51 protein-coding genes and 3 pseudogenes are annotated in these 57,407 nt (G+C 70.4%); 32 read left to right on the top strand and 22 right to left on the bottom strand.

Going from position 1 to position 57,407, the window contains the following annotated elements:
• The first annotated feature begins 45 nt into the window (after positions 1-45).
• Positions 46-765 carry a DinB family protein gene (locus ABH931_RS25155; protein ID WP_370117387.1) on the top strand — a complete coding sequence of 240 codons (720 nt, stop codon included), beginning with the start codon at positions 46-48 and terminating at the stop codon, positions 763-765.
• A gap of 56 nt (positions 766-821) precedes the next feature.
• On the opposite strand, the pseudogene ABH931_RS25150 reads toward ABH931_RS25155, so the two are convergent.
• The 3 genes and pseudogenes from ABH931_RS25150 to ABH931_RS25140 all read right to left on the bottom strand — a co-directional run.
• Positions 822-1,448, bottom strand: a pseudogene (locus ABH931_RS25150) (transposase); the annotation flags it as partial.
• A 5-nt stretch (positions 1,449-1,453) separates the two neighbouring features.
• Positions 1,454-1,625: pseudogene (locus tag ABH931_RS25145) on the bottom strand (transposase); the annotation flags it as partial.
• A 208-nt stretch (positions 1,626-1,833) separates the two neighbouring features.
• A complete protein-coding gene (locus tag ABH931_RS25140; protein ID WP_370117384.1) occupies positions 1,834-2,247 on the bottom strand; it encodes a hypothetical protein in 414 nt (137 codons plus the stop codon).
• Between the two features lie 431 nt (positions 2,248-2,678).
• Here ABH931_RS25140 and kdpB (ABH931_RS25135) point away from each other — a divergent pair, with 431 nt between their 5' ends.
• Positions 2,679-4,832: a potassium-transporting ATPase subunit KdpB gene (gene kdpB, locus ABH931_RS25135; protein WP_370117381.1), complete on the top strand. Its 2,154-nt coding sequence runs from the start codon at positions 2,679-2,681 to the stop codon at positions 4,830-4,832.
• A 92-nt stretch (positions 4,833-4,924) separates the two neighbouring features.
• Here kdpB (ABH931_RS25135) and ABH931_RS25130 read toward each other — a convergent pair whose 3' ends face one another.
• From ABH931_RS25130 to ABH931_RS25115, 4 genes and pseudogenes are all read right to left on the bottom strand, one after another.
• Positions 4,925-5,683, bottom strand: coding sequence for a cation transporter (locus ABH931_RS25130; protein WP_370117378.1), 759 nt, complete (start codon positions 5,681-5,683; stop codon positions 4,925-4,927).
• A 451-nt stretch (positions 5,684-6,134) separates the two neighbouring features.
• A pseudogene (locus ABH931_RS25125) lies at positions 6,135-6,263 on the bottom strand (potassium-transporting ATPase subunit KdpA); the annotation flags it as partial.
• A gap of 59 nt (positions 6,264-6,322) precedes the next feature.
• Complete coding sequence (gene lysA, locus ABH931_RS25120; RefSeq protein WP_370117375.1) at positions 6,323-7,663, bottom strand: diaminopimelate decarboxylase; 1,341 nt, start codon at positions 7,661-7,663, stop codon at positions 6,323-6,325.
• Positions 7,664-7,673: 10 nt separating this feature from the next.
• Entirely contained in the window at positions 7,674-8,051 is a 378-nt protein-coding gene (locus tag ABH931_RS25115) for an SAV_915 family protein (protein ID WP_370117372.1), read from the bottom strand.
• Positions 8,052-8,738: 687 nt separating this feature from the next.
• On the opposite strand from ABH931_RS25115, the gene ABH931_RS25110 reads away from it, so the two are divergent.
• Positions 8,739-8,930 carry a hypothetical protein gene (locus tag ABH931_RS25110; RefSeq protein WP_370117370.1) on the top strand — a complete coding sequence of 64 codons (192 nt, stop codon included), beginning with the start codon at positions 8,739-8,741 and terminating at the stop codon, positions 8,928-8,930.
• A 269-nt stretch (positions 8,931-9,199) separates the two neighbouring features.
• Here the strand turns inward: ABH931_RS25110 and ABH931_RS25105 are convergent, their stop codons facing one another.
• Positions 9,200-9,655: a ricin-type beta-trefoil lectin domain protein gene (locus tag ABH931_RS25105; RefSeq protein ID WP_370117604.1), complete on the bottom strand. Its 456-nt coding sequence runs from the start codon at positions 9,653-9,655 to the stop codon at positions 9,200-9,202.
• Positions 9,656-10,144: 489 nt separating this feature from the next.
• Between ABH931_RS25105 and ABH931_RS25100 the strand changes: the two genes are divergently transcribed.
• The 3 genes from ABH931_RS25100 (at position 10,145) to ABH931_RS25090 (ending at position 11,664) form a co-directional block, all read left to right on the top strand.
• On the top strand, positions 10,145-10,693 hold the full coding sequence (locus ABH931_RS25100) for a universal stress protein (RefSeq protein ID WP_370117368.1): 549 nt from the start codon (positions 10,145-10,147) through the stop codon (positions 10,691-10,693).
• Positions 10,677-11,156 (top strand): AAA-associated domain-containing protein, encoded by a 480-nt coding sequence (locus ABH931_RS25095; protein ID WP_370117601.1) that lies wholly within the window; start codon positions 10,677-10,679, stop codon positions 11,154-11,156. Before ABH931_RS25100 ends, ABH931_RS25095 begins: the two co-directional genes overlap by 17 nt.
• Before the next feature lie 151 nt (positions 11,157-11,307).
• Positions 11,308-11,664 carry a hypothetical protein gene (locus ABH931_RS25090; protein ID WP_370117365.1) on the top strand — a complete coding sequence of 119 codons (357 nt, stop codon included), beginning with the start codon at positions 11,308-11,310 and terminating at the stop codon, positions 11,662-11,664.
• A gap of 530 nt (positions 11,665-12,194) precedes the next feature.
• Here the strand turns inward: ABH931_RS25090 and ABH931_RS25085 are convergent.
• On the bottom strand, positions 12,195-13,085 hold the full coding sequence (locus tag ABH931_RS25085) for a hypothetical protein (protein ID WP_370117364.1): 891 nt from the start codon (positions 13,083-13,085) through the stop codon (positions 12,195-12,197).
• A 142-nt stretch (positions 13,086-13,227) separates the two neighbouring features.
• On the opposite strand from ABH931_RS25085, the gene ABH931_RS25080 reads away from it, so the two are divergent.
• The 3 genes from ABH931_RS25080 (at position 13,228) to ABH931_RS25070 (ending at position 14,856) form a co-directional block, all read left to right on the top strand.
• Positions 13,228-13,671: a GNAT family N-acetyltransferase gene (locus ABH931_RS25080; RefSeq protein WP_370117361.1), complete on the top strand. Its 444-nt coding sequence runs from the start codon at positions 13,228-13,230 to the stop codon at positions 13,669-13,671.
• 215 nt (positions 13,672-13,886) lie between these two features.
• Positions 13,887-14,426: a universal stress protein gene (locus ABH931_RS25075; protein WP_370117359.1), complete on the top strand. Its 540-nt coding sequence runs from the start codon at positions 13,887-13,889 to the stop codon at positions 14,424-14,426.
• A 40-nt stretch (positions 14,427-14,466) separates the two neighbouring features.
• Positions 14,467-14,856, top strand: coding sequence for a winged helix-turn-helix domain-containing protein (locus ABH931_RS25070; RefSeq protein WP_370117356.1), 390 nt, complete (start codon positions 14,467-14,469; stop codon positions 14,854-14,856).
• Between the two features lie 73 nt (positions 14,857-14,929).
• Here the strand turns inward: ABH931_RS25070 and ABH931_RS25065 are convergent, their stop codons facing one another.
• From ABH931_RS25065 to ABH931_RS25030, 8 genes are all read right to left on the bottom strand, one after another.
• Positions 14,930-15,616, bottom strand: coding sequence for a response regulator (locus ABH931_RS25065; RefSeq protein ID WP_370117354.1), 687 nt, complete (start codon positions 15,614-15,616; stop codon positions 14,930-14,932).
• A complete protein-coding gene (locus tag ABH931_RS25060) occupies positions 15,613-18,159 on the bottom strand; it encodes an ATP-binding protein (RefSeq protein ID WP_370117351.1) in 2,547 nt (848 codons plus the stop codon). The genes ABH931_RS25065 and ABH931_RS25060 overlap by 4 nt, the downstream gene beginning before the upstream one ends.
• A gap of 159 nt (positions 18,160-18,318) precedes the next feature.
• Complete coding sequence (kdpC, locus tag ABH931_RS25055) at positions 18,319-18,948, bottom strand: potassium-transporting ATPase subunit KdpC (RefSeq protein ID WP_370117348.1); 630 nt, start codon at positions 18,946-18,948, stop codon at positions 18,319-18,321.
• A gap of 21 nt (positions 18,949-18,969) precedes the next feature.
• Complete coding sequence (gene kdpB / locus ABH931_RS25050; RefSeq protein WP_370117345.1) at positions 18,970-21,108, bottom strand: potassium-transporting ATPase subunit KdpB; 2,139 nt, start codon at positions 21,106-21,108, stop codon at positions 18,970-18,972.
• Complete coding sequence (gene kdpA, locus ABH931_RS25045; protein ID WP_370117342.1) at positions 21,108-22,772, bottom strand: potassium-transporting ATPase subunit KdpA; 1,665 nt, start codon at positions 22,770-22,772, stop codon at positions 21,108-21,110. The genes kdpB (ABH931_RS25050) and kdpA (ABH931_RS25045) overlap by 1 nt, the downstream gene beginning before the upstream one ends.
• Complete coding sequence (kdpF, locus tag ABH931_RS25040; RefSeq protein ID WP_111499333.1) at positions 22,772-22,861, bottom strand: K(+)-transporting ATPase subunit F; 90 nt, start codon at positions 22,859-22,861, stop codon at positions 22,772-22,774. The genes kdpA (ABH931_RS25045) and kdpF (ABH931_RS25040) overlap by 1 nt, the downstream gene beginning before the upstream one ends.
• The gene (locus ABH931_RS25035) at positions 22,858-23,034 is read right to left on the bottom strand and encodes a hypothetical protein (protein ID WP_370117338.1); all 177 of its coding nucleotides are present in this window, start codon (positions 23,032-23,034) and stop codon (positions 22,858-22,860) included. Before ABH931_RS25035 ends, kdpF (ABH931_RS25040) begins: the two co-directional genes overlap by 4 nt.
• Before the next feature lie 161 nt (positions 23,035-23,195).
• Positions 23,196-23,579, bottom strand: a complete 384-nt coding sequence (locus tag ABH931_RS25030; protein WP_370117336.1) for a DUF3592 domain-containing protein — start codon at positions 23,577-23,579, stop codon at positions 23,196-23,198.
• A 241-nt stretch (positions 23,580-23,820) separates the two neighbouring features.
• On the opposite strand from ABH931_RS25030, the gene ABH931_RS25025 reads away from it, so the two are divergent.
• Complete coding sequence (locus tag ABH931_RS25025; RefSeq protein WP_370117333.1) at positions 23,821-24,258, top strand: hypothetical protein; 438 nt, start codon at positions 23,821-23,823, stop codon at positions 24,256-24,258.
• Positions 24,259-24,402: 144 nt separating this feature from the next.
• Positions 24,403-25,074 carry a hypothetical protein gene (locus tag ABH931_RS25020; protein ID WP_370117330.1) on the top strand — a complete coding sequence of 224 codons (672 nt, stop codon included), beginning with the start codon at positions 24,403-24,405 and terminating at the stop codon, positions 25,072-25,074.
• On the opposite strand, the gene ABH931_RS25015 is transcribed toward ABH931_RS25020, so the two are convergent.
• Both ABH931_RS25015 and ABH931_RS25010 read right to left on the bottom strand, forming a co-directional pair.
• Positions 25,040-26,473, bottom strand: a complete 1,434-nt coding sequence (locus tag ABH931_RS25015; protein WP_370117328.1) for a DUF2254 domain-containing protein — start codon at positions 26,471-26,473, stop codon at positions 25,040-25,042. The two genes, ABH931_RS25020 and ABH931_RS25015, sit on opposite strands and share 35 nt — an antisense overlap.
• Positions 26,474-26,621: 148 nt before the next feature.
• Positions 26,622-27,788, bottom strand: coding sequence for a hypothetical protein (locus tag ABH931_RS25010; RefSeq protein WP_370117325.1), 1,167 nt, complete (start codon positions 27,786-27,788; stop codon positions 26,622-26,624).
• Between the two features lie 593 nt (positions 27,789-28,381).
• Between ABH931_RS25010 and ABH931_RS25005 the strand changes: the two genes are divergently transcribed.
• The 17 genes from ABH931_RS25005 to ABH931_RS24925 all read left to right on the top strand — a co-directional run bounded on the left by ABH931_RS25005 (position 28,382) and on the right by ABH931_RS24925 (position 49,060).
• Entirely contained in the window at positions 28,382-29,818 is a 1,437-nt protein-coding gene (locus ABH931_RS25005; RefSeq protein ID WP_370117322.1) for a hypothetical protein, read from the top strand.
• A gap of 133 nt (positions 29,819-29,951) precedes the next feature.
• Positions 29,952-30,104 (top strand): hypothetical protein, encoded by a 153-nt coding sequence (locus tag ABH931_RS25000; protein WP_370117320.1) that lies wholly within the window; start codon positions 29,952-29,954, stop codon positions 30,102-30,104.
• A 58-nt stretch (positions 30,105-30,162) separates the two neighbouring features.
• Entirely contained in the window at positions 30,163-30,252 is a 90-nt protein-coding gene (gene kdpF, locus ABH931_RS24995) for a K(+)-transporting ATPase subunit F (RefSeq protein WP_042379818.1), read from the top strand.
• Positions 30,252-31,916 carry a potassium-transporting ATPase subunit KdpA gene (gene kdpA / locus ABH931_RS24990; RefSeq protein ID WP_370117316.1) on the top strand — a complete coding sequence of 555 codons (1,665 nt, stop codon included), beginning with the start codon at positions 30,252-30,254 and terminating at the stop codon, positions 31,914-31,916. The genes kdpF (ABH931_RS24995) and kdpA (ABH931_RS24990) overlap by 1 nt, the downstream gene beginning before the upstream one ends.
• Positions 31,916-34,045, top strand: coding sequence for a potassium-transporting ATPase subunit KdpB (gene kdpB, locus ABH931_RS24985; protein ID WP_370117313.1), 2,130 nt, complete (start codon positions 31,916-31,918; stop codon positions 34,043-34,045). The genes kdpA (ABH931_RS24990) and kdpB (ABH931_RS24985) overlap by 1 nt, the downstream gene beginning before the upstream one ends.
• Before the next feature lie 23 nt (positions 34,046-34,068).
• Positions 34,069-34,698 (top strand): potassium-transporting ATPase subunit KdpC, encoded by a 630-nt coding sequence (gene kdpC / locus ABH931_RS24980; protein ID WP_370117311.1) that lies wholly within the window; start codon positions 34,069-34,071, stop codon positions 34,696-34,698.
• Between the two features lie 154 nt (positions 34,699-34,852).
• Complete coding sequence (locus ABH931_RS24975; RefSeq protein WP_370117598.1) at positions 34,853-37,378, top strand: ATP-binding protein; 2,526 nt, start codon at positions 34,853-34,855, stop codon at positions 37,376-37,378.
• 1 nt (position 37,379) lies between these two features.
• The gene (locus ABH931_RS24970; protein WP_370117308.1) at positions 37,380-38,078 is read left to right on the top strand and encodes a response regulator; all 699 of its coding nucleotides are present in this window, start codon (positions 37,380-37,382) and stop codon (positions 38,076-38,078) included.
• 156 nt (positions 38,079-38,234) lie between these two features.
• A complete protein-coding gene (locus ABH931_RS24965) occupies positions 38,235-39,800 on the top strand; it encodes a Na+/H+ antiporter (protein ID WP_370117305.1) in 1,566 nt (521 codons plus the stop codon).
• Positions 39,801-40,111: 311 nt separating this feature from the next.
• Complete coding sequence (locus ABH931_RS24960) at positions 40,112-40,951, top strand: SDR family NAD(P)-dependent oxidoreductase (protein WP_370117302.1); 840 nt, start codon at positions 40,112-40,114, stop codon at positions 40,949-40,951.
• Positions 40,952-41,007: 56 nt separating this feature from the next.
• Entirely contained in the window at positions 41,008-41,082 is a 75-nt protein-coding gene (locus ABH931_RS24955) for a 50S ribosomal protein bL37 (RefSeq protein ID WP_370103260.1), read from the top strand.
• A gap of 229 nt (positions 41,083-41,311) precedes the next feature.
• Complete coding sequence (kdpF, locus tag ABH931_RS24950; protein ID WP_370117299.1) at positions 41,312-41,401, top strand: K(+)-transporting ATPase subunit F; 90 nt, start codon at positions 41,312-41,314, stop codon at positions 41,399-41,401.
• The gene (gene kdpA / locus ABH931_RS24945) at positions 41,401-43,065 is read left to right on the top strand and encodes a potassium-transporting ATPase subunit KdpA (RefSeq protein ID WP_370117296.1); all 1,665 of its coding nucleotides are present in this window, start codon (positions 41,401-41,403) and stop codon (positions 43,063-43,065) included. The genes kdpF (ABH931_RS24950) and kdpA (ABH931_RS24945) overlap by 1 nt, the downstream gene beginning before the upstream one ends.
• The gene (gene kdpB / locus ABH931_RS24940) at positions 43,062-45,173 is read left to right on the top strand and encodes a potassium-transporting ATPase subunit KdpB (RefSeq protein WP_370117294.1); all 2,112 of its coding nucleotides are present in this window, start codon (positions 43,062-43,064) and stop codon (positions 45,171-45,173) included. The genes kdpA (ABH931_RS24945) and kdpB (ABH931_RS24940) overlap by 4 nt, the downstream gene beginning before the upstream one ends.
• Before the next feature lie 12 nt (positions 45,174-45,185).
• Positions 45,186-45,815 carry a potassium-transporting ATPase subunit KdpC gene (gene kdpC, locus ABH931_RS24935; protein ID WP_370117291.1) on the top strand — a complete coding sequence of 210 codons (630 nt, stop codon included), beginning with the start codon at positions 45,186-45,188 and terminating at the stop codon, positions 45,813-45,815.
• A gap of 52 nt (positions 45,816-45,867) precedes the next feature.
• Positions 45,868-48,438 (top strand): DUF4118 domain-containing protein, encoded by a 2,571-nt coding sequence (locus tag ABH931_RS24930; RefSeq protein WP_370117289.1) that lies wholly within the window; start codon positions 45,868-45,870, stop codon positions 48,436-48,438.
• 433 nt (positions 48,439-48,871) lie between these two features.
• Positions 48,872-49,060: a hypothetical protein gene (locus ABH931_RS24925; protein WP_370117286.1), complete on the top strand. Its 189-nt coding sequence runs from the start codon at positions 48,872-48,874 to the stop codon at positions 49,058-49,060.
• 93 nt (positions 49,061-49,153) lie between these two features.
• On the opposite strand, the gene ABH931_RS24920 is transcribed toward ABH931_RS24925, so the two are convergent.
• Positions 49,154-49,690 (bottom strand): hypothetical protein, encoded by a 537-nt coding sequence (locus ABH931_RS24920; protein ID WP_370117285.1) that lies wholly within the window; start codon positions 49,688-49,690, stop codon positions 49,154-49,156.
• 605 nt (positions 49,691-50,295) lie between these two features.
• On the opposite strand from ABH931_RS24920, the gene ABH931_RS24915 reads away from it, so the two are divergent.
• The 3 genes from ABH931_RS24915 to ABH931_RS24905 all read left to right on the top strand — a co-directional run bounded on the left by ABH931_RS24915 (position 50,296) and on the right by ABH931_RS24905 (position 54,566).
• Positions 50,296-51,036 (top strand): G1 family glutamic endopeptidase, encoded by a 741-nt coding sequence (locus ABH931_RS24915; protein ID WP_370117282.1) that lies wholly within the window; start codon positions 50,296-50,298, stop codon positions 51,034-51,036.
• A 1,338-nt stretch (positions 51,037-52,374) separates the two neighbouring features.
• A complete protein-coding gene (locus tag ABH931_RS24910) occupies positions 52,375-53,034 on the top strand; it encodes a TetR/AcrR family transcriptional regulator (protein ID WP_370117279.1) in 660 nt (219 codons plus the stop codon).
• A complete protein-coding gene (locus ABH931_RS24905; RefSeq protein WP_370117276.1) occupies positions 53,031-54,566 on the top strand; it encodes an MFS transporter in 1,536 nt (511 codons plus the stop codon). Before ABH931_RS24910 ends, ABH931_RS24905 begins: the two co-directional genes overlap by 4 nt.
• A gap of 175 nt (positions 54,567-54,741) precedes the next feature.
• Here the strand turns inward: ABH931_RS24905 and ABH931_RS24900 are convergent, their stop codons facing one another.
• A complete protein-coding gene (locus ABH931_RS24900) occupies positions 54,742-55,230 on the bottom strand; it encodes a DUF4265 domain-containing protein (RefSeq protein WP_370117272.1) in 489 nt (162 codons plus the stop codon).
• 338 nt (positions 55,231-55,568) lie between these two features.
• Positions 55,569-55,991, bottom strand: a complete 423-nt coding sequence (locus tag ABH931_RS24895) for a hypothetical protein (protein WP_370117621.1) — start codon at positions 55,989-55,991, stop codon at positions 55,569-55,571.
• A 215-nt stretch (positions 55,992-56,206) separates the two neighbouring features.
• On the opposite strand from ABH931_RS24895, the gene nudC reads away from it, so the two are divergent.
• Complete coding sequence (nudC, locus tag ABH931_RS24890; protein WP_370117269.1) at positions 56,207-57,106, top strand: NAD(+) diphosphatase; 900 nt, start codon at positions 56,207-56,209, stop codon at positions 57,104-57,106.
• Positions 57,107-57,407: the final 301 nt, after the last annotated feature.

Here is a 57,407-nt window from a genome sequence, read left to right as displayed (position 1 = left end):
GTGGATCACGGCTGCTTGTCGGTGCTCGGAGCTACTATCCGGCGCATGACACAACATATCGATGAGGATCTGCGCGGTGCGGAGTTCCGCGAGTGCGATCTGACCGGGGCACGCCTGATCGGCGTCGTCATGCAGGATGCCGTGGTCGACGGCCTCGTCACCAATCTTGTGGTGAACGGCGTGGAGGTCACCGAGTACGTTGAGGCGGAGCTCGACCGGCGTCATCCGGTGCGGGTGCTGATCCGCTCCGGAGATCCTGCCGATCTGCGCACGGCATCGCGTCAGCTTCGTGCCGGCTGGGCGACCACGCTTGAGCGGATCCGCCGTACGCCCGGCCTCGAGCGCCGCAGCGTGAACGGCGAGTGGTCGGCGGTGCAGACGATGCGCCACCTGGTCTTCGTGCATGACTCGTGGTTCCGCCGTTGCTGCCTGGGCTCGACGGAGCTGTTCACGCCGATGGGTGTCGGGCCGACCGTTGAGCCCTACCGTGGAGCGCATGGGGTCGACCTCTCGCTCGACCCGACACTCGATGAGATCGTGAGCGTGCGTGACGCACAGGCGGCCGAGCTCGAGGCCTGGCTAGACGAGGTCGACGCGGCGCAGCTCGCAGCGCTGGCTCCGGTGCCCGACGACGATGTATGGCCGCCGTACGCTCGGGGCCGCTCGGTGCGGCAATGCCTCGGCACGGTACTCAACGAGACGTTCGAGCACAACCGCTTCTGCGTACGCGACCTCGATCTGATCGAGGCACAGGACGCCGCGTAGCGCCGGTGATGAGCCACAGCTGGGCGTGGTACGCCTCGACGGCCTAAGCTTGATCTTTAACGAGTGCGGCCGTAGTGCTGGTCGAGTGTGTCGGCGCGTTTGACGGTCTTTCCCGGCGTGTGGCGGGGCGCTCTCGTTCGGTTGCTCGACCCGGGAGGGCGCCCCGGGCCGGGGCGGGTGGGTTTCGGTGCAGCCGCGGGACGGGCCACCTTCGCGCGGATGTTGCGAAACCCTCTCCGGACCCGGGCAGGCGTCAACTTGTCTGCGGGCAATGAACGTTCCCACGGCCGACGCAAGTCCTTCGCGGCGGCGCGGGCCAGCCACAGCTGGGTGTGCACGGCGATGATCAGCCACGTCCACACGTCAGCGCTGGTCGGCTCCCGCAGCCTGGGTGCTGTCCAGCCCAGCGTCTGCCTCAACAGGCGAAAGGTGTGCTCCAGGTCGAATCGGCGCAGGTAGGCCTGCCAGAGTTGGTCGACGTGTCTGGCGTCGGCCCCTGTGCGTGAGGACCACAGCCACAGTGGGTCCGGATCGCGCCCGCCGGGCAGGTGGTCGACGGTCAGGCGGACCAACAGGCCGTGGAGGATGGGGAGTTCGGCGTTCTGGTCTTCGATCCAGGCCGAGCGGCGGGTCAGCCGGGGGTGGAGCCGATCCCAGGCCCTGGCTGTAGCGGTGCCATAGCGCGGAGCAGCCGGTCGGCCGCGTCCCCCTCGGCCGAACGGGCCCGGAACTCGCACAACACCGACGGGTCGAATCCGGGATCGTCCAGTTTCCAGGCCCATCGCATACTTCCAGTCGATGCGCGTGCGGACCGCGTTCGCGGCGGCCCGGTCGGACAGGTTCTCCGTGAACTGCAGCACGCTGGCCGGCGTCTGGAAGCTGGCTGCCGTGCAGGTCCGTCAGCATGTGGGCGGAGGAGCGCATGTGCGCGGCGAGGGCGGTGCCGCGGCGACGGCCTCCACCACGCGGTCCAGGCCGTCACCCACATGCACAACCTCGCCCGCACGCGTGGAACCGCAGCTCCGAGCACACAACCGCCTGCCCGCCCACCGGGTTGTGCAACACCCTTCAGATGGAGATCGAAGGCGACTCTCCTCCGTACCAGTAGGTGGGACTGGTGAAGTAGGAGACCCCGTAGTAGGTACCGGAGCCGGGGAACACGATGTTGGTCCCCGTGTCGCTGCTCGACCCGTTCACGATCTGGCAGTTCCGGCTTCCGGGGACGAGGTTCTGGTTGCTGTCCACGATCTCGACGCACATGTTGATGGACGTGTTGTTCGAGCCGTACGTCTGGACATCTGCCCAGATACCACCCGCGCCGTCCCCATCGATACACGTGCGGACCGAGAAGCCGTCCTTGTCGTGGTAGACGCAGCCACCACCGGTCTGCGCGGCCGAGGCGGTGCCGGCAGCGCCGACGGAGATGCCCGCTACCAGTGCCAGGGCTGCGGTGCCGCTGGCGACGACCCGTCGGAGCGTCATGGTTCGTTCCTCTCGCTGGTGAACAACGAATTTGAGGATCGAGCGTGTGCGAGGCGACGGCCAGGCCTTTGCATCAGGATGCAAAGGCTCCGCGGCTGGGGGCTGGCTGGGTCGTCGGGCCGAGACCGCGTAGAAGAAGCAGCCACCCTCGAAGACCCGGTCCCGCGAGTACGCCAGCCATCCGTCGCAGAGGGCAAGCCGCGATCGACGCCTCGGTTCACGCCGCTGGTGCGCGCCCGGCCGGGCGCGCACCTGTGCACTGTCGGGCGCCCCCGTTGGGTGCGGACGAGATTCGCCGTCTGGGCATCAAGCGCGCGCAAATCTTTGAGGATGGTCCGACAAGGGTGCGTCAGAATGGCCGTGCGCAGGTCGAATGTCCGTGTTGGGTGAAATGCCGAAGGATTCCTCCCCGCAGAGAAGGCTCGCCGACCATGTCGCTCCTGTCCCCCAAGAAGGACACCGCTCCTGATGCCCCGCAAGTGCCTCTGCATCCGGCTGGGGTGAGTGGTACTCATCGGCGGGTGGCAGCTGGGCTGCTCGAACCCCGGATGCTGCTGAGCTGCCTGCCGGAGGCGCTGCGCAAGCTCCATCCCCGCACGATGGCGAAGAACCCGGTGCTGTTCGTCGTCGAGGTCGGCGGTGTGCTCACCGTGCTGTCCGCGGTGATGAACCCGAGCGTGTTCGCCTGGGTGATCAGCCTATGGCTCTGGTTGACCGTGGTCTTCGCCAACCTGGCCGAGGCCGTCGCCGAGGGCCGGGGGCGGGCACAGGCCGTGAGCCTGCGGCGGGCGCGCACGGACACCACTGCACGTCTGCTCAAGCTCTGGCGGCCCTACCAGCAGGACTACAACCACGAGATCATTCCCGCCTCGGAGCTGCGGCCGCTGGACTGCGTGCTGGTCGAGGCCGGGGAGATCATCCCAGGAGACGGGGACGTCATCGGCGGGGTCGCCGCCGTGGACGAGTCCGCCATCACCGGCGAGTCGGCGCCGGTGATCCGCGCGGCCGCGAGCGACACCTCCGGCGTGACCGGTGGGACCAAGGTGCTCTCCGACCGCCTCGTCGTGCGAATCACCTCCCGGCCCGGCCAGACCTTCATGGACCGGATGATCGCCCTCGTCGAGGGCGCGATGCGACAGAAGACCCCGAACGAGATCGCGCTCAGCATGCTGCTGACCTCGTTGACGATCATCTTCGTCCTCGTCGTCGTCACGCTCCAGCCGATGGCCTCCTACGCGGGTGCCGAGCAGAGCACGGTCGTGCTGGTCGCGTTGCTGGTGACGCTGATCCCGACGACCATCGGCGCGCTGCTGTCCGCCATCGGGATCGCGGGCATGGACCGCCTGGTGCAGCGCAACGTGCTGGCCATGTCCGGCCGGGCTGTCGAGGCGGCCGGGGACGTGTCCACGCTGCTACTCGACAAGACCGGAACCATCACCTTCGGCAACCGCCAAGCGACCGCCTTTCTCCCGCTGCCCGGTGTCGATCCGCTGCAACTCGCGCAGGCGGCGCAGGTGTCGAGCCTGGCGGACGAGACGCCGGAGGGGAGGTCGGTGGTGACGCTCGCCCAGCAGGAGTACGGCCTCGAGGTGCCCGCCGACGGCGCGCTGGGCCAGGCGACGTTCGTGCCGTTCACCGCGCAGACCCGCATGAGCGGGGTGGACATGTGCTGGCAGGACGGGACAGTCACGCGGGTGCGCAAGGGCGCAGCCGCGTCCGTCGCCGGTTGGGTCGCCCAGTGCGGCGGGAGGGTCCCGGCCGAGTCGGGCGGCACCGTGGACGCCATCGCCGCGGCCGGCGGCACTCCGCTGCTGGTCGCCCTGGAGGACCCCTACGGGATCGCTGTCCTCGGTGTCATCCAGCTCAAGGACGTCGTCAAGCCCGGCATCCGCGAGCGCTTCGCCGACCTGCGCCGTATGGGCATCCGGACCGTCATGGTCACCGGGGACAACCCGCGAACGGCCGCGGCCATCGCGGCGGAGGCGGGCGTCGACGACTTCCTCGCGGAGGCGACCCCCGAGGACAAACTGGCGCTGATCCGCCGCGAGCAGGAGGACGGCAAGCTCGTCGCGATGACCGGCGACGGCACCAACGACGCGCCCGCGCTCGCGCAGGCCGACGTCGGCGTCGCGATGAACACCGGAACCTCGGCCGCCAAGGAGGCCGGCAACATGGTGGACCTGGACTCCAACCCGACGAAGCTGCTGGAGATCGTCGAGGTCGGCAAGCAACTGCTAATCACCCGCGGGGCGCTGACGACGTTCTCGATCGTGAACGACGTGGCGAAGTACTTCGCGATCATCCCGGCCATGTTCGCGGCCGCCTACCCGGGCCTGGCCAGCCTCAACATCATGGGCCTGCACAGCGCCCGCTCCGCGGTCGTCTCCGCCATCATCTTCAACGCCGTGATCATCGTCGTACTGATCCCGCTCGCGCTGCGCGGGGTTCGCTACTCGCCCTCCTCGGCCGCGGACTTGCTGCGCCGGAACCTCCTGGTCTACGGGGTGGGCGGGCTGGTCCTGCCCTTCGTCGGGATCAAACTCATCGACCTTACGGTGGTCCAGTTCATCCCCGGGCTCGGTTGACGTGACACGCGGAGCCACGGCGTCGGCCGCCCGACGACCCGCCAACGGCCGCGGCTGCTCCGACGGCTCCGTGGCCGCCCGCTCGATCCCACTCAGTCGGGCGAGTTGAACAGCTCGATCCCGGCAACCACACGTCCGGCCCGACCCGCGTGCCACGCACGCTCCGGCGCTCGCCATCGGAGCGTGCGGGCTCCTTCACCCAGCAGCACCAAGGCGATCAGCATCGCAGCGACCGGATCCGTCCACCACCAGCCGAACCGCTCGTCAGCGGCGAGACCCGCCAGCGCGGCCAGCGCGAGGGCGCCCCCGACGAGGCTGAGGATCCCGTCGCCGCGCAGGGCCCGATGACCCAGGAGGCGGCCCAGGCGCAGCTTGACCGCGCCGAGGGCCGGCAGCACCACGAGCGAGCCGGCCAGCAGGGTCAGGGAGGGGCCGCTGCGTGCCAGATGCGCCCCGTTCGCCAGCAGCGCAGCCGCCTGCGCCAGCACGTAGGCGGCCGCCGCCAGCATCGTCCCCGCAACGGCCCGCGTGGCGACACGCTCGTACCGGTTCCGGGCGCCGGAGGTGCGAGGACGGTCGCGATCGCCTCTGAACAGCCACACCAGGACGGCCGAGGCCGCCCCTTCGATCACCGAGCTGAGCCCGAACGCGAGCAGGGACAGCGAACCAGTGATTGCTCCGGCGGCCAGTGACGTCAGGCCTGCGAACGCCGCCCAGGCGACGGACGCGGTGCAGACGATGACGGCTGCTTCCGCCCGCCGGGCGCGCGACTGCTGCGGGTCGCCGCCGCGCGCCGGCCGCCTCACTGCCTGGACCAGCCCTCTCAGCATGCTCTCCCCGACGCTGTGCATCTCTCCTCCGCTCTGCGGCAGCCCTGCGCCTGGCTCTACGCCACAAGCGTCTCGGCTGCCCCGGCGGCGCGGGCCGGGCCCCGCGCGTCTTGACGCAACCCCGACACACGGGAGCCGAATCCTGACGCCTTCCATACGGGTGCGAACCACCGCTGCCGCACACGCGCGGCGGGCGCCGCCCCGGGCTCCTCACGGAGACTCGGGGCGACGCCCGCTTACGACAACGCGGGGACCACGCCCCGGCGGTCACAGCAGCCCCTCGGCGATGGGCCCCATTGCCAGCGCGGGCAGGATGCTGAGCAGCGCGGCGCCAGAGGCCAGGGGCACGAAGTTGACGCCGTGGGCGCGGAGCACGCCGACCGTGACAATGCCAGGCTGCTGCTTGGCCGGCCGGCCCGCGAGGGCGAGGGCGAGGGCGAGGGCGAGGGCGAGGGCGAGGAGGAACCACCGGGACGTAGCGCCCGATGAGCGTCGCCGCGCACGTCACCAGGTTCCGGAAGCCGGTGGCGCCGTTGAAGCCTGCCATGGCCCCACCGTTGCTGTCGACGTTGCTGGTGCAGGCGTGGACGAGCTCGCTCAGGCGACCGGGGCGGTCCCTCGCCGGTCAGGGGACCGGAGGAGGAAATATCAGGCGTCGGCTCAGAGCCCGACGTCGCGGCTGCGCACGTCCGCCAGGGACTCGCGGCGTACCAGGAGACGAGCGGTGCCCCCCGTGACGGCGACCACCGGGGGCCGGCCAACGAGGTTGTAGCCCGAGGCCATCGACAGGTGGTACGCGCCGGAGGCCGGGACGGCGAGCAGGTCGCCGGGGCGGATGTCGGCGGGCAGCTCCACACCGGAGGCGATCACGTCGCCGGCCTCGCAATGCCGGCCGACGACGTCGACCGGGCGCAGCTCCGCGCTCGCGGTCCGGCCGACCAGGCATGGGGCGTAGCGGACGCCGTACAGCGCGGGACGCGGGTTGTCGCTCATGCCGCCGTCGACGGCCACGAAGGTGTGCCGGCCGCTCTGCTTGACCGCGAGCACGCGGTACAGCGCGATGCCCGCCGGGCCCGCGATCGCGCGGCCGGGTTCCAGCAGCAGTCGCGGTTCGGGCAGGTCCACCGTGGTGCACGCGGAACGGAGTTCGGCGCGCACGCGGGAGGCGAGCGCCCGGATGTCGAGGGCGTCCTCGCCGGGGCGGTAGGCGATGGCGTGACCGCCGCCGAGGTCCAGCTCCGGCAGGAGGACGTCATGGGTCTGCCGGGTCCAGTGCAGCAGCGCGACCATCCGCCGCACGGCCTGCAGGTACGGTTTGGCACTGTCGATCTGCGAGCCGAGGTGGCAGTGCAGGCCGACCAGCTCCAGCCTGGGCTGCTCCAGGACACGGGCGATCGCCAACTGCGCCGTGCCGTCGGTGCTGGAGAGTCCGAACTTCTGGTCCACCGTGCCTGTGCGCACCGCCGGATGGACGCCCGCGGCGATGCCCGGCGCGATCCGCAGCAGCACGCGCTGCCGGCTTCCGTGCGGCACCAGGGCAGCGATCCGGGCGATCTCGGTGGTGCAGTCGATCACGATGCGGCCGACACCCAGGCGCAGCGCGGCCTCCAGCTCGTCCGGGCTCTTGGCGTTGCCGTGGAGCACCATGTGCTCGGCGGGGAAACCGGTGGTGACGGCGAGCTCCAGCTCGCCGCGCGAGCAGACATCGAGGCCGAGTCCTTCCTCGGCCACCCAGTGGGCCATGGCCCGGCACAGGAAGGCCTTGGCGGCGTAGTACACCTCTGCGTCCGGGAACGCCTCGCGGTAGGTACGGCAACGGGCCCGTACCTCGTCCTCGTCGACAAGGTAGACGGGGGTGCCGAAGCGCTCGGCTGCCTCGGCGAGCGAGACCCCGCCGACAGTGAGATCCCCGTGCGCGGCCGGCCGCGTCGACGCGGGCCAGACCGGGAAGCGAGGGCGAGTCGCCTCGAGGGTCTCGGGACGCGGAAAGGTGGTGGTCATCGAAGCCTCCTCAGGCGACGCGCGGGCGGGCTGCGGCGCGCGCGGACGCGGGCGCCGCGGAGCGGAGCGCGGGCCACCGGTCCGGCTGCTCCAGGGCCTCGACGGGCGGGGCCGCCAGCTGCGGGTCGACCGTCAGCATCGCGACTCCCAGCGCCGCGAGCATCCGTCGCAGCGCCGGCTCGGCGATGGTGACGCTTCGTTGCCTGGATCCGAGCACGGCGGACAACTGGCGCCCGCTGGTGAATCCGACCGCCGTGCGCGCGCCCAGCGGCGTGCGGAACAGGCGCAGCACGTCCCCGGCAGGACCCGGCCGGACCGGGACCAGAAGCAGCCCGGCCAGGACGCGTTCCTCGGGCTCCGGGTCGTCGCCGTTCAGGTACGCACTCATCGTCAACATCCTTCGGCGAAGCATGGACAGGTTGTCAGGAGCCGGACTCCGCAGACGCGGGCCGTTCCTGCCACAGACGCTATTCCCGCTGATCCCGGGCCCGGGTACGGCCCTGACGCGTTCCTGACGCGGGGCGGGGGAAAGTTGTCGTCGCAGTGGCGGTCCAGTGGCGGCCGTCACATCACTGGGTGCTCACCGCTCCCGCGCGGCACAGCCGCAGGGTGGCACGGGTCTGTTTTCCGGCGGTTGCGGGCCAGGTCGCCGGTGCCGTGCCAAGACGGCGTCAAAAGATCCTCGATCGGCGTAAGGCCCGCGTGAGGAAAGGCGTTCGCACACCGCGCCGGGGTGTTGAATCCCTGCTGGCGGGGCTCGCCGGGCTTTCCCGCTCACGAACCGGTAGGCCCCGCCTCCGAACACCCTGCGGGCCCGATCCGACGGCCCTTTCGGGCCCGCAGGGCAGAATGTCCGGCCGGTGGCCGGGAGCCTGGGCAGCGTCCCACCGCCCCGGCCGGATCTCCAGCGCCTGTCCGTCTGGCGGCGCGGGGCACGTCAAGGCGGCGTCAGGGTCCGCGGTGGTCGCGCTGGGATCGCGTCAAGGGACGGAGCACGCGGGCGGGCAGGGTGCTCTCCTGGATCTTGAGAGCGGTGCCGAGTCCAGGCATCGCGTCCAGCCGGGAGGCGAGTGGGATGAGCCAGCAGGTGACGACCCTGGAGCAGGGGACGGTAGCGGCGCCGGACGCCGGACCGGGGCTTCGCCGGCCCGAGCATGCGGTCCCCCTGCCGACCGCGCCCATTCGCGTGTGCGCGCCCGAACCGGCGGAAGACGGGGAGTGGAACGCGCACGCCCACTGCCGGATCGCGGCGCGGTTCCTGATGTGACACACGGGCAGGAGCCTGGCCCCCCGAATCGCGGGAACACCTCCCCGGCGGCGGTGCCCGGTTCGGGGCGTCCGGCTTCCCCACCCGTGGGCGGCCGCCGTTCTGCGCCCGGCCCTTCCGACGACGGCGGCAGGCCGTCCGGCTACCAGAACCGCCCTGCGTCTCGGAAGATCATCGACCGGCATACGGGACGGGCCCGGGAGGAGGGCACTGCCCGCCCTTCCCAGGCCGTCCACGATGACCGCTCCTGCCGCGGCGGCTTCTCGGGATCAGTGCCAGTTCTGGTAGAGGTTTGTGTTCTGACCGGCTGGCCCGCTGTAGTCGCAGGTGTGCACGTACATGGAGCCGGAGCCGTTACCGTCCAGGCACATACCGCTCCCGGCGTTCATGAAGGCCTGGCCGTTCACACCGCCGTGGACGTACCACTGCTGGGCGTTGCTGCCGTTGCAGTCGGACATGTAGACCTGGTCCCAGTCGCTGCTGCCGTCCTCGGTGATGCACTGCCCGTCGAAGTAGCTGCTGAACTTGACCGTGTAGCCGTTGGAGATTTCGGTGAAGTAGCGGAACGGGTTGTCGTGCGCGGTGCCCTGACAGTAGGCGCCGATCAGGCCGGAGAAGCTCGAAGGGTCCACGGAGAAGCAACGGTTGCTTCCACGGCTTTCCCATGACCCGAACGTGTTGGCACTGGCGGAACCGCTGGCTGCCGCGATGAGACCGAATGCCATCGCCACGGCGAGCACCAGCTTCGAGATCTTTTGCATCTGTTCAACCTCCCCCTGGTTGTGTTCGAGTCGGGACTTTTTCAGAGGTTCTCCCCTGTGTCAACGCCCTGCGCCAAGGCTTCCATTGGGGATGAGGAGCAGCCCCGGTAACGCATTAAGAACGTGTGCGGAACGGCGTTAAGCAAAGCAGGGATTAAGCCAAGTGCAACGGCCTTTCTCCACACATCAGATCCCGCCCGGCACTGCACCTGACTACCGCCCAGGTAGACGATCACCGGGCCGAACAGGACGAAGACGCTGCGCCTGGAAGCGGCCGCGCCAGGGCTCTCGCAGTGGCCGTCGTCACAGCGGCCACAAGGCCGCGTCAAGAGCTGGGCGGACGACGTACGGGAAGCGTCAAAGTGGCAGGGGACCCACTCGTGGATACGTTGGAATGGCTTGCGACGGTCCCCTCGACCGTCGTCCATTCGTCTCAGGAGAAGTGAGTTCGCCATGTCCCACTCGGGGCGCGTCGTCGTCGGAGTCAGTGGAACGCCGACCAGCCTGCAGGCGCTGCGGGCGGCCGCTGCGGAGGCCCGCCGGTCCCGGTCTCAGCTGGTCGCCGTCCTCGCCTGGACGCCGCCCGGCGGCGAGATCTCCTACCGGCGCGCGCCCTGCCCGCCGCTGCTGCGGATCTGGGAGGACGAGGCGGCGTGGCGGCTGCGCAACAGCTTCGACGAGGCGCTCGGCGGGGTGCCGCAGGACCTGCCGGTGGAGTTGGTCTCGATACGCGCCGAGGCCGGGTCCGCACTCGTGCACGTGGCCGACCGGGCCGACGACCTGCTGGTGGTCGGCGCCGGGCCGCGCGGCGGATGGTCCCGGCTGTTCCACGGTTCGACGACGCGGTACTGCGTCGGCCACGCCCGCTGCCGGGTGCTGACCGTCCCGGCACCCGAACTGCTCGCCGCGCTGCCCCGGGGCGTGCGTCACCGCGTCCCCCTGGCTCCGCGCGAGCTCACCACCGCCGTCCTGCCGGCCACGCCGGATCGCGCCCCGCACTGATCCTCACCCCTGGTCGGACGGCGGCAAGGGCTCGGCATCGGCCGTTGCGGTCGGGTCGGGCGCAGCGGGGGTTTGGCGGTACAGCCCCGGACCCCCGAAACCTGCTCCCGCTCATGGACGCAGCCGTCCTGCTCGGCCTGGCCCGGAGCGCCCGGCTGACGGTCACCGACGCGGGCCGGGGGCTGACCGCCGCCGACATCCTGACCAGCAAGCAGCTCTTCGCCCACCCTGCTGCGCGGCGCGACCCTTGGTCGGCGCGGTCGTGCAGGCGCTGGCGGCCACCGACGACCACCGGCTGCGCGCGGGCTTCTTCCTCGACCTGCTGTGGCGGGGGTACTCCACCGAGGAGGCCCGCACCCAGCTGGACACGGCCATCGACTGGGGACGCTCCGCGGAGCTGTACGACTACGACCACGACGCGGCCGCCCTCACGCTGGAACCGGGTACTCAGGCCCATCTCTGACGGGACTTGGATCAGCGCGCGGCAAGGACTCGTCAAGATCACCTGGTCCCGCGTACAGGGCCCGTCAAAGCCGTGAGCGGCCACCCGCCGCTGCGGTGGAATGACCTCGGAGGGCGGCCCGCCCACGGCCGCCGCGAACACGGGGGAAGACATGGCCCAGCTCCTGATCGAAGAGAACTTCCAGCACCTCGACGGCGTGGACGTGGAGGAGTTGATCGAGGCGTTCGGCGAACTGGGCCTGACCACCGAGCCGACGCAGCCACGCAGCACCCAGCCGCGTCGCGGCTGGGTGCTCCAGCTGCACCTGCTGAGAGACGACGCCGCCCTGCTGACCCAGGAGTTCCTCACCGGGCCGCTCGCGAACGCGGTGCGCGGCGTGCTGCTGCGGCAGCACGCCGTCGGGGGCGGCGGCACCAGCGTGCGCGAGCGCACCCTGCCCGCGCGGATCGACATCCACGGCCGCGACGGGCGGGTGCTCGCCTCAACACCGCTCAGCGCCGAGCGCTGACCGCGGAACCCGAGCGCCGACCGTCAGGCCAACGGTGCCGCCTCAGACGGATTCATCTGACGCCAGCCCTGCATTCCTCGCACATCCCAGTGTGAGCAGTCCGCCCTGACGCGTTCCAGAAGCGGCAACAGGGGTTGTTGTCGCGGCGGTGTCGGTGACGTGACGGAGGCCACCGATTCACCGTTGTCGGCCCGTCCACCCGATCCTCGCCTGGCCGTCCTGGAGGTGGCCGGCGGAGGATCCGCGAAGATCGCGTCAAGAGATCCGGGTTCGGCGTCAGGTCTGCGTGAGGAAGGGCGCGGCCATACGTCTGGTGGGTATTGAATCGGCGGGACGGCGGGGCGCGTCGCACCTTCCCGGAGACCCGCCCCGTCGACCAACTTCCACGGACGGGACACCTGCCGACGGCCGTACCGGCCCGTGGAGGCGCGCCCGCACGCGGGACGGCAACGGCCCGCACCGCCAACGCCGTCCCGCGTGACGGGTGCCTGGACCGCGTGACGGCAAACCCGCCGACCACGCCAGACGAGTCAGCTGACGCCGTGGTTCCTTCGACGGCCGGACCAGACGGGTTCCACCCGTGCCCAGTCCCGCTCCCACGCCAGCCAGTCGCGCCTGGCGAGCCTGCGCCGGGCCAAGCCCGTCCCCGCCGCCACGACCAGCGCCCCGCTCCCGGCCACGCCGAGGGTGACAAAGGCCGAGAGCACAAGCACGTCCGCAGCTCCAGCTGGTGCGTCCGCCGGGTTCCCGGAACGGTCCACCCACACGGACACCTTCGTGCCCGGTGGGCTGCCGCGCCGGACCGGCCGGTGGTCTCGTGCCGCACACCGACGGGGTACTCCCGGCGCACCGGCACCCGGACCAGAAGGGGTGCTCCACCCCCATGGGGCTCGTGACCAGCTGCCGGAGTGGCGGCGGGCCTGGGTCGTCGCGGTCAGCTGGTGCCCGCTCGCCCTGGCGGCCGCCGGGGCGGCGGATTCTTGCGCGTAGGCGCCCGCGCCGATGCCGAGGGCGGCGGCCAGCACCAACAGCCGGGTCCGGCGTCGGCGCAGCCGGTCGCGGGCGAGGTCACCGGAACGCCGCAGCGGGTTGCCCTCCCCTGTTCGCGGCGGGCGAGCAGAACGGCGGCGCGCGATACGCCCCACCGCCCAGCCCAGGAGCGCCGCTGCGGCCAGCAGACCCAGCGGGAGCAGGTCCGTCGCGGGGCGCAGGGTCAGTTGGCCAAGGCGGTTGACGAAGAAGGCTTCGTAGAAGCACCAGCTCGTCCCGGCCACCAAGGGCGCTGCCGCGATCGGGGCTGCGGCGGCGAGCGCGGCGGCCGGTACGGCGAAGACCGCGACCATTTGGGATCCGGGCCGGATGCCGCGCTCCTGGGTACCGCTGCTCGCCCGCGGCCAGGTGAGTGCGCCGTCCTCCTTCACTCCCCTCCTTGCCGGCGCGTTCGCAGCGTTCGCACCGTGGCAACGCACGGTGCTGGCACTGTCGGGCGCCCCGATCCCGCCCCGCCGCCGTCCCGGGCCGCGCTACCTGCTCAGGCGTCTGGACCCTTCTGACGGACCGTCCTTGGCCGGCTGGGATCCGACCCTCCAGTGGATCTGGGACACCTGGGGAACCCCGGACTCGCTCGCCCGCAGCGGCTGTGCGTGGGGTGCGTGGGGTGCGTGGGGTGCGTTCGAAGCGGACCGTCTGGTCTCGGTCGCCTGCACCTATCTGCGCGGAAGGGACCACGAGGACATCGCCGTCGCCACCGCCCCCGCCCACCGGCGCCGGGGTCTCGCCGCGGTGCTGGCTGTCCGGCTCGCTGCCGACGTCCGCGCCCGGGGGCGCGACGCGACCTGGACCGCACCCACCAGCAACACCGGCAGTCTCGCCCTCGCCATGGCCCTCGGCTTCCGTGCGGTGCGTACTCAGACCGCGTACTGGGTCGGCGGCTCGAGGAACCCGGCCCTCCCGCCTGCCGACTGCGGGCGACAAGGACGTGTCAAGACCACTGCGGCATCCGTATGAGCGGTGTCAGAACCGCTCCGCCCTTCTCGCCCGCAGTAACCGTGCGGTGTTGACTGAAGGCGGTCCGCCCCCGTCGTCGATCCCGCCGCCGCCACGTCGGCGGGCAGGCCGCGTGGGCGGACCCGGGTCCGCCCGGCGCATGCCTGCGGACCGACCGTGCCGGCGGAACGCCGGCGCGGGCGACCGACGTGAGATCCGAGAAGAGGTGCGACGGCATGACGCCGCGGTCCCAGGGCAGCGTGATCGTCGGGGTCAGTGGGAGCCTCAGCAGCCTTGAGGCGCTTCGCATCGCGGCCCGGGAGGCCCGCACCTCGCAGCGGCCACTGGTCGTGGTCCTCGCCTGGTCCCCTCCTGGAGGTGAGTTCGCGCAGCGCCGCGCCACGTCCACCACGCTCGTTCGCCTGTGCGAGCGCGAGGCGAAGGCGCGGCTGGCCCGCTGCTTCGACGAGGCCATGGGCGGCCCGCCCACGGATCCGGTGCCGCTGCCGTTCGTCGTACGCGGCCGCCCCGGACCGGTGTTGCTCGAGATCGCCGACGACTGTGAGGACCTGCTGGTGGTCGGCGCCGGCGAGCGGCGGTGGCCCTATCGGTTGGTCCACGGCGCGACCGCCAGGTTCTGTCTCGCCCGGGCACGTTGCCACGTGCTCGCTGTGCCGCCTCCACCCCTGCTCGACTCCCTGCCCCGCTCGGCGCGCCACCGCGTTCCGTACCTCTTCGACGAGGCGGAACGCAACGAGAAGGCGCGCTCCCTGTGACAACCGGGCCGACCAGGCCTCCCGAGAAAGGACCCCTCCTGTGACGGTCAGCTACCCGCGTGCGGCACGGCACTGCCGTCGGCTCACGATCCGGGAACTGCCACCGTCACCGGCGCCCACGGCCCCGCCCACCGTGCCGACCGGCCAGATCGCCGTGGACGACCTGCGCCGCATGGCGACCGCGGGCGGACGTCTCCTCGCGCTGACCAGGCTCGAGTTCGACCTGCTGGCCCACCTGGTGGCCGAACCGATGCGGGTGTTCACCCGCGACCAGTTGCTCGAAAGCGTCTGGGACCTGCCCGCCGTCGGGGACGGCCGCACGGTGGACGTCCTCGTGACGCGGTTGCGCCGCAAGCTCGGGCCCGGCTTCCGACAGACGATCGCGACAGTGCGCGGCGTCGGCTACAAATACGACCCGCCCCGTTCGTAGGCACGTCCGGGAAGCTGAAAGGGCGCGCATTCCGCTACGGAGTGCGCGCCCTTGCCCGTACCGCGGGCTCCCTTCAGGGCTCGTAGCGGTAGCCCATGCCCGGCTCGGTGAGGAGGTGCCGGGGGCGGGCGGGCTCCCGCTCCAACTTGCGCCGCAGTCCGGCGAAATAGACGCGCAGGTAGTTGGTCTTCTGCTCGTGCCCCGGTCCCCAGACCTGCTGCAGGATCTGATGACCGGTCACCAGCTTGCCCGGGTGGGCCAACAGGACGGCGAGGATGCGCCACTCGGTCGGCGTGAGCCGCACGGCGGTGATGCCTCCGTCGGTTCGGCGCACCACGGCGCCGCCCACGTCGACGGTGAAGTCGCCGATGACGACCTTCGGCGCCTGCGGCTCGGCCCGAGTGGGCCGACGCAGGGCCGCGCGCAGGCGGGCGAGCAGCTCGTTCATAGCGAACGGCTTGGTGACGTAGTCGTCGGCGCCCGCGTCGAGCGCGGCCACCTTGTCGGCGAACTCCGATCGCCCGGACAGGACGATGATGGGCACCGCGCTCCAGGCCCGCAGTGCCTGGAGTACCTGCATGCCGCCGATCTGCGGCAGGCCGAGGTCCAGGATGATGGCGTCCGGCGGGTTCTTGGTCGCCTCCATCAGGGCCTGTCTCCCGTCCCCGGCCACGGACACCTGGTAGTGCCGCGCCTGCAGATTGATCTGCAGGGCCTTCAGCATCTGGGGTTCGTCGTCGACGATGAGGATTCGGGTCACGGTACAGCCGTTTCGTTGCCGGCCGGGCGCGGGTGGCGCCCGGGTTGCAGGGGTTCTGACGGGATGTGGTCTGCGGGGGCGGCCGGCAGCGAGAGGACCATGGTGAGCCCGCCGCCCGGGGTGTCCTCGGCGACGAGAGTGCCGCCCATGGCCTCGGTCAGGCCGCGCGAGAGGGCGAGGCCCAGGCCGACGCCTGTCGTGTTGTCGTGGTCACCCTGCCGCTGGAAGGGCTGGAAGATCCGGTCGCGGTCAGCGGGCGCGACACCGGGTCCGCGGTCCACGACGCGGATCTCCACCCGGTCGCCCAGCGAACTCGCTGTGACCAGCACCACTCCACCGCCGCCGTGGCGCAGCGCGTTGGCGGTGAGATTGGCCAACACCCGCTCCAGCAGCGGCGGGTCGACGAGCACGGCGGGAGCCTCGGCCAGGCCTTGGCGACGGACCGGCGCGTGCTCGTCGGGAAGGGAGTCCAGGGCGGCCGTCAGCACGTGGTCGGGCTCGGTGGGATGGAGGTGCAGCGTGAGCGCGCCCGCCTGGAGCCTGCTCATGTCGAGCAGGTTCTCCACCAGCCGGTTGAGCTTGACCAGGGAAGACTCCGCCGTGCCGAGCAGCTCGTCCCGGTCCTCCGCGCTGAATTCGACGTCAGCGCTGCGCAGGGAGGAGACGGAGGCCAACGCGACTGCGAGCGGGGTGCGCAGGTCGTGGCTGACGGCGGCGAGCAGCGCGGTCCGCAGCCGGTCGGCGGCGCGCACGGGCTCGATCTCGGCGGCGGCATCAGCCAGTCGCTCCCGCTCCAACGCGGCAGCGACGTGGGCGGCGAAGGCCGCCAGGACGCGGCGGTCGGCCGCCGGCAGCGGACGTCCGCGCAGCAGCAGGGCGGTCCCCGCGTCGATCGTGATCTCCTCGACCGCTCCGCCTGCGACGGGCGTCTGCCCTTCGGCGGCGGCCGACGCGACCTCCACCTCGTCGTGCAGCAGCGTCACCGACTCCATGCCGAAGGTCTCGCGAAGCCGGGCGAGCAGGGCGGGCACCGCCTGGTCCCCGCGCAGCACGCTGCCGGCCAGTGCCGACAGGGTCTCCGCCTCGGCGGTGGCCCGGGCGGCTCGCCGCGAGAAGCGGGTCCCGGTGTCCACGACGGCGGCGACGGTGACGCCGACCAGCGCGAAGACGACGAGGGCCAGCACGTTGTTGGCCTCGTGGATGCTGAACTGATGGACCGGCGGGATGAAGTAGTAGATCAGCAGCACGGACGCGGCCAGCGAGGCCAGGAGCGCCGAGGTGATGCCGCCCAGGAGTGCGACACCGACGACGACCGTGAGGTAGAGCAGGGCGTCGCTGGTCAGGTTCACTGAGGAACGGGTCACGCACAGCAGCGCCGTCAGCGCGGCGGGGAGTGCGAGCGCGGCCGCCAGGCCGGTGAGACGGCGCGCGGTCGAGTGGAGGCCGCCCGGCAGGCGCGGCAGACGGCCGCGTCCGGCCTGTTCGTGGGTGACGATGTGGACGTCGATGTCGCCGGAGAGCTCGATGGTGGTCTCGCCGATGCCGCGTCCGGCGGTGAGGGCGCGGCGCAGGGCGCTGCGGCGGCTGGTGCCGACAACGAGCTGGGTGGCGTTGGCTGCGCGGGCGAATTCGAGGAGCGCGGTCGGGATGTCGTCGCCGACGACGGAGTGGTAGCTGCCGCCCAGCGACTCGGCGAGTTGACGTTGCGCCGCGAGCGCGCCGGGGTCGGTGTCGGCGAGGCCGTCGCTGCGGGCGACGTGGACAGCGAGGAGGGCGCCGCTGCCGGCGCGGTCCGCGATCCGAGCGGCTCGGCGGATCAGGGTCTCGCCCTCGGGACCGCCGGTCAGGGCGACGACGACGCGTTCGCGGGTCTCCCAGACTTTGTGGATCTCGTGCTGGGCGCGGTAACGCTGCAGGCCTTCCTCGACGCGTCCGGCGAGCCAGAGGAGTGCGAGTTCGCGCAGGGCGGTGAGGTTGCCGACGCGGAAGTAGTTGGACAGCGCCGCGTCGACCTTCTCGGCGGCGTAGACGTTGCCGTGGGCCATGCGGCGACGCAGGCCCTCGGGGGCCATGTCGACCAGTTCGATCTGGTCGGCCCGCCGGACCACCTCGTCCGGCACGGTCTCGCGCTGGGGGACACCAGTGATCTTCTGGACGACGTCGTTGAGCGATTCGAGGTGCTGCACGTTGACGCTGGTCAACACGTCGATGCCGGCATCGAGCAGTTCCTGGATGTCCTGCCAGCGCTTGGCGTTGCGCCCGCCAGGGACATTCGTGTGCGGCAGCTCGTCGACCAGCGCGACGTCGGGACGACGGGCCAGCACCGCGTCCACGTCCATCTCGGTGAACCGCCCGCCCCGGTATTCCCGTTCCAGGCGGGGTACCGTCTCCAGCCCGTCCAACTGCGCCTCGGTGTGACGGCGGCCGTGGCACTCGGCGTAGGCGACGACCACGTCCTGGCCGCGCTGGGCCCGCCGGTGGGCCTCGTCCAGCATCTTGTAGGTCTTGCCGACTCCCGGAGCCGATCCGAGGAAGACCTTCATCCTTCCGGGAGGCAACGGTCCGTCACCCCGTGCTGACACCACGAACTCCCTTGCGAGTGATCAAAGGGTGCAGAGCCTGAGCTTTTGCAGGACTGGATCCGGCCGCGCGGAGCGGGAAGGCTGCCGCGCGGCCGGATCGTGATGTCACCGGACGTCAGCTCAGCTGAGCTTGGTCAGGGCGATGTTGAGCTCCAGGACGTCGACGCGGGGCTCGCCGAGGAAGCCGAGGGTGCGGTCCTGGGTGTACTGCTCGACGAGCGCCTGGACCTTGTCGACGGACAGGCCGCGGGCCTGGGCGACGCGCTTGACCTGGATGGCGGCGTAGGCCGGGCTGATGTCCGGGTCCAGGCCGGAGCCGGACGAGGTGATCGCGTCCGCCGGCACCTGGCTCTCCGTCACGCCGTTGAACTTGGCGATGTCGGACTTGAGTTGGGTGTAGTTGCTCACCAGGACATCGGAGTTCGTGCCCAGGTTGGTGCCCGCCGAAGCCGTCGGGTCGTAGCCGAGGCTGCCGGCCGCGGACGGGCGGGACTGGAAGAACTTCGGGTCGGGCGTCTGGGACTTGCCGTCCTTCGACACGATGGTGAAGTTCTGCCCGATCAGGGAGGAGCCGACCACGTTGCCGTGGGCGTCCTTGACCAGCGAGCCGTTGGCCTGCTGGGAGAAGGCCACCTGCGAGATGCCGGTGATCGCGAACGGGTAGGCGATCCCGCAGATGATCGTGAAGAGCAGCAGGAGGCGCAGACCGGTGAGGTGGTTCCGAACCGGGGTCGGAAGGGGCTTAGCCATTGTGTGTCACACCACTTCTGGTCAGTGCAGGCCGGGGATGAACTGGACGATCAGGTCGATCGCCTTGATGCCGACGAACGGCAGGATCAGTCCGCCGATGCCGTAGAGGCCGAGGTTGCGGCGCAGCAGCGACTGCGCGGAGGAGGGCCGGTAGCGCACGCCGCGCAGGGCGAGCGGGATCAGGCCGATGATGATCAGGGCGTTGAAGATGATCGCCGAGGTGATCGCGGACTTCGGCGAGTGCAACCCCATGATGTTGAGGTGCCCGAGGCCCGGGTACACGCTCGCGAACATCGCGGGGATGATCGCGAAGTACTTGGCCACGTCGTTGGCGATCGAGAAGGTCGTCAGCGCGCCTCTGGTGATGAGGAGCTGCTTGCCGATCTCGACGATCTCGATGAGCTTGGTCGGGTTGGAGTCCAGGTCCACCATGTTCCCGGCCTCCTTGGCGGCCGAGGTGCCGGTGTTCATGGCCACACCCACGTCGGCCTGGGCCAGAGCCGGGGCGTCGTTGGTGCCGTCGCCGGTCATCGCGACGAGCTTGCCGCCTGCCTGCTCCTTCTTGATCAGCGCCATCTTGTCCTCGGGAGTGGCCTCCGCGAGGTAGTCGTCGACGCCGGCCTCCTCGGCGATCGCGGCAGCCGTCAGCGGGTTGTCACCCGTGATCATGACCGTCTTGATGCCCATGGCGCGCATCTCCGCGAAGCGCTCCTTGATGCCCGGCTTGACCACGTCCTTCAGGTAGATGACACCCAGGACCCGGGCGGGCGCGGAGCCCTTCTTCTCCGCCACGACGAGCGGGGTGCCGCCGAGGTTGGAGATCCGCTCGACCGCGACATCCAGCTCGTTGCTCGTCTCGCCGCCGTTCTCGGACACCCACGTCGCGACTGCGGCCGCAGCACCCTTGCGGATGGAGTGCTTGCCCGTGGTCTCGTCCAGGTCCACGCCCGACATGCGGGTCTGGGCGGTGAACTCGATCCAGGTGGCGTGCGCGAGCTCGCCCTGGACGCGCTCGCGCAGGCCGTACTTCTCCTTGGCCAGCACCACGATGGAGCGGCCCTCGGGGGTCTCGTCCGCGAGAGACGACAGCTGCGCCGCACTCGCGAGCCCGGCTTCGTCAGCCCCACCCACGGTCACGAACTCGGCGGCCTGGCGGTTGCCGAAGGTGATCGTGCCGGTCTTGTCGAGCAGCAGGGTGGAGACGTCTCCCGCGGCCTCGACGGCGCGGCCGGACATCGCCAGCACGTTGCGCTGGACCAGGCGGTCCATCCCGGCGATACCGATCGCCGACAGCAACGCACCGATCGTGGTCGGGATCAGCGCCACCAGCAGCGAGACCAGCACGATGATCGTCTGCTCGGCGCCCGCGTACTTCGCCATCGGCTGAAGCGTGACGACCGCGAGCAGGAAGACGATCGTCAGCGACGCGAGCAGGATGTTCAGCGCGATCTCGTTCGGCGTCTTCTGCCGGGCCGCGCCCTCGACGAGCGCGATCATGCGGTCGATGAAGGTCTTGCCCGGCTCCGAGGTGATCTTCACGACGACGCGGTCCGACAGCACCTTCGTCCCACCCGTGACGGCACTGCGGTCACCACCGGACTCGCGGATCACGGGCGCGGACTCGCCGGTGATCGCCGACTCGTCGACCGAGGCGACGCCCTCGACGACGTCACCGTCGCCCGGGATGACCTGCCCGGCCTCGACGACCACGAAGTCGCCGAGCCGCAGCTGCGTCGCGGAGACCTCCTCCTCACGCACGCCGGTCGCGCCGGGCGTCCAGTCGCCGACGACGCGGCGCGCGGTGGTGTCGGTACGGGTCTTGCGCAGCGTGTCGGCCTGCGCCTTGCCGCGGCCCTCGGCCACGGCCTCGGCGAGGTTGGCGAAGACGACGGTGAGCCAGAGCCAGACGGTGATCACCCAGGCGAACACCGAGGGCTTCTCGACCGCCGAGATCGTGGTCAGCACCGAGCCGACCTCGACCACGAACATGACCGGGTTCTTGAACATGACGCGCGGGTCGAGCTTCTTGCACGCGTCGGGGAAGGACTTGAGCAGCTGCTTCGGGTCGAGCAGGCCGCCGCCGATACGACGCTCCTCCGGGAGCTCGATCTGGCTGTCTTCCGGCGTCTGCACCGGGGAGCTCAGGGTGGGCGTGGACATCAGTGGAGACCTTCCGCGAGCGGCCCGAGAGCCAGGGCCGGGAAGTAGGTGAGCCCGACGACGATCAGGACGACGCCCGAGAGCATGCCGACGAAGAGCGGGCTGTGGGTCTTGAGGGTGCCGGTGGACTCCGGCGTGTGCTGCTGCTTGGCCAGCGAACCGGCCAGCGCGAGCACGAACACCATCGGCAGGAACCGGCCGAAGGCCATGGCGAGGCCGAGGGCCTCCTGCCAGTGGTTGCTGGTCACCGTGATGCCCGCGAACGCCGAACCGTTGTTGTTGGCCGCCGAGGTGAACGCGTAGAGCACCTCGGAGAAGCCGTGCGGGCCGGTGTTCAGCATGCCGCCGCCGTGACCGGCGCTCAGCGACATCGCCAGGCCCGTGCCGCAGAGCACGATCGCCGGGGTGGTCAGGATGTAGAGGGAGGCGAACTTCATCTCCCGCGCACCCAGCTTCTTGCCCAGGTACTCCGGCGTGCGGCCGACCATCAGACCCGCGACGAACACGGTGACGATCGCCAGCACCAGGATGCCGTACAGGCCCGAACCGGTACCGCCGGGCGCGATCTCACCGAACATCATGTTCAGGATCGTCACGCCACCGCCGAGCGGCGTGTAGGAGTCGTGCATCGAGTTGACCGCACCGGTCGAGGTCAGCGTCGTCGAGGCGGCGAACAGGGAGCTGCCCGGGATGCCGAAGCGGACCTCCTTGCCCTCCATCGCGGCACCGGCGATCTGCGCGGCGGCGCCGGAGTGCTGGTGCTCGAAGAAGGTGATCAGCGCGGCCGAGGCCGTCCAGTACAGGCCCATGACCGAGACGATCGCGTAGCCCTGCTTCTGCGACTTGACCATGGTGCCGAACGTGCGGCACAGCGCGAACGAGATCACCAGCAGCAGGTAGATCTCCAGCAGGTTGGTGAAGGCGTTCGGGTTCTCGAACGGGTGGGCCGAGTTGGCGTTGTAGAAGCCACCGCCGTTGGTGCCCAGCTCCTTGATGACCTCCTGCGAGGCCACCGGACCGCCCGGAATCGACTGCTGCGCACCCGAGAGGGTGTTGATGACGTGCGCGGCGTGCATGTTCTCGACCACGCCGCCCGCGACCAGCACGATCGCGAAGACAACCGAGATCGGCAGCAGCACGCGCAGCACCAGACGGGTCAGGTCGACCCAGAAGTTGCCGAGCGTGTCGGACTTGTGCCGGATGAACCCGCGGATCAGCGCGGTCACCACCGCGATGCCGACGGCCGCGGACAGGAAGTTCTGCACCGCCAGACCGGCCATCTGCACCAGGTGGCCCATCGTCGCCTCACCCGAGTACGACTGCCAGTTGGTGTTGGTGACGAACGAGACCGCGGTGTTCCACGCCATCGCCGGCGAGACCGCCGGGAAGCCCAGCGACAGCCACAGGTGCTCCTGAAGCCGCTGGAAGCCGTAGAGGAAGACCACGGATATGAACGAGAAGGCCAGCACCGAGCGCAGGTATGCGGACCAGGTCTGCTCCGCGTCGCCGTCGACGCCGATCAGCCTGTAGATGCCGCGCTCGACACGCGAGTGCTTGCGCGTGGAGAGCACGTGGGCCATGTAGTCGCCCAGCGGCCGGTAGGACAGGCCCAGCATCAGGACCAGGGCGAGGGCCTGAAGCAGGCCCGCGAGAGTAGCGTTCACTAGAACTTCTCCGGACGGATCAGAGCCGCGACGAGGTAGCCGACCAGAAGAACGGAGACGATCAACCCGACGATGTTGTCAGCGCTCACAGCCGCTCCACCCCCTTGACGATCAGAGCGAGGATCGCGAACACGGCGATCGTCACCCCCACGAAGAACAGGTCCTGCACGGGAATCGCACCCCAGAAGAACGAGAGCTCCAACCCGGCCCGGGAGACTTCCCGGCGGGTGCCGCCGACGGCAGCACGGAAAGGAAAGCGCATGTGAGGGGCGCGTCTGGGCAACCTTGACGCCTCGTATGCGCCCGCTGCCGGAACCTGAGCACAGCCTTAGCGGAGCCGATGCCGGACCGAGACCGACGAGACCGGAACGTGACCGACGCGCGGAACCCGCGCGACGGCCCGGCCGTTCAGAGCGCCTCGGCTCAGGTCGCGGCCAGCAGCACCGCCAGGGCGGCCAGCACGGCGATCGCGCCCAGTGCGATGAACACCCGCTCCCTGCCTCTGCCCTCGTAGCCCTCGACCAAGATCTCCCGCGGGTCCGCGGGGTCGTAACGCAGCCAGACCTCCCGGCCGTCCGACAGCCCGGCGGGCCCGAAGACCTCCATGACCAGCTCGCGCTCGTCCTCGGTGGTGAACTGCAGCAACGGCCGGGTCGCTCCCGGCCGCCGACGGACGAGTGCGCGGACCCGGCGCCCGTCGCGGCTGATCCGGCGCGCATCGACCAGGCCGGATACACCCGCGAGGTAGGCGGCCAGGCCACCGAGCCCGAGGAACACGGCCGTCGCGATCCCGCCGGCTCCGCTCATCACTCCCCTTCCCTTCACGTCCGCTCCGGGAAGGGCACCATCCTCCCGACCCCACCCCACTGCCCAGTCTGCGCCTCGGTCGAACACCGGTCGGCACATACGGTCAGGGCGGCGTCAAGGACGGGGCCGCCGACGTACGGGAAGCGTCAAGATGCCTGGATCGGGGTCGGCGGACGGCGTGGAATGGATCCGTGGCCTCCGGACGGACAGGGGCTCCCGCAGCAAGAAAGAAGTGAGTGCCATGGTCCAGACATCGACGACGCCGACCCCGCGAGTGATCGTCGGTGTGCGGGACCGCGTCGGCGACGCGGCACTGCTGCGCCGAGCGGCGGCCGAGGCGCGCCGACGGCACGCCGTGCTGGTACCCGTACTTGCCTGGACCCCGGTCGGCGGCGAGGCGCTGTACCGCACCCACCCCAGCCGGGAACTCGAGCACGCGTGGGAGCGCAACGCCTGCGCCGAGCTCGACGAGCTGGTGACCGACACCTTCGGCCCGGAGGAGCCGGTGCGGGTCCAGCCTGTCGTGGTCCGAGCCGAGACCCTGCGTGACGCCGTGGCCGCTGTCGCGGTGCGCGAGGGCGACCTCGTGTTCGCCGAGACGCCGCGCCCGTCTGTGTGGGAGCGGCTCGGTCTGCGCCTCCACGGTTCGGAACACCACCGCGTCGCCCTGGCCGGCTGACCGGCCCCGGTCGGTCTGACGACCCATCAAGGCGACGTTAAGGACCGATACGTCCGATATTGACCCTCTCCCCTGCGTGCTCCTAGGCTGCTCGGTGCCCTCGGGCCCGCCGAAGCGCCCGAGGTGTCAGGGAGGTGGTGCTCCATGGGTGTACTGATCCCGATCCTGCTGTGGTGCGGCCTGATCACGCTCTGGCTGGTCACTCCGCGCCGCCCGGTCTGGCAAGCGCGCAAGCGCAGCCGCACGACGGCGGCCGCCCTGGCCGCGCACGACGGCATGGCCACGGTGCCGGACGGCGCCGTGGGTCCATGGCCCTGGCACGCGGCCCCGTTCCACTACGGCGCGCACCGGAGCCGCGAAGAGGTGGCACGTGGACAGCTCGCCGGGCGCCCCGCTCGCAGCTACGCCTACTGCTGCGTCGACAACGGCGTCGCGCGCTGGTCCGATGTGCTCGAGCTCAGCCTGCTGACGGAGAGCGCAACCCTGGAGGTCTTCCACGAGCCGCCGTACTCCTCCGCCTCGGTCTCACTGCCCACCAACCTCGTGGTCCAGGCGACCGGCGACGTCGCGACGGACCAGGCCTGGCAGGTGCGATACGACAGCGCCGCACCGCAGGACCGGGAGCCGGCGCGGGCGATCGCATCCCGCCTGAGCGGGGCGCCCGAGCGGTTCTCCCTGCGCGCCCAGGGCGGGACGCTCGTGGTCTGGCGCGACGGGGGGTTCGATTCGGCAGCGAGCGCCGAGTACTGCGCAGAGGCGGCGCTCGCGGCGGTCGCCGCGTTCAGCGCGAGCCGCCCGGTTCCGGCAGCGGCGTGAACATGGGCTCGGCCAGGCCGCTGTCCGACTCGGCCGAGCCCTGCGCGCCGTCCAGATCGATGACAGCCGACTTCGCCAACGCCAGCAGGGCGCGGTGTCGGCGCAGCACGTCCTCGCGGTCCGCCGCCTCCGGTACCGACGACCGGCAGGAGGAGGCGATCAGTTCGCCCTGCCCGACCAACAGCGCCCGTCGGTCCGGGTCCTCGGTGCGCTCCATCACTTTGATGAGCGCATCGAGCTGACGGATCATCACTGCCGGCATGCCGACGCCCGCCTGTCGGACCTTCTCGAAGGAACGCTGCACCAGCCGCTCGTAGGACGCCTGGTAGGCGATGAGCCGGACGTATCCGTCCGCGTCGCGGTGGATCCGGCGCGAGTGCCAGCCCGGGCCGATCCTGGCCAGGCACTCCCCCAGCCAGTCGATGCAGGTCAGCGCGGTGAACGTGTCGTTGACGGCCGGAGACAGAGCCCGGATGGCAATCTCGACCAGTTGGTCGACGCCGAAGGAGATGTCCTGGGTCAGTGTCCGGTACGGCCCGGTGACCTGTCCGCGCTCCAGACCGGCGGCCACCTTCGGCGCGGCCTCGGCCGGCCACACCCGTGCCAGCGGACTGCCCGCGACGAGAAAGTGGCCGGGCCGGTAGAGGAGGTGGACGACCGCATCCGCCTCGTGGGCGATGGCGATCAGCCGGTCGTGCCGCAGGTACTGGAGATACCCGGATGCGGTGGTCCGCACCGGCGCGGAGGTCGCGCATCGCTCGATCAGCTCGCGTGGCGACAATCCGCGCTGCCGCCCGCCCACGCCGGTCGCGTCCTCGCGTCCCTCCACCTCGATGGCACGCGCCAGATCCGCGGCGATGTCGGCGATGACATGCGGGAGTTGAATCGCGCGGGCGATGTGGTGGATGAAATAGATCAGCATCGCCAGGTCGACCAGGGTCAGCCCGAGGGCGACCGTCACCGACAGGTGCGGCACGAAGTCGCCGCGCGGCCCGGGGCTGACGGCGACCAGCACGAGCACGGAGTACAGGAACGTCGCCACGAACGTGCCGAGGGTGAGCTGGGTGCCCCGGTCGCGGATGAAGTTGCGCAGCATGCGCGGCCCGAACTGGGTCGAGGCGAGGGTCAGCGCCACGATGGTGATCGAGAAGACCAGACCTGCCACGGTGATGATCGCCGCGGCGATGGTGCTCAGCACCTGTCTGGCACCGTCCGCGCTTCCGCTCAGCACCCAGGAGGGCAGCCGCAAGTGGCCCTCGTAGGCGGCCCAGTCAACCTTGAGCGACGCGCCGAAGAGCACCACGGCGACGGCCGCCTCCAGCGCCGGCACGACCCACAGGTTGGTGCGCAGCCGCTCGCGGCGCCAGTCGTGGACACGGAAGCCTTGACGTGAGAACACCCGGGGTCACCTCGCCCGACGCGGCGCGACGGCATCTCGTCCGCCTCCTGAGCGGTGCCGCGCGCAGTGCCGACCAGACTTCCCGGCTCCCCGTGACGAGAGCCTAGCGGCCACGACCGGTTCGCGGGATCACGATTGCGCGTCGTCGCTAGCCGTCGTTCAGGTAGCGGCTGCCACGCCGGGTGGGGAAGAGCAGGTCAGCCAGGCAGACCCGGACGCCGTTCCCGGCCGTCCGACCCAAGTCGTAGTGGGCGAACGGCAGTCGCGCCGCGGCCGCGATCTCGGCAAGGCCCTGCGCCTCCAGTCGACGTGAACGGAAGCGCACCAGCACATACCCGTCGTCGTCGAGCAGCAGCAGCCGTCCCCATAGGCCCGACTCGTGCACCAGCACGAGCATCGCCGGGCGCTGGACGAGAGCCGCCACCCGACGCAGACCCGGCACAGGCGGTTCGGTCGCGACCGGACGCGGCACGGCATCCTGCGGCGTGTCGGAGAGGGGGACCCGGAGGCGGTCCCCGCCCTTCGTGGTCAGCAACAGCGCCTGGCCGTCCCAGAGGACGGGAGTCTCCCGTGGGTCACGTACCTGCTGCAGTCCGCGCCCGCGCAGCAGCGGCACACCTCGCGAGCGCAGCGCCACCGGCCGGCCCGGGGCGTCGGGCGCGGGTTCCTCCCGCAGAGGCCGCGGCAGCCCGTGGGCCCCGCGCTCCAGGTCGAAGTCCCGGACGGCCGCCGCCGTCGCCTCGACCGTGCCCCAACGGCGCGGATCGGTCAGTGTGTCCGCGATCCTCCTGCGTGTGCTCGTCCGCCGCACCGCCTCGCGCAGAGCGCCTGGCCACAGCAGCCAGGTGACGGGTTCCGCAAGGCCCGGCAAGGGCGAGAGGAGCGCCAGCGTGCGCGCCGCATCCAGCCACTGTCGCGATCGGACCGAACAGTCGACGAACGCACCGTCCGGTCCGCCGCCCAGCTGCCAGAGTTCGCACCACTCCCAGACGGCGGCACCCACCACAGCGCCGCAGGCTCCGAAGAGCAGCAGCACGGACAGCCGCCAGCCGATGCGCCGGTGCCGGCTGCGCAGTCGCAGCAGGGCTGGGAGGTGTCGCCCGGGCGCGCGCCAGACCGGCCAGGTGGCGGCCATGAGCCAGACCGGCCAGGCCGAGACGAAGAAGAGGTCGCAGTACGGCTGCGGGGTGTTGTCCGCCCCGAGGACGAAGAGCACGAACCCGGCTACGACCAGAGTGGTCGTAGCCGACCACCGTAACGGTCGCGCCCAGCGCCGGCGGGCGGCGGCCAGCCTCCGCCACACCCGTGCTGCCACTGCCCCCACCCTGTCCCCCCACAGTGCAGCAGGGGCATGCGCCGTCCCTGGCCACATGCCCCTGCGCTCGCTCTCCCACCAGGGCGCGGTCAGGCGCCTTGCGAGTCCTGACCGCCACCGGAAAGCATCCCGGCTCCTCAGCTCCCCACGAGTTTCCGAGCCGGTCCCCCGGTCGATCAAGCTACCCCCGCTCGCAGAGGGCTCCGACCGTCCCTTACGCCCCCTTGGCGTTCGCCCGGCCAACCCTGACACTTCCTTGACGGGCCACGTCCACGCAGGTCAGCGGCGTGTGACGCGCACCACGCAGCACGGGGCGGTACCGGTCGGCCGCAGACCCGAGCGGCAGGCCGGACCGGCCTCCGACGGGCCTCAGGCTAAGGAACTGACAAGATCTCACCTCTCCACGTCAGAGGCCCGTCAGGACAGCCGCAACACATCCACACCCCTCGGCAGAGTGTTCGTTCGCAACACCGGGGACGGCCCGGAACGGGGTGGGGTCGCGCACGGCGCGGCTCGCGGAAGGAATGTGCGCGACGATGGCCACTGTCGGCGAGGAGACCCTGCCACCCACCACCGAACGGAACGCACCACCAATGCGGGCTTCCGGGGCCGTGGGCCTGCGGCGACTCCGTCGGCTGCGTCCGCGCACGGTGCCGTCCCGGCTGCGCTGGTTCACTGCAGGCTGTCTGCTGCTGACCGCGGTCCTTGGCGCCGTCGGGCTCACGACGGCCTTCGGCGCGCAGAGCGCCTGGTCCGCCATCGGCGACCGGCAGGCGCCGCAGGTCGTCGACGCCGCCGGGCTCTACCAGGCCCTGACCGACCTGGACGCGCAGAGCGCCAACCTGATCATGTTCGGAGCGGACGGTTCCCTGGCGAGCCAGCGCACCGCCGCCCTGTCCGCGTACACGGCGGACCGCGCGACCGCCGACCGTGACCTGCAACGGGCCACCCTCGACGCGGCCGGGAATGCGAGCGTGCAGCAGGCCCTGCAGGACGTCCTCGACGGCATGGGCCGCTATCAGGACCTGGACGGTCGCGCGCTCGCCCTCAACGACGCCGCACACCGACCGGCGGGGCGCTCCGACGCCGCGGCCGTCGCCGACTACAGCCAGGCCACCGACCTGATGCGGACCACCCTGCTCCCGGCCGCGGACCGGCTGGTGCAGGCGAACAACGACGCCTACAACCAGACCTACGACACCGAGCGGTCCACTCTGGCCACGGGCCTGTGGTGGACGGTCGCCCTGGGCGTCGCCGCGCTGGCCGCCCTGATCGGCCTCCAGGTCTGGCTTGCCGCGCGCTTCAAGCGCCTGATCAACCCCGCCCTCGCGGCCAGCACCCTGCTCGTGCTGCTCTTCACCGGCCTCGCCGGCAGCATGTGGGCGGACGAGCGCGAGCACCTGCGCTACGCCCGCCGGGACGCGTTCGACTCCGTTGTGGCGCTCAGCCGTGCCCGCGCCGTGGTCTACGACGCGAACGCGGACGAGAGCCGCTACCTGCTGGACCCGGGGCGCGCCGCGCAGTACCAGGACGCGTTCGAGGCCAAGAGCCAGCAGATCCTCGCGCTGTCCGGCGCCTCGATCAGCGACTACGACTCGGCGCTGGCCGCCGCCGTGACCGCCTACCGGGCCGACCACGCCGACGTGCGGTTCCGTGGCTTCTACGGCACCGAGTTCCACAACATCACCTTCACCGGTGAGCGGGCTGCGGCCGAGCAGACTCTGGCCGCCTACCAGGCCTACGAGCGCGACGACCGCACGATCCGTGCCCTCGCTGCGAGCGGGAAGCTGGACCAGGCGATCGCCTTCTGCACCAGCTACGCGCCGGGGGCCTCCAACGCCACCTTCGCCGACCACGACGCCGCCCTGCAGAAGCTGATCGGGATCAACAGCGCGGCGTTCGACCAGGGTGTCAAGGACGGTCGCGGCGAGCTCGCCTCGCGGATCCCGCTGCTGGCCGGGGGTCTCGGGCTCGCGCTGGTGCTGTGCCTGGTCGGGGTGCGCCCGCGGCTGCGCGAGTTCCGCGGCTGAACCGCCGCGGAGTCGAGCTCCGGATCGATCATGACCGCTAAGGGAGTGCAAAGGTTCCACATGCGACCGCATGGGTGGCGTTAAGGGATGCGTTAACGCCCGCACCGACACGGTTTGCTGGGCGATGCCGCCGATGCGGCGCCGCCGACCGGGTGATCCACGGCGGGTCAGACGTCCCTACCACTCCTGGGGTGCATCCCTCATGCTCGACGTGCTCTTCGTCGGGGTGACGGTCGCGGTTTTCGTGGTCATCGCCCTGATCGTCAAGGGGGTGGAGAAGCTGTGACCTCCTTCCAGCGCTCCACCGCCGTGGCCACCTCCGTGCTCCTCGCGGAGGTGGTCCGGTGAGTGCGGACAACATCGTCGGGCTGATCGTCGCGATAGCCCTCACCGCGTACCTGGTCGCCGCTCTGATCCGCCCGGAGAAGTTCTAGTGAACGCAACCCTCGCGGGCTTCCTTCAAGCCCTCGCCCTCGTCGCCGCCCTGGCTCTGTCCTACCGGCCGCTGGGTGACTACATGGCCCACGTGCTCACCACGCGCAAGCACTGGCGAGTCGAGCGCGGCATCTACAAGCTGATCGGCGTCAACGGTGACGCGGAGCAGACCTGGACCGCTTACCTGCGCTCCATTCTGGCCTTCTCCTTCGTCTCGGTGCTGTTCCTCTACGCGTTCCAGCGCCTGCAGAACGACCTGTGGCTCTCACTGGGCTTCCCGGCGGTCACCCCTGCGACCGCCTGGAACACCGCCGCCTCCTTCGTCACCAACACCAACTGGCAGTCGTACTCGGGTGAGTCGACCATGGGCCACCTGGTGCAGATGGGGGGCCTGGCGGTGCAGAACTTCGTCTCCGCCGCCGTCGGCATCGCGGTGGTCGCCGCGCTGATCCGGGGCTTCACCCGGCAACGGACCGACCAACTCGGCAACTTCTGGGTCGACCTGACCCGGATCGTGGTGCGCGTACTGCTGCCGATCTCCGTCGTCTTCGCGATGGTGCTGGTGGCCGGCGGCGTCATCCAGAACTTCCACGCGGACCAGGTCGTGCACACCCTGACTGGCGGCGCTCAGTCGATCACCGGCGGTCCGGTGGCCTCGCAGGAGGTCATCAAGGAGCTGGGCACCAACGGCGGTGGCTTCTACAACGCCAACTCGGCCCACCCGTTCGAGAACCCGAACCCCTTCACCAACTGGCTGGAGATCTACCTCCTCCTGGTGATCTCGTTCGCGCTGTGCCGGACCTTCGGCAAGTTGGTCGGCTCCAACAAGCAGGGCTACGCGATTGTCTCGGTCATGGGCCTGTACTGGGCGGCCTCGGCCGCGCTGATCACGTTCTTCGAGCACCAGCACTCCGGCGCCGCCGCGAAGATCGCGGGCGCCGCCATGGAGGGCAAGGAGGTGCGCTTCGGCATCCCCGCCTCGGCGCTCTTCTCAGCCTCGACCACGCTGACGTCCACCGGTGCGGTCAACTCGATGCACGACTCGTACACTCCGCTCGGTGGCGGTATGGACATCCTCAACATGATGTTCGGCGAGATCGCTCCCGGCGGTACTGGTTCGGGCCTGTACGGCATCCTGGTGCTGGCCATCGTCACGGTCTTCGTCGCGGGTCTGATGGTCGGCCGCACGCCGGAGTACCTGGGCAAGAAGATCAGCTCGCGGGAGATGAAGTTCGCCTCCCTCTACATCCTCGCCACCCCGGCGATCGTGCTCTGCGGCACCGGCCTGGCGATGTCACTCAAGGCCGGTCACGGCGGCGGGATGCTGAACACCGGCCCGCACGGCTTCTCCGAGGTGCTCTACGCCTTCACCTCCGCGGCCAACAACAACGGTTCGGCGTTCGCGGGCCTGACGGTCACCAGCACGCACTGGCAGCTGGCGCTCGGCTTGGCAATGCTCTTCGGCCGCTTCCTGCCGATGGTGTTCGTGCTCGCGCTGGCCGGTTCGCTGGCCAAGCAGCAGCACACGCCGGAGTCCACCGGCACCCTCAAGACCCACAGCCCCCTGTTCGTCGGCATGCTCTCGGGCGTGATCCTCATCGTCGTCGGGCTCACCTACTTCCCGGCCCTGGCACTCGGGCCGCTCGCGGAGGGCCTGCACTGATGTCCACCCCCACTGTCACCACTCCCGACGCGCCGGACGCAGTCGACCTCTCGGAGGTCTCCGAGCGCAAGATCGGTGGCGGCCTGCTCGACCCGAAGCAGCTGCTCAAGTCCTTCCCCGACGCGTGCAAGAAGCTCGACCCGCGGGTGATGATCAAGAACCCGGTCATGTTCGTGGTCGAGGTCGGCTCGGTGCTGACCACGATCTCGGCGGTCGAGAAGCCGTCGGTGTTCGCCTGGGTGATCACCGTCTGGCTCTGGCTCACCGTCGTCTTCGCCAACCTCGCCGAGGCCGTCGCGGAGGGCCGCGGCAAGGCGCAGGCCGACACGCTGCGCAAGACCAAGACCGACACCGCCGCCCGTCGCATCGTGGGCGACTGGAAGTCCGGCACTCCAGCGGACCAGGTCCGTGAGGAGGACATTCCGGCCGCGCAGCTCCGTCTCGGCGACTTCGTGATCGTCGAGGCCGGCCAGGTCATCCCCGGCGACGGTGACGTCGTCGAGGGCGTCGCCTCGGTCGACGAGTCGGCGATCACCGGCGAGTCCGCGCCCGTCATCCGCGAGTCCGGTGGTGACCGCAGTGCCGTCACGGGTGGGACGAAGGTGCTGTCGGACCGCGTCGTCGTGAAGATCACCTCGGAGCCGGGCAAGACCTTCATCGACCGCATGATCGCGCTCGTCGAGGGCGCGGCCCGGCAGAAGACGCCGAACGAGATCGCCCTGAACATCCTGCTCGCGTCCCTGACGATCGTCTTCCTGCTCGCGGTCGTCACGCTGCAGCCGATGGCGAAGTACGCCGGGGCCGAGCAGACGATCATCGTCCTGGTAGCTCTGCTGGTGGCCCTGATCCCGACCACCATCGGCGCCCTGCTGTCCGCAATCGGTATCGCCGGGATGGACCGCCTGGTCCAGCGCAACGTGCTGGCGATGTCCGGCCGCGCCGTCGAGGCCGCGGGCGACGTCTCCACCCTGCTGCTCGACAAGACCGGCACCATCACCTTCGGCAACCGCCAGGCCGCCGAGTTCGTCCCGGTCAGCGGCGTCGGCGAGGCCGACCTGGCCAACGCCGCCCAGCTCTCCTCCCTCGCGGACGAGACGCCGGAAGGCCGCTCCATCGTGGTGCTGGCCAAGGACAAGTACGGCCTGCGCGAGCGCGTCCAGGGCGAGCTCGCGCACGCCACCTGGATCGAGTTCACCGCCCAGACCCGCATGTCCGGCGTCGACGTCGACGGCCACTCGATCCGCAAGGGCGCGGCCGCAGCCGTCGCCAACTGGGTCAAGGAGAACGGCGGCTCGACCGACAACGAGCTGGATGTCGCGGTCGAGCGGATCTCCAACCTCGGCGGCACCCCGCTCGTCGTGGCGGAGAAGAAGGGCTCCGCGCCCGCCCGGGTCCTGGGTGTCATCTACCTGAAGGACGTGGTCAAGCCGGGCATCAAGGAGCGCTTCGCGGAGATGCGCGCCATGGGCATCAAGACGGTCATGATCACGGGTGACAACCCGCTGACGGCCGCCGCGATCGCCGAGGAGGCCGGCGTCGACGACTACCTCGCGGAGGCCACTCCCGAGGACAAGATGGCGCTGATCAAGAAGGAGCAGGCAGGCGGCAAGCTCGTCGCGATGACCGGCGACGGCACCAACGACGCCCCGGCTCTGGCCCAGGCCGACGTGGGTGTGGCCATGAACACCGGGACCTCGGCCGCCAAGGAGGCCGGGAACATGGTGGACCTGGACTCCAACCCGACCAAGCTCATCGAGATCGTCGAGATCGGCAAGCAACTCCTCATCACCCGAGGCGCGCTGACGACCTTCTCGATCGCCAACGACGTGGCCAAGTACTTCGCGATCATCCCCGCGATGTTCGCCAGCGTGTACCCGGGCCTGGGGCACCTCAACATCATGGGGTTGCACTCGCCGAAGTCCGCGATCACCTCGGCGATCATCTTCAACGCCCTGATCATCATCGGCCTGATCCCGCTCGCCCTGCGCGGCGTGCGCTACCGGCCCTCCTCCGCGCAGTCGCTGCTGCGCCGCAACCTCGGCCTCTACGGCGTCGGCGGACTGATCCTGCCCTTCGTCGGTATCAAGGCGATCGACCTGATCGTCCAGTTCATCCCCGGCCTGCACTGAGAATGAAGAGAGTTGAAATCGTCATGGCCAAGCCTCTTCCCACCCCGGTGCGGAACCACCTGACGGGTCTGCGGATCCTGCTCCTGTTCACGGTGATCTGCGGCCTCGCCTATCCCCTGCTGATCACCGGCATCTCCCAGGCCGCGTTCAGCAAGCAGGCCAACGGCTCGCTGGTGCGGAACTCCGCCGGTCAGGTCGTCGGCTCGTCGCTGATCGGCCAGAACTTCACCATCGTCTCGAAGGACGGCAAGTCCCAGACGCCCGACCCGAAGTTCTTCCAGTCCCGTCCGTCCGCGGCCGGCAGCCTCGGCTACGACCCGACCGCCTCGGCGGGCACCAACCTGGGCACCAACTCCCAGGTGCTGGTGGGCAACTACACCCAGCTCAAGTCCGACATCGCCAAGTTCAACGGCGTGACGGAGAGCCAGGTGCCGGCCGACGCGATCACCTCGTCCGGCTCCGGCCTGGACCCGGACATCAGCCCGGCCTACGCCGCCATCCAGGTCAAGCGCGTCGCCCAGGCCCGCGGCCTGTCCGTCGACAAGGTCCAGGCGCTCGTCAAGCAGTACACCCAGGACCGCACCCTCGGCTTCCTCGGCGAGCCCCGCGTCGACGTCCTGGAGCTCAACATCGCCCTGACCAAGCTCAGCTGACCGGGCGCAAACCACCGTGTGGTCCGGCCGCGCACCGCGCGACCGGACCACACCACCCCTTCCGGACCGTCGCGCGGCGGCCGGGGAACGGAGATGAGTCGTGGCATCGCAAGCCCCCCTGCCCCCACCCCTGTCGGGTGTCCGCGGCCGGGGTATGCTCAAGGTCTTCCTCGGCTCGGCTCCGGGCGTCGGCAAGACCTACAAGATGCTGGACGAGGCCCACCGTCGCGCCGAGCGCGGCACGGACGTCGTCGTCGCCTACGTCGAGACCCACGGCCGCCCGCTCACCGCGCAGATCCTCGACGGCCTCGAAGTGCTGCCGCGTCTGGAGCGCGAGTACCGGAGCACCTCGTTCACCGAACTCGACACGGACGCCGTCATCGCGCGGCACCCCGAGGTCGCCGTCGTGGACGAGCTGCCGCACACCAACGTTCCTGGGGGCCGCCACGCGAAGCGCTGGCAGGACATCGACGACATCCTGGACGCCGGCATCGACGTGCTGACCACGGTCAACGTCCAGCACCTCGAATCGCTCAACGACGTCGTCCGCAAGATCACCGGCGTCCCCCAGCGCGAGACCGTCCCCGACGAGGTGGTCCGCCGCGCCGACCAGATCGAACTGGTCGACATGGCCCCCGAGGGCCTGCGCCGCCGCATGGCCCACGGCAACGTCTACGCCGCCGAGAAGGTCGACGCGGCGCTCTCCAACTACTTCCGCGTCGGCAACCTCACCGCCCTGCGCGAACTCGCACTCCTCTGGCTCGCCGGACGCGTGGACGAGGGGCTGCGCCGCTACCGCGCCGAACACGAGATCAGCAAGGTCTGGGAGACCCGCGAGACCGTCGTCGTCGCACTGACCGGCGGCCCCGAGGGCGAGACCCTGATCCGCCGGGCAGCCCGGATCGCCGACCGTGCCGGCAGCGACTCGCTTCTCGCCGTCCACGTCGCCCGCAGCGACGGCCTCACCGATGCCAACCCCGCCGCCCTCGCGCAACAACGCCGGCTGGTCGAGCAGCTCGGCGGGACCTTCCACTCCGTCGTCGGCGACAACATCCCAACGGCTCTGCTGGACTTCGCCCGCGCCTCCAATGCCACCCAGCTCGTCATCGGCACCAGCCGCCGCAGCGCCCTGCGCCGCGCGCTGACCGCCGGACGCGGCATCGGCGAGACCAGCATCGAGCTCTCCGGCGACATCGACGTCCACATGGTCACCCACGAGCAGGCAGGGCGTGCACGGCTGCCGTTCGTGACGAACGACAAGCGCGCCACGCCCGAAGGACGCTCGGCCGCGCGCCGTTGGGCCGGCCTGCTGAGCGGGCTCATCCTGCCGCCGCTGCTCACCCTGCTGCTGACCCAGACGCGTGGCGCGATCAACCTGACCAGCGACACCCTGCTCTTCCTCGCCCTGGTCGTCGGCATCTCGCTGCTCGGCGGTATCGCGTCGGCGCTGGTCGCCTCGCTGGTGGCGTCGGTACTGCTCAACTACTACTTCATCCCGCCCATTCACAAGTTCACCATCGCGCAACCCAACAACGTGCTGGCGCTGGTGGTTTTCGCGATCGTGGCGATCGTCGTGGCCGCCATCGTCGACACGGCGAGGAAGCAGTCGAGCCGTGCCGCGCGGGCGACCGCGGAGGCCGAGACGCTCTCCGCGCTCGCGGGCAGCGTGCTGCGCGGCGACCAGGCCGTCCCGGCCCTGCTGGACCGGCTGCGCGAGACCTTCGGCATGGTGAGCGTCGACCTCGTCGACGGTGTGCCGCAGCCCGAGACGGGCGAGGAGATCGTTCCGATCGGCGGCGATGCGGCCATCGTCCTGCGCGGCCGCCCCCTCCCGGCCTCGGACCGGCGCGTGCTGGCCGCCTTCGCCGCCCACGTGGCCGTGGCCCTGGAACGCTCTCGCCTCGCCGAGGTCGCGGCCGAGGTCGAGCCCGTCAAGGCCGCCGACCGGCTGCGCACCGCGCTCCTCGCCGCCGTCAGCCACGACCTGCGCACGCCGCTCGCGGTCGCGCTGGCCTCCGTCTCCTCGCTGCGCAGTGACGACGTGGAGTTCTCCCACGAGGAGCAGGCAGATCTGCTGCTCGCCGCCGAGGAGTCGCTCGGCCGGCTCTCCTCGCTGGTGGAGAACCTGCTCGACATGAGCCGCCTTCAGGCGGGCGCCCTCACCCTCGACCTCGGACCCACCGCTATCGAGGATGTCTGGTCGGCCGCGCTGGGTTCACTGTCCGAGCCGACGGCTCCGGTCGAGGCGCAGGGCCTCGACGACGTGCCGCCCGTCCACGCGGACGCCCCCCTGCTGGAGCGGGTGCTCGCCAACCTCGTGGCGAACGCGCTGCGGCACGCCCCCGGCTCCCCGCTGCTGATCTCCGCCAGCGCGCTCGGCGACACCGTTCAGATCCGGGTCATCGATCGGGGGCCGGGCCTGCCCGAAGACGCGCGGGACCGGGTATTCCAGCCCTTCCAACGCCTCGGTGACACCGACAACACCAACGGCGTCGGCCTCGGCCTGGCACTGGCTCGCGGCCTCACCGAGGCCATGGGCGGCACCCTCGCACCCGAGGACACTCCGGGCGGAGGCCTGACCATGGTCCTCACCCTCCCCGCTCATATCCTCGACGACGAGGAGTTTCCCGAGCCGGACGGCCTCGACCAGGCTGCCCCGGCCCTCCCCGAGAGGGACTGACGTGACCCAGATCCTGGTCGTCGACGACGAGCCCCAGATGCTGCGGGCGCTGCGGATCAACCTCCAGGCCCGCAAGTACAACGTGACCACAGCGGCGGACGGCGCGGAGGCCATCCGCGAGGCCGCCCGCGCCACCCCGGACGCGATCATCCTCGATCTCGGCCTACCGGACATGGACGGAATCAAGGTCATCCAGACGGTCCGGACCTGGTCCAGCGTGCCGGTGATCGTGCTGTCCGGCCGCGCGGACGCGACCGAGAAGGTGGCCGCCCTCGACGCCGGCGCCGACGACTACGTCACCAAGCCGTTCGCCATGAACGAGCTGCTCGCCCGGCTGCGCGCGGCTCTGCGCCGCCCGACGGCCGAGGGCACGAGCAGCATCAGCGCCGACATCGGGCGGTGGACCGTCGACCTGCTCACGCACACCATCCGGCTGACCGACGACGACGGCGCGGCGGAGCAGGCGACGCTGCGGCTCACGCCAACGGAGTGGAAGATCCTCTCCGTGCTGCTCCAGCACCCCGGGCGCCTGGTGACCGCCGGTCACCTGCTCAACAGCGTCTGGGGGCCGGGGCACGAGCAGAACACCAACTACCTCCGGGTCTACTTCACCGGACTGCGCCGCAAGCTCGAACCCGACCCCTCGCGCCCGCGCCATCTCATCACCGAACCCGGCATGGGCTACCGGTACCAGCCCTGATCCCACCTGAGCGAGCGACGAATCCGCTGGTGAACGGGTTAACGGGTTGATAAGATCGCGGCACGGTGTGCCGGGAAGTCTGGTCGGCGCGGAGGGGCCGACTGGCTGCGAGCACGCGGCCACGCCCTCCGGTGAGACTGAAGGAACCCGTTTCCGATGCGCGCCGTGGGCACCGTCCTCCTCCTCGTCGTCCTGGCCACCGCCGTGGCCACCGGGGCGAAGCGCTGGCGTATCCCCGCACCTTCGCTGCTGGTCCTGGTCGGCCTCGGCGTCGCACTGATACCCGGGACACCCGAACTCCACATCGCGCCCGAGACCATCGGTCTCGTGGTGCTGCCGCCGCTGCTCTACGCCTCGGCGGAGGAGCTGTCGCTGCGTGACCTGCGCAGCGTGTGGAAGCCGGTCATCATCCTGGCGTTCGGGCTGGTCCTCGCCTCCGCGGCGGTGATCGGTCTGCTCGGGGCGTGGCTGACCCCGCTCAGCGGTGCCATGGCCTTCGTGCTCGGCACGGTGCTGGCCAGCACCGACCCCGTCGCCGTCACCGCGCTCGGCCGTCGCCTCGCGCTGCCAGGACGTGTGCAGATGCTGGTGCAGGGCGAGAGCCTGTTCAACGACGCCACGTCCCTGGTCATGTTCAAGGTGGCGGTGGCCGTCGCGGTCTCCACCACGGCGGTGAGCTGGACCCAGGCCGGCGGCGAGTTCTTCCTGCTGGCCGGTGGCGGCACCGTCGTCGGCGCCGCCATCGCCGGGGTCGTCGCCCTGATCCGGCGGCGCACCACCGACCCGGTGCTGGAGACCGTGATCGCCCTGGTCACCCCCTACGCCGCCTACGTGCTCGCGGAAGAGCTGCACACCTCCGGCGTCACCTGCGTCGTCATCGCCGGAGTCCTGCTCGGCCGCTCCGGCCACCGCCTCACCGACGCCCGCATCCGGCTCCAGCTCCAGCTCCAGGCCGTCTACGCGGTCGTGGTGTTCCTGCTGGAGAGCGTCGTCTTCGCCATCGTGGGCCTGGAACTGCCCACCCTGGTGCGCGACCTGCCCGCCGGCACCGGCGCATGGCCGCTCCAGGCACTGGCCATCGCCCTGGCTCTGATCGCGCTCCGGCTGCTGTGGATGCTCCCGCTCTCCGCCGCCGTCAAGCCGACCGCCGGTCGCCCCTCCTGGCAGCTGGCCGCCGTCGCCTCCTGGGCCGGCACGCGCGGCGTCATGCCGCTTGCCGCCGCCCTGTCCATTCCGCTGACCACCCAGAACCACCAGCCGCTCCAAGGCCGCGCCCTCGTCCTCACGCTGACCACGGCGGTCGTCATCTTCACCCTCGTCGTCCAGGGACTCTCCCTCGCCGCCGTGGTCAACCGCTCCGGTCTCGCGCTGGAGCCCGAACACACCGCCCGCGAGGAAGCCGACACCCGCACCGCTCTCGCCCGCACCGCCCTGATCCACCTCGACGAGATCACCGGCCTGGAGACCGTCCCCGACGCCGCCCTCGACCGCGTCCGACGACGCCTCGACGCCCAGCTCGACCAGAACGCCGACTCCGACGAAACCGGTGCCCCAGGTGCCCAGACCGTCCTGGCCGCCTACCGCGAACTGCGGCGCGAGGTCATCGCCGTCCAGAGCGCGGAACTGCGCCGCCTCTACGACGACCACGAGATCAGCGACACCACGCGCCGCCGCCTCCAGCACGAACTCGATCTGGAGGAAACCGGCCTCGGCGGCACGTGACGGCCGCTGCCACGGCCACGAGCGCTAAACGCCAGCTAAGGAACATATCCCGGACATATCGGCGCCATCAGGGTTCGCTGCCTGCGCTTGCGCCCCGGGCACGGGTGTCGCTGGGATGGACCGCATGGACCTCCTCCGCAGCCTCGTCAGCGCGCTCGTCGCGCCGGGCTGCCCTGCCGCGGCTATCGCGCGGCTCGAGGACCGTCCGCCTCATCGCGCGCGCTGACGCTGCGTGCAGCGCCCTCGCGCCCACGTGTCCTTGACGGCTGACGCCGCGGGGACCCCACTCTCTCCTTCCCGAATGGATCGACGTGTCCACTGACACCTTTGCCTTCGCCGACCGCACCGCTCTGGTGACCGGTGCCACCAACGGACTGGGACTGCAGACCGCACTGCGGCTCGCCCGCGGCGGCGCCCGCGTCGTCGTGCACGGCCAGACCGCGCAGAACACCGACACTGCCGTCGCCGCCCTCACCGAGCTGGGGGCGCCGACCGGGCGGCTGGAGCAGGCCGTCGCCGACTTCCGCCACCTGGACCAGGTACGCGCCCTGGCCGAGCAACTGAGCGAGCACCACGAGCGGCTCGACCTGCTGGTGCTGAACGCCGGCATCGCCGCGCCCGAACGGCGCACCCTCACCGAGGCGGGCAACGAGCTGAGCTTCCAGGTCAACTACCTGGCGCCCTACCTACTGACCCGGCTGCTGGAGCGCCCGCTCGCACGCGGCACCGACACCCGCATCGTCGCGCTCGGCTCCTCCCTGCACCGCACCGCCAACATCGACTGGACCGACCTGACCCGCGCCAAGCGGTACTCCCGCATCGCCGCCTACGGCCAGTCGAAGCTCGCCCTGACCACCTTCATCACCTCCCTCGCCCCGTACCTTCCGGCCGGGCACACCGCCGTGACCGTGCACCCGGGCGTCGCCGAGACCGCGACCCGCCCGCTCTACGGCACCACCGGGCGCCCGTCCGGCGAGGTCGCCGAGACCGTCGTCGCCCTCTGCGACCCGGGCTTCGCCGTGGTCAACGGCGGCTACTACGAGGGCCTCGACCTCGGCCAGGCGGGCCCGCAGGTCACCGAGAAGCGCTCCGTGGACCGCCTGCTCAAGCTCAGCGAGAAGCTCACCGCCGCACTCGAACCCGCTCTCTGAAGGTGCGCCACACCGCCTTCCACCGCCCACCCGAGAACCCGAGGAACCCCGAAGCGATGTCCAAGCGCGCCCGCAAGAAGCACGACCGCCGCAAGAAGGCCGGCAACCACGGCAAGCGCGCCGGTTCCTGACAGAACCCGCGCCGCAACGACGGCCTGGGATACCCCCTGAAGGGCGTATCCCGGGCCGTCGGCGTTTGGCCGAGCGGTGGGCCGGTGACGCATGCGGTCTGATCCGGGAACCGGTACCGGACCCGACCCGAAGTGCGAGGCTGTTGCGAATGGCCGACGTGATCTTCGTTGCCGTCACCGTAGGCGTGTTCGGCGCGCTCGCACTCATCGCCCGAGGGGTGCTGAAGCTGTGAACGCCGACAACGTCGTGGGACTGATCGCGGCGATCGCACTGGTGGGCTATCTGATCGCCGCCCTGATCATGCCGGAGCGCTTCTGATGAACCCGACCCTGGCCGGGTTCCTGCAGGCAGTGCTGCTGGTAGCCGCGCTGGCCGCGTCCTACCGGCCGCTCGGCGACTACATCGCCCGGATCCTCACCGGCTCGCGCCACCTGCGCGTGGAGCGACCGCTCTACAAGCTGATCGGCGTGGACCCGGCGGCGGAGCAGACCTGGTACGCCTACCTGCGCAGTGTGCTCGCGTTCTCGGCGATCTCGGTGCTCTTCCTGTACCTGTTCCAGCGGATCCAGAACCACCTGTGGCTCTCCCTGGGCTTCCCGGCCGTGCCCGCGCCGACGGCGTGGAACACCGCGGCGTCGTTCGTCACCAACACCAACTGGCAGTCGTACTCGGGTGAGCAGACGATGGGCCACCTGGTGCAGATGGCGGGCCTGGCGGTGCAGAACTTCCTCTCCGCCGCCGTCGGCATCGCCGTCGTCGCCACGCTGATCCGCGGCTTCACCCGGACCGAGACGGACCGGGTCGGCAACTTCTGGGTCGACCTGACCCGGCTCGTCGTCCGGCTGCTGCTTCCGGTCTCGGTCGTCTTCGCCATCGTGCTGCTGGCCTCCGGTGTCGTGGAGAACCTCCACGGCTTCCAGACGATCCACACCATCGCCGGCGGTACCCAGTCGCTGCCGGGCGGTCCGGTGGCCTCGCAGGAGGTCATCAAGGAGCTGGGCACCAACGGTGGCGGTTTCTACAACGCCAACTCCGCCCATCCCTTCGAGAACCCCAACGCCTGGACCAACTGGCTGGAGATCTACCTCCTCCTGGTCATCGCCTTCGCGCTGCCGCGCACCTTCGGCCGCATGGTCGGCGACAACCGCCAGGGCTACGCCATCGTGTCGGTGATGGGCCTGTTCTGGGTGGCCTCCGCCAGTCTGATGACCTTCTTCGAGTGGCAGCACCACGGCACCGCGCTCCAGGCCGCGGGCGCTGCCATGGAGGGCAAGGAGGTCCGGTTCGGCATCGCCGCGAGCTCGCTCTTCGCGAGCTCTACGACCCTGACCTCGACGGGCGCCGTCGACGCGGCCCACGACTCGCTCTCACCGCTCGGCGGCGGCATCGCGATCTTCGACATGATGCTCGGTGAGATCGCCCCCGGCGGCACCGGATCCGGCCTCTACGGCATCCTCGTCCTCGCGATCGTGACCGTCTTCGTCGCAGGCCTGATGGTCGGCCGCACCCCCGAGTACCTGGGCAAGAAGCTCAGCTCCCGGGAGATGAAGTTCGCCTCCCTCTACATCCTCACCACCCCCGCGATCGTGCTCATCGGCACGGGCGTGGCGATGACGTTCAAGGCCGAACGCGCGGCGATGCTCAACAGCGGCGCGCACGGCTTCTCGGAGGTGCTCTACGCGTTCACCTCCGCCGCCAACAACAACGGCTCGGCCTTCGCCGGACTGACCGTCACCAGCGACTGGTGGAACACTGCGCTGGGCCTGGTGATGCTCTTCGGCCGGTTCCTGCCCATGGTGTTCGTGCTCGCGCTCGCCGGTTCGCTGGCCCGGCAGAAGCCCGTCCCGAGCACGGCAGGCACGCTGCACACCCACGATCCGCTCTTCGTCGGCATGCTGTCCGGCGTGGTGTTGATCGTCGTCGGTCTGACCTACTTCCCTGCTCTGGCCCTCGGACCGCTCGCGGAAGGCCTGCACAAATGAGCGCCACCACCCCAGACCAGGCGCCCAAGCAGGACGCCGGCCGCGTCTCCGGCGGGCTGATGGACCCCAAGCAGCTCCTGGAGTCCCTGCCGGACGCGGTGCGCAAGGTCGACCCGCGGGTCATGTTCAAGAACCCGGTCATGTTCGTGGTCGAGATCGGGTCGCTGCTCACCACCTACGCGGCGATCCGGCACAGCAGCGTCTTCGCCTGGGTGATCACGGTCTGGCTCTGGCTGACCGTCATCTTCGCCAACCTCGCCGAGGCCGTCGCCGAGGGCCGCGGCAAGGCGCAGGCCGACACCCTGCGCAAGACCCGCACCGACACCATGGCCCGCCGCGTCGTCGGCGACTGGGCGCCCGGCGCGACGGGCGTGCGTGAGGAGGAGGTCGCGGCGACGCACCTGCGGCTCGGCGACTTCGTGGTGGTCGAGGCCGGGCAGATCATCCCGGGCGACGGTGACGTGGTCGAGGGCGTCGCGTCGGTCGACGAGTCGGCGATCACGGGCGAGTCCGCGCCGGTCATCCGCGAGTCCGGTGGCGACCGCTCCGCGGTGACCGGCGGCACCAAGGTCCTGTCGGACCGCATCGTCGTGAAGATCACCTCGGAGCCGGGCAAGACCTTCATCGACCGCATGATCGCGCTCGTCGAGGGCGCGGCCCGGCAGAAGACGCCGAACGAGATCGCCCTCAACATCCTGCTGGCCTCGCTCACCATCGTCTTTCTGCTCGCGGTCGTCACCCTCCAGCCGATGGCGACCTATGCGGGGGCCGAGCAGACCATCGTCGTGCTCGTCGCCCTGCTCGTCGCCCTCATCCCGACCACGATCGGGGCGCTGCTGTCCGCCATCGGCATCGCCGGCATGGACCGGCTGGTGCAGCGCAACGTGCTGGCCATGTCGGGGCGGGCGGTCGAGGCGGCCGGCGACGTGTCGACGCTGCTGCTCGACAAGACCGGCACCATCACCTTCGGCAACCGTCAGGCCGCCGAGTTCCTGCCGGTCGGCGACGTGGACGTGAACCGGCTCGCCGACGCCGCCCAACTGTCCTCGCTCGCCGACGAAACGCCCGAGGGCCGCTCCATCGTGGTGCTGGCCAAGGAGAACTACGGGCTGCGGGCGCGTCACCAGGGCGAGTTGGAACACGCCACCTGGATCGAGTTCACCGCACAGACCCGCATGTCCGGCGTCGACCTCGCGGAACCCACGGGTGTGCACGCCACCCGCAAGGGCGCCGCCGCCGCCGTCGCGGGCTGGGTGCGTGACCACGGCGGCCAGGCCGACGCCGCGCTGGACGAGGTCGTGGACCGGATCTCCAACCTCGGCGGCACCCCGCTCGTCGTGGCGGAGAAGACCGGAGCCGATCCGGCCCGTGTGCTCGGGGTGATCTACCTCAAGGACGTGGTCAAGCACGGCATCAAGGAGCGCTTCGACGACCTGCGGGCGATGGGCATCAAGACGGTCATGATCACGGGCGACAACCCGCTGACGGCCGCCGCCATTGCCGAGGAGGCCGGCGTCGACGACTTCCTCGCCGAGGCCACCCCCGAGGACAAGATGGCGCTGATCCGCCAGGAACAGGCGGGCGGCAAACTCGTCGCGATGACGGGCGACGGCACCAACGACGCGCCGGCCCTGGCCCAGGCGGATGTCGGCGTGGCGATGAACACCGGCACCTCCGCCGCCAAGGAGGCCGGGAACATGGTGGATCTCGACTCCAACCCCACCAAGCTCATCGAGATCGTCGAGATCGGCAAACAGCTCCTGATCACCAGAGGCGCACTGACCACCTTCTCCATCGCCAACGACGTCGCGAAGTACTTCGCGATCATCCCGGCCATGTTCGCCAGCGTCTATCCGGGCCTGAGCAGGCTCAACATCATGCACCTGCACAGCCCGACGTCGGCGATCACCTCAGCGATCATCTTCAACGCCCTGATCATCATCGGCCTGATCCCGCTCGCCCTGCGCGGCGTGCGCTACAAGCCCTCCTCCGCCTCGGCCCTGCTGCGCCGCAACCTCGGCGTCTACGGCATCGGCGGGCTGATCCTGCCCTTCGTCGGCATCAAGATCATCGACCTCATCGTGCAGTTCATCCCCGGGCTCCACTGAAAGGAGCAGGTCATGGCCAAACCTCTCCCGCCCTTGGTCCGGCTGCACCTGACCGGACTGCGTCTGCTGCTCGTCTTCACGGTGATCTGCGGCATCGCCTACCCGCTGCTGATCACCGGCATCGGCCAGCTGATCCTCCCCGGCCAGGCCAACGGCTCGCAGGTGAAGCTGGACGGCCAGGTCGTCGGATCGAGCCTGCTCGGACAGAACTTCACGCTCCGCCGGATCGACCCCAAGGCCCCGTCCGTCCCCGACCCGCGCTGGTTCCAGCCACGCCCGTCGGCGGCCGGTAACAGCGGCTACGACCCCACCGCCTCCGGCGCCTCCAACCTCGGCCCGAACGACACCGGGCTGACCAGGACCGTACAGGCGCGCCGGATCGCGATCGCACTGTTCGACGGAGTCAAGCCTTCTTCCGTGCCCCCGGACGCCGTCACCGGAAGCGGCTCGGGCCTCGACCCGGACATCTCGCCCGCCTACGCTTATGAGCAGGTCAACCGCGTCGCGCACAGCCGCAGGCTGCCCGCCGCCGAGGTCCGCGCCCTCGTGGCCGAGCATGTCGACGGACGCGTCCTCGGCTTCCTCGGACAGCAGCGCGTGAACGTGGTGGCACTCAACCTGGCCCTCGCCCGCCTCGGCTGACGCCTGCGCCAACCAACCGGCGAGGACCAGTGGCCCGAGAGGGGAGAGCGATGTGACCGAGCCCCGCGCCCACGTCCGGTCCGTACCGGGCCGTCTCAAGGTCTACCTCGGTGCGGCACCGGGCGTCGGCAAGACCTTCCGCATGCTCGACGAGGCCCACCGGCGCGCCGCGCGCGGAACGGACGTGGTCATCGGCCTGGTCGAGTGCCACGGCCGCCCGCGCACCGAGGAACGGCTCGTCGGACTGGAGGCGGTGCCGCGCCTGGAGCGCGACTACCGCGGCACCCGCTTCACCGAGATGGACACCGACGCCGTCCTCGCCCGCCGCCCCGAGGTCGCCGTCATCGACGAGCTCGCCCACACCAACATCCCCGGCGGCCGGTACGCCAAGCGCTGGCAGGACGTCGAGGAGCTGCTCGCCGCCGGGATCGACGTGCTGACCACCGTCAACGTGCAGCACCTGGAGTCGCTCAACGACGTCGTCCAGAAGATCACCGGGGTTCCGCAACGCGAGACCGTCCCCGACGAGGTCGTCCGCCGCGCCGACCAGATCGAGCTGGTCGACATGCCCCCGGAGGGCCTGCGGCGGCGCATGGTGCACGGCAACGTCTACGGCCCGGAGAAGGTCGACGCCGCTCTGTCGAACTACTTCCGCGTCGGCAACCTGACCGCCCTGCGTGAACTCGCGCTGCTCTGGGTCGCGGGCCGCGTCGACGAGGGCCTGCAACGCTACCGGGCCGAGCACGGCATCGGCGGCGTGTGGGAGACCAAGGAGCGCGTCGTCGTCGCGCTGACCGGCGGGCCGGAAGGCGAGACGCTGATCCGCCGCGCCGCGCGCATCGCCGCGCGCTCGGCCGGTGGCGAACTGCTCGCCGTCCACGTGGCCCGCAGCGACGGTCTCACCGATTCCAACCCCGCCGCGCTCGCCGCGCAGCGGCAGTTGGTCGAGAGCATCGGCGGCAGCTACCACTCCGTCGTCGGCGACGACATCCCGCAGGCATTGATCGACTTCGCCCGCGCCGAGAACGCCACCCAGCTCGTGCTCGGCACCAGCCGCCGCAGCAAACTCAGCCGCTCGCTCACCGGGATCGGCATCGGCGAGGCCGCTGTTGCGCTCTCCGGCGACATCGACGTCCACATGGTCACCCACGAGGCGGCCGGACGAGGACGCCACCAGCGCCCAACAGGGGCCTCCGCCCGAGGTGCACAGCGACTCGCCGGGCCGGTCGCGGCGGTGGTCGTCCCGGTGCTGCTCACCCTGGTGCTGACCCAGGCCCGCCACGGCATCAACCTCACCAGTGACACCCTGCTCTACCTCGCGGCCGTGGTGGGCGTCGCCCTGTTCGGCGGCATGGTCTCCGCGCTCGTGGCATCGGTCGCCGCATCGCTGCTGCTCAACTACTACTTCATCCCACCGATCCACCGCTTCACCGTGCAGGAACCCAACAACGTGCTGGCGCTGGTCATCCTGGTCGCCGTGGCGCTGGTGGTGGCGATGGTGGTCGACCGGGCCGCGCAGCTCGCCCAACGTGCGGCGCGGGCCACCGCGGAGGCGGAGACGCTGTCCGTGCTGACGCACGACGTGCTCGGCGGCGAGGAGACCATCCCCGCGCTGCTCACCCGCCTGCGCGAGACCTTCGGCATGGACCGCGTCACGCTGATCACCCGCGACCGGACAGGAGCGGAGACAGTCCTGTCGACCGACACCCTCACCGGAACATCCGCCGGTTCCGCGCGCCACGGCGCGGTCGACGAGGAGGTCGCCGTCACCGACGACGCCGCCCTGGTCCTGCGCGGCCGTCCGCTGCCCGCCGCCGACCGGCGCGTGCTCACCGCGTTCGCCGCCCACGTCCGCGCCGCCCTCGACCGGGCCCGCCTCGCCCACGCCGCCGCCGAGGCCGCCCCGACCCAGGAGACCCACCGCACCCGCGCGGCCCTGCTCTCCGCCGTCAGCCACGACCTGCGCGACCCACTCGCCGCCGCGCTGACCGCCGTCGGTGCGCTGCGCACCGAGGAGGAGAACCCGCTCTCGCCGCGGCAGGAGCAACTCCTCGGCATCGCCGAGGAGTCGCTGGAGCGCCTGGCCCAACTCGCGGAGGATCTCCACGACCTGAGCCGCCTGCACACCGGTGTCCTGGTTCCCCGCCCGGAGCGAACGGACCCCGCCGAGGCCTTCGCCGCGGTGAGCGAGGAGCTGGCCGACAGCGGCCCGGTGCTCCTTCGCCAGCGCGGCCTCGACAACGTCCCGCCCGTCGACGCGGACCCCACACTGCTGGAACGCGTGCTCGCCAACCTCGTCGCGGATGCCGTCGAACACTGCCGCGGCGCCGTCGACGGCACGGAGATCGTCGTCGCGGGAAGCACGCTCGGGAACCGTGTCGAAGTCCGCGTGGTCGATCACGGCCCCAGCCTCCGCCCCGGCGAGGCGGACCGGCTCTTCGAACCCGCCGTCCCCTTCTACGGCGGCGCGACGCCTTCCCCGTCCTCACGGGCCGGCGCGACCTTGCACCTCGCCCTCGCCCACGGCTTCGCCGACTGCATGGGCGCCACCCTCACCCCGGAGGACACCCCGGGCGGCGGCCTGACGATGGTGCTCGACCTTCCCGCGTGGCAGGGCAGCTGAGCCTGACGCGCGGAACGAGCCGGGCTACACCTCGATCTGCGAACCCATGATGACCGTGCGATCGCGAGGCTTGCCGAATGTCAGCTGCCGCGCTGCCGACGCCGCGTGGTCGCCGCCACCGTCCACGGGCCCGTAGCGCCTCGGCGAACAAGTAGGTGACCGTCACCGGCACCTGGAACCGACACGACACCGATCCCACGATCGACGCCACCTCCGTGACCCGGATCCCCACCACTCCCGACCCCTACCGCAACACCGCACCATGAGGACAGCAGACCCGAGGAAGCGCGCGGACGCCGGTCCTCCCGGCGTCCGCCCACCGGCTGCGCAGGAAACCTTGTTCTGACCGCCCCGACGCGGCAGGCGCACGCACAGCGGTCCGTCAGACCTGAGAAGGACTCACGTACGCCGGAAGCACGAGATCCCCACCGGCATGCTCGGCACCGGCGGCCTCGTCGCCAACCTCGGCATCCTGCTCCTGATCGCCGCGCTGGCCACGAACACCGCCCACCGCCTGGACGCCCTGCCCGCAGGCGTCGCCGGTGTCGCCACCCTCGCCTTCGGCGCGCTCACCACGGCCACCGGCTTCCTCCTCCGCCACAGGGCCGCCGACCAGAGCTGACGAGCCGTCCCCCCGCGAAGCGAACGGCCGCACCCAACACGCGAGCGGCCGTCCCCTTCATCTTCATCGCCGAGAAGACCTAACGGAGACCCACTAGGGGTTGACGACCACGATTTTGCCCGGGTACAGGGTCCCAGGAGTCGCCGGGAAGTTGATGACACAGCTGGCGGAGGTCGTCTCGTGCGGAGGGGTCACCGGGATGATGGCCGTACAGGTTCCGAGGTAGCGGCCGTTCATCTCATCGTCCAGGGTCGCGGCAAGGCTGAAGACGGCCGAGGCGTTCCCCGCCGCAGCACCATAGTTGATGAAGGTCGAAGTCAGCGTGCATCGGCTGTCGCTGCTGCAGGTCCCGTCGGCCTCGGGGTTCGGCGGCTCGAAGGACGCCTTGTGGCACGCGAAGGTGCATGTGGGCTTCGGCTTCGGCCTGGGCTTCGATTTCTGTGTCGGTGCCGGGTGCGGGCTGGGCGTGACGCCGGCCGTCGTGGCAGGCGTGCCGCCGCTGCCGAACGCGGACGCCACATCCGACCAGCGGTTGACGCCGAAGAACGCGGCGAGCGAGAGGACCGCACCGATTGCCCCGAAGACCAGCTTCCACTCGATCCTGCCGCCGCTGCGTGGTTCGTCAGCCACCCTGATCCCCCGTCATGCCCATTTAAAGTACGGGCTGGTGAGCATACTGAAACTGTGTGCAGGGGTGCCAGCGGCGCACCGGCGCGCCGACCTCTCTTCCGCTGTTGCTGATGCCAAGTCAGATGGCACCCGGCCAGATCGTCTGTCTCGACGGCAACCGGGTGCCAGTCGCTCATCCAGGGCGCTTCAAGTCCCGGTGATCATGCGAGTCCGCAGTTTGCAGGGGGTGCTCGGACTGCAGGGTCGTGGGGGCGCTGGGCGTGCGGGTCGCAGCGAGCTCCCCTGCGCCTTGAGCAATCCGATCCAGGCGCGCACCCGGCTGGCCGGCTGCAGGTCCGGGCGGTCGTGCAGGCGGACCAGGTCGAGGCCCTCGCCGTCCTGGTGGGCCTTGTCGGTGCCGAGGTTGATCACCGGCCAGGCTACTTGCCCGATGGCAGACTTCCCCGGCCCGACGCCCTGACCTGCCCCGGGCCAAGCCAATCTGACCTAACCTCGGGATCATCCCTACGAATCACTCCCCGACCATTGACATGGCCAGGATCAATCTGAATCCTCTGTCGCACCGCCAGAACGCCTGAACCACAGGCATGTTGACAGGGGAAACCATGCGCCGCACCATCTCCGCCGCGCTCCTCACGCTCGGCCTCGCCGCCACCCTCACCGCCCCGGCCACCGGCACCGCCTCGGCGGCCGGGAGGTCCGCGCCCGTGCCGCACCTGGACCACCGGATCGACCGCCACGCCAGCGGCGACTCCAACTGGGGCGGCTACGCCGTGACCGGCGGAACCTACCGGACCGTCACCGGGAACTGGACCGTCCCGGCGCTGGACTGCTCCGCCACCTCGGGGGACATATCCTTCTGGTCCGGCCTCGACGGATGGACCAGCAGCAGCGTCGAGCAGATAGGCCTCGACGCCGTCTGCACCCGCAAGGGCGCCGTGCAGTACAACCCGTGGGTCGAGATGTACCCGGCGAACTCGATCTACTTCACCGAGACGGTCAAGGCGGGCGACACCATGACATCCTCGGTGACCACCAACGGCAGCGGATCGTTCACACTCACCCTCGCCGACCCGACCCGGGGCTGGACCAAGACCTACACCAAGACCCTCACCAGCGCACCACTCAGTTCCGCGGAGGTCATCGTCGAGGCGATCGGGAGCGCGAGCATCCCGGCCTGCCCCGACTTCCACCAGGTCCAGTTCACCGACGTCACCGCCAACGGCCAGGGCTTCGGCTCCGCCGGGACCGTCAACACCACCAACCTCGAACGCGGCGGCGTCCTACTCACCCAGGACGGCACACTCAACGGCACCTCCTTCCCGGTCTCCTGGCTGCACGCCTGACCAGCCCCCGAACAACGAACAACGGCGCGGCAGCCGCACCTTCGCGACTGCCGCGCCGCGTGCCAACCCCCGACCCGCCGAAGCGCGCCCTGCACCTCCATCCACGCGAGACAAGACCGTTCATGGGTCCAGACGTGCAACACCGTCCCACCCAGGAGTTCAAGTCGCCGGCCCGCCCGGCAACACCCCGGGGCCAGGCGAGCAACAAGTGCCAGTGCCAGGGCCCGGCTGGGCGTGGCTCACCTCGACTCGGGGAGGTATGCGCACCGAAGCGATCGGGCCGGCGAAGGCCGGGTTCCGCTCGTCGTACGCGCTCATGTCGTGCGGATCCGCCACGGGCGGTGCTCGGCAGGCCTCGGCGGCTCCGTCCGTGAAGCCGTGCGCGACCAGGCTGCGAGAGTACGGGGAATTCACGCTTCGTCGGGCTCCAGCGTGACCATGATCCACAGGTCTGGCGGCGCGGTCGCGGCCAGGCGGGCACGTGCCGTTCCGCCTCGCTGGAGTGCGGGAGTGGCCCGATCTTCGTCCAGGTCGTCGTGCGGCTGGGCAGGCGTGAGGTCACCTCGGTCCACATACACGTACGAGGACCGAGCGCCGCCTCCAGCGGTCCGCGTCTGGAGTCGTACCCTCGGCACAGTCCGCCGCGCTCCAGGTCGGCGTCATGGTCGTGGTCAGCCTGCAGCGCCACGCTGCCGCGGACCTCGCACGCGGGATGCTCGGCCAGGAACTCCGCCTTCGCCTCAGGCGTCATGGCACTGAACAGCAGCGCCTGCGTACCGCCGGCGGTCACCACTGGGCGGCCACCCACTGCCTCGTCCTGCGACGTGCCCCACGTACCGCGAGTGCGTCCGCCATGAGTCCTGGCCGCAGCCCGGACACGCCACCGGCGTGCCGTCCCTGGCCCTGGCCCGGATTCGCGACAACCCCCGTCCCGCCTCCACCCGTTCGACGTTCGCCGCAGCCAACTGCGTGAGCAGATCCATCGCTTCGACTACACACTTCGCCGGCCTGGCGACCTTCCACCAGGGGCATCACGGGTGCATCGAAGCACCCGCCGCTACGGGGATCGCGTAAGAGCCAACTTCCGGACAGGCCCGTTGGGCAACGTTTGGACTCTCGACCTCCGTCACTTCAAGATCGACAGTGACGCCGAGTGCGCGACCGCACGAGGCGGACAGAGCCCCACGGCCATTCCGGCCCGGGGGGCGACGCGGGCGGCGAGCATCCCTGCCAGCCGGCAAGCCGACTTTACGAGACGGGCGAGTTTCGATACGCTGTCGTTCCGATACAAAGACGTTCCGATACCGTTCCGTTCCGCATGGTGGTGACCCGCACCAGATGACGCAGACCAGCTCCGTCCCCGCCCCCGGGCGCAAGCGCGACGCCTCGCGCGACGATGCCCTGCGCCAGGCAGCGCTCGAGGTCCTGGCCGAGGTCGGTTACGACCGCCTCACGGTCGACGCCGTCGCGGCCCGCGCCGGTGCCGGCAAGGCGACGTGCTACCGCCGCTGGGCGGGCAAAGCCGAGCTGGTCGTCGACGCGGTCAGCCACATGAAGGCCCGCCTGGAGCAGCCGGACACCGGCTCGCTGCGCGGCGACCTGATCGCGCTCACCTCCCACGCCACCGCGGGCGACGACTCGTTCCGGGTCGACGTCCAGGCGGGCCTGGTCTCCGGGCTCGTCCGCGACGCCCAGCTGCGGGAGGTCTTCGCGGAGCGGTTCGTGGCGCCCCGCAAGGCGGTGTTCCGTACCGTCTTCGAGCACGCGGTCGAGCGCGGCGAGATCGCGCCGGTCCCGAACGCGGAGCTGCTCTCGGACATCGTCCCCTCCCTGGTCTTCCACCAAATGATCCTGACCGGCCGCCCCCCGGACGCCGCGTTCATCCTCAGGGTGATCGACGAGATCGTCCTGCCGCTCGCCCAGGCGACACCCCAGACGCAGAGCAACCGCTCGAAGCAGCACCAGAACCAGCACCAGACAAGGACTCCCTCGTCATGAACGAGTCGACAGCCCCAGCCCTCGACCCCCGGCGGTGGCGGGCGCTGGCCTTCATCGGCCTCGCCCAGCTGATGGTCGTCCTCGACGGCACCATCGTGAACATCGCCCTCCCGTCCGCGCAGCACGACCTGGGCATCTCCGACGCGAACCGCCAGTGGGTCGTCACCGCCTACGCCCTGGCCTTCGGCGGGCTGCTGCTCTTCGGTGGGCGCATCGCCGACCGCTGGGGCCGCCGCCGCGCCTTCATCATCGGCCTGATCGGCTTCGCCGGCGCCTCCGCGCTCGGCGGCGCGGCCGTCAACACCGGCATGCTGCTGGGCGCCCGCGCACTGCAGGGCGCGTTCGGCGCGATACTCGCCCCGGCCGCACTGTCGCTGCTGACGGTGATGTTCACCCAGCCCAAGGAGCGCGCGAAGGCGTTCGGCGTCTACGGCGCCATCTCCGGTGGCGGCGCCGCCATCGGCCTGATCCTCGGCGGCGCCCTCACCGAGTACGCGAGCTGGCGCTGGACGCTGTACGTCAACGTCATCTTCGCGATCGTCGCCGTCGCCGGCGCGGTCTTCGAGATCAAGGAGCCGCACGGCAGCCGCAACACCAACCGCCTCGACGTCCCCGGCATCCTCCTGGCCGGCTCCGGTCTGGCCTCACTGGTCTACGGCTTCAGCAAGGCATCGACTGACGGCTGGAGCTCCTCGACCACGCTCGGGTTCATCATCGCCTCCCTGGTGCTGCTGTCCGCGTTCGTCCTCGTCCAGGCCCGCACCAAGGCGCCGCTGCTGCCGCTGCGCGTGGTGCTGGACCGCAACCGCGGCGGCGCGTACCTGACCATCGGCATCGCCGTGGTCGGCATGTTCGGCGCGTTCCTGTTCCTGACCTACTACCTGCAGGTCGTCCTCGGCTACAGCCCGCTCAAGAGCGGCCTGGCCTTCCTGCCGATGGTCGTCGGCATGATGATCGGCGCGACGCAGGTCGCCGTCCGGCTGCTGCCCAGGGTCCCGACGCGGGCGCTGATGGTCCCCGGCGCGCTGATCGCCTCGGCGGCGATGCTGATCCTGACGCAGATCTCGGTCGGTGGCTCGTACGCTACGCACGTCCTGCCGGCGCTGCTGATGCTGGGCTTCGGCATGGGCCTGGTGTTCATGCCCGCGATGAACCTGGCGACCCGCGGCGTCAAGCCGCAGGACGCGGGCGTCGCCTCCGCGATGGTCAGCACCTCGCAGCAGGTCGGCGGCGCGATCGGCACCTCGCTGCTGAGCACCATCGCCAACAGCGCCACCGCGAACTACGCCCACTCGCACGCCGCCCAGGTCCACTCGAAGGCGGACGGCGTTCAGCTCGGCCTCCAGGCGATGGTCCACGGGTTCTCCGTCGCGTACTGGATCGCCGGGGGCCTGCTGGCCCTGGCGGCCCTGTCGGCGGGCCTGCTGATCAACGCCCGTCCGCAGACGGGCGGCCCCGCCGCGGGTCACTCCGGCCCCGAGGGCGACGACAAGGCGACCACTGAGGACGCACCCCCGGTCTTCGCCCACTGACGCCTCCCGCCTCAGCCGACCGCCCGGCCGCGACGCCCACCAGCACCGCGACCGGGCGGTCGCCGTTTCACGGCGAGGTCGGGGTCTGGGGCAGCAGCATGGTGATACCGGACACGGGGTCCTCCCCGATCAAGGCCGGACTCGTCATGAGCGGGACTCGGTTGCCCACCGAGCTCTAGGACGGATCCAGAGCGGTCCACGCTTCGGTGACGCAGCCTTCCTCCCACTCCCACCAGCCCTCGGCTTCGCCGTGCTCGAGCAGCTTCCGAATCCGGACCAAGTCGGCCGTCGCAGGAACGTCGAGCGCGACCATCCGGAACTGCTCGATGCCCTCGCCAGTCGTACCGAGTCGATGAAAGGTCTCCAGCACGGTGCGTCGTGCTGCTTCTGAGCCCTTGTCCCTCATCACGATCAACCGGATCGTGCAGTTGTCCGATGCCTGAACGATCTCGGTGGCCCAGCGCAAGCCGTCCTCGTCGACTTCGACCCGGACGATGTCGTCGCTCGCGACCCCCCGAACGAACCACGGGACGTTGTCGAGCCGGACAGTGCCGTCGCCCAGGTCAACCGCCCACAGACTTTCGACGCCTGCGGGCGGCCAGCCGTCCTCGTCCACCTCCAGCCGGAAGTGGATCTTCACGTGGCCGTTGCTGATCGTGGTCACCGCCCCATCATCCCTGTGGACTGACCTGGACCGGAAGCTTCGGGATCACGAGCTCCGAGCTGTTCGAACGACGGGCCTTCCAGGAAGCCAGGCCCTGCGCTCTCGTCGGGCATCACACTGGGTGATCTTCTTCTCCCCCACAACCACGCTGACGCGGAGACCTCCAACCTCGCCGAGCCAGCCCTCCCGTTCGGCTTCAGCAATGCGGTCCTGGAGGTCGTCGCGGATCTCGATCAGGCGGGGCCGCTCGCTCGGGCTGACGATCTCGACGGGGCAGCGCACAGGCTTGTCCGAACCAGCCCCAGCTGACGGCCCGACAGGGGCATCCGCCAGTCGCGTCACTGAACGCAGTTGTCGGAAATCCTGAAGCCGCGGAGTCTCCGGGCATGTCGCACGCCGCTGGGTCCCAGCATGATCACCTGGGACAAATCACCCGGGATCAGGCGACAATCCAGCACGTGGAACAGCGCCGACCAGACCAGGCCCGGACGCCACATCGGAACCATCGTTTTCGGCTTCGCCGCCCCCGAAGGCCCGGATGCTCTCGGCGACTGACTGCGATCCGCCAGGTCCTCGCGGGCATCGGGGCCGGCATCGTCGTCGCCCGGGGCCAGGACCTCGCCGACGCGCGAGCGGGCGATGACCCACTGGTTCCACTCCCGCTCGACCACGGCCATCTCGGCCTGGAGTCGGTCGGCCTCCTCCCGCAGTTCGTCCAGGCGACGGCGAGCGATTAGCTCACGCTGTTCCAGCAGCCCCACGACCGACGGCATCCCCGACCTTCACCCGAGCAACGACTCAACACATCACCACTCCCCGACACCGCCGACCCTATTCCTGACCAGCGGAAACGCACCCCTCAAGGCCGGAAAAACAACAACCACCAAGGCATGTTGGCAAGTTCTGGCTCCGAGGGTGTCGGCGGACGTATCCGCTAGTGTCGAGGACAGGCGGACACTGTGATCCAGGAGGAGCGGTGTACTACAGCGGGTTGGGGCTCGACCGTGTCGTCGATCGGCGGGGAGACTCGGACTGGATCGAGGCACTGCTGACCAGGGCCAGTACCCAGGTCATTCCCCTGTGGCAGGACCAGTGCCTGGTGCGAAACGAAACGCCGTTGCGGCTGCCCTTGGCCCAGGCGAGGGACATCCTCGTCGCGGCCGGCGACCGGGTGCTGCTCGGCCTCGAAGGCGAGAGGGCGGTGTTCGCGGCCGATGTGTCCGGGCTCGATCGGGAGAGCGCCGTCGAACTGGTCGGCGCGGACACGATGCTGGACGTGCGGGCGATGGTTCCCACCATCACGCCGGACGAAGCGGGTCTGCTGGCGTACGCGCGGGGAATTCTGCACTGGAACCGCAATCAGCGGTTCTGTGGCGCCTGCGGGGGCCCGGCCCGGTCCTGCAATGGTGGCCACCTGCGGACCTGCCAGAACTGTGGGAAGCTGCTGTTCCCGCGAATCGAACCGGCCGTGATCGTGCTAGTCGAGCTTCCGGGCACGCCCCGGCGCTGCCTGCTCGGCCGCCATGCGGCATCCGGCCCGAACCGCTTCAGCACACTGGCCGGGTTCGTCGAGATTGGCGAGAGCTTCGAGGACACGGTGCGCCGCGAGGTGCGGGAGGAAGCCGGCGTCACCGTGGGTGCGGTGACCTACCAGGGTTCCCAGGGGTGGCCGTTCCCGGCCGGGGTGATGATCGGGTTTCGCGCCGAGGCCGTTTCCGATGCGATCGATGTGGACAACGTGGAAGTGGTGGAGGCACGCTGGTTCACGGCCGCGGAACTGCGCGCGCGGCTGGCGGACGCTGCTCTCGGCGGCCCGTACCGGGTCGATTCGATTGGCAAGGCGCTCATCGACCAGTGGCTGGCCGACACAGACTGAACCGATGCGGTGCGAAGACAGATTCAACGGCCGCAAGCGGCACGCCGTGGTCGACACCCTCGGCGCCGGCCAGGCCAGTCCCGCACGCCACATCGGCACCACGGACTTCGACTTCGCCGCGTCCGCTGGCTCGTGCTGCGGTCGGACGGAGCCTGACCGTGTCCTTGGCCCGGGTCGTCGGGGCGGCACGCCCGGGGTCTTCAACAGCCGGCCTGTGAAGTTGAAGGGGTGAGCGTAACGGTGTTTGGGTGAGTGAAGCTTCTATGTCTCGTCAACCCCTGGTGTCGTTGCGGCGGCGTTG

It is taken from the genome of Streptacidiphilus sp. MAP12-33 (assembly GCF_041261265.1).
Lineage (GTDB): Bacteria > Actinomycetota > Actinomycetes > Streptomycetales > Streptomycetaceae > Streptacidiphilus.
The sequence above is the reverse complement of the archived record's forward strand: the minus strand, read 5'-3'. Positions and strand labels throughout refer to the sequence as shown.

Bases quoted from the DNA above. Each gene is read 5' to 3' on its own strand.
- ABH931_RS25130 (WP_370117378.1), bottom strand. From the start codon at position 5,683: ATGCACAGCGTCGGGGAGAGCATGCTGAGAGGGCTGGTCCAGGCAGTG.
- kdpB (WP_370117381.1), top strand. From the start codon at position 2,679: ATGTCGCTCCTGTCCCCCAAGAAGGACACCGCTCCTGATGCCCCGCAA.
- ABH931_RS25030 (WP_370117336.1), bottom strand. From the start codon at position 23,579: ATGAGCGGAGCCGGCGGGATCGCGACGGCCGTGTTCCTCGGGCTCGGT.
- ABH931_RS25020 (WP_370117330.1), top strand. From the start codon at position 24,403: ATGGGTGTACTGATCCCGATCCTGCTGTGGTGCGGCCTGATCACGCTC.
- ABH931_RS25060 (WP_370117351.1), bottom strand. From the start codon at position 18,159: ATGAAGGTCTTCCTCGGATCGGCTCCGGGAGTCGGCAAGACCTACAAG.
- kdpC (WP_370117348.1), bottom strand. From the start codon at position 18,948: ATGGCTAAGCCCCTTCCGACCCCGGTTCGGAACCACCTCACCGGTCTG.
- ABH931_RS25100 (WP_370117368.1), top strand. From the start codon at position 10,145: ATGTCCCACTCGGGGCGCGTCGTCGTCGGAGTCAGTGGAACGCCGACC.
- lysA (WP_370117375.1), bottom strand. From the start codon at position 7,663: ATGACCACCACCTTTCCGCGTCCCGAGACCCTCGAGGCGACTCGCCCT.
- kdpB (WP_370117313.1), top strand. From the start codon at position 31,916: ATGTCCACCCCCACTGTCACCACTCCCGACGCGCCGGACGCAGTCGAC.
- ABH931_RS25075 (WP_370117359.1), top strand. From the start codon at position 13,887: ATGACGCCGCGGTCCCAGGGCAGCGTGATCGTCGGGGTCAGTGGGAGC.
- kdpA (WP_370117296.1), top strand. From the start codon at position 41,401: ATGAACCCGACCCTGGCCGGGTTCCTGCAGGCAGTGCTGCTGGTAGCC.
- ABH931_RS24925 (WP_370117286.1), top strand. From the start codon at position 48,872: ATGCTCGGCACCGGCGGCCTCGTCGCCAACCTCGGCATCCTGCTCCTG.
- kdpB (WP_370117345.1), bottom strand. From the start codon at position 21,108: ATGTCCACGCCCACCCTGAGCTCCCCGGTGCAGACGCCGGAAGACAGC.
- ABH931_RS25115 (WP_370117372.1), bottom strand. From the start codon at position 8,051: ATGAGTGCGTACCTGAACGGCGACGACCCGGAGCCCGAGGAACGCGTC.
- kdpC (WP_370117311.1), top strand. From the start codon at position 34,069: ATGGCCAAGCCTCTTCCCACCCCGGTGCGGAACCACCTGACGGGTCTG.
- ABH931_RS25105 (WP_370117604.1), bottom strand. From the start codon at position 9,655: ATGGCATTCGGTCTCATCGCGGCAGCCAGCGGTTCCGCCAGTGCCAAC.
- ABH931_RS25090 (WP_370117365.1), top strand. From the start codon at position 11,308: ATGGCCCAGCTCCTGATCGAAGAGAACTTCCAGCACCTCGACGGCGTG.
- ABH931_RS25005 (WP_370117322.1), top strand. From the start codon at position 28,382: ATGCGGGCTTCCGGGGCCGTGGGCCTGCGGCGACTCCGTCGGCTGCGT.
- ABH931_RS24910 (WP_370117279.1), top strand. From the start codon at position 52,375: ATGACGCAGACCAGCTCCGTCCCCGCCCCCGGGCGCAAGCGCGACGCC.
- ABH931_RS24905 (WP_370117276.1), top strand. From the start codon at position 53,031: ATGAACGAGTCGACAGCCCCAGCCCTCGACCCCCGGCGGTGGCGGGCG.
- ABH931_RS25155 (WP_370117387.1), top strand. From the start codon at position 46: ATGACACAACATATCGATGAGGATCTGCGCGGTGCGGAGTTCCGCGAG.
- kdpB (WP_370117294.1), top strand. From the start codon at position 43,062: ATGAGCGCCACCACCCCAGACCAGGCGCCCAAGCAGGACGCCGGCCGC.
- ABH931_RS25025 (WP_370117333.1), top strand. From the start codon at position 23,821: ATGGTCCAGACATCGACGACGCCGACCCCGCGAGTGATCGTCGGTGTG.
- ABH931_RS25035 (WP_370117338.1), bottom strand. From the start codon at position 23,034: ATGCGCTTTCCTTTCCGTGCTGCCGTCGGCGGCACCCGCCGGGAAGTC.
- ABH931_RS25110 (WP_370117370.1), top strand. From the start codon at position 8,739: ATGAGCCAGCAGGTGACGACCCTGGAGCAGGGGACGGTAGCGGCGCCG.
- kdpC (WP_370117291.1), top strand. From the start codon at position 45,186: ATGGCCAAACCTCTCCCGCCCTTGGTCCGGCTGCACCTGACCGGACTG.
- ABH931_RS25140 (WP_370117384.1), bottom strand. From the start codon at position 2,247: ATGACGCTCCGACGGGTCGTCGCCAGCGGCACCGCAGCCCTGGCACTG.
- ABH931_RS25000 (WP_370117320.1), top strand. From the start codon at position 29,952: ATGCGGCGCCGCCGACCGGGTGATCCACGGCGGGTCAGACGTCCCTAC.
- ABH931_RS24915 (WP_370117282.1), top strand. From the start codon at position 50,296: ATGCGCCGCACCATCTCCGCCGCGCTCCTCACGCTCGGCCTCGCCGCC.
- ABH931_RS24975 (WP_370117598.1), top strand. From the start codon at position 34,853: ATGCTCAAGGTCTTCCTCGGCTCGGCTCCGGGCGTCGGCAAGACCTAC.
- ABH931_RS24965 (WP_370117305.1), top strand. From the start codon at position 38,235: ATGCGCGCCGTGGGCACCGTCCTCCTCCTCGTCGTCCTGGCCACCGCC.